Annotated in this window: 53 protein-coding genes and 4 tRNA genes (2 of these 57 running past the window's edge); 22 read left to right on the top strand and 35 right to left on the bottom strand. The window is 65.6% G+C overall.

The genetic code is table 11. The features are described from left to right. The 3 genes from ACF3NP_RS00535 to ACF3NP_RS00525 form a co-directional block, all read right to left on the bottom strand. Nucleotides 1-1786, bottom strand: partial view of an ATP-binding cassette domain-containing protein gene (locus ACF3NP_RS00535; protein WP_392398790.1) — the 5' portion only. Its footprint begins 557 nt before the window's first position; 1786 of the gene's 2343 nt are visible here — the first part of the coding sequence; it begins with the start codon at nucleotides 1784-1786; its stop codon lies off the left edge, out of view. 55 nt (nucleotides 1787-1841) lie between these two features. Beyond that, nucleotides 1842-1918: transfer RNA gene (locus ACF3NP_RS00530), tRNA-Asp, on the bottom strand. 1 nt (nucleotide 1919) lies between these two features. Continuing rightward, nucleotides 1920-1992, bottom strand: a tRNA-Glu gene (locus tag ACF3NP_RS00525). 74 nt (nucleotides 1993-2066) lie between these two features. On the opposite strand from ACF3NP_RS00525, the gene ACF3NP_RS00520 reads away from it, so the two are divergent. Continuing rightward, nucleotides 2067-2654 carry a CG0192 family protein gene (locus ACF3NP_RS00520; RefSeq protein WP_181889017.1) on the top strand — a complete coding sequence of 196 codons (588 nt, stop codon included), beginning with the start codon at nucleotides 2067-2069 and terminating at the stop codon, nucleotides 2652-2654. Between the two features lie 3 nt (nucleotides 2655-2657). On the opposite strand, the gene zupT is transcribed toward ACF3NP_RS00520, so the two are convergent. The 3 genes from zupT to ACF3NP_RS00505 form a co-directional block, all read right to left on the bottom strand. Then, entirely contained in the window at nucleotides 2658-3422 is a 765-nt protein-coding gene (gene zupT / locus ACF3NP_RS00515) for a zinc transporter ZupT (protein ID WP_181889018.1), read from the bottom strand. A 75-nt stretch (nucleotides 3423-3497) separates the two neighbouring features. Continuing rightward, nucleotides 3498-3570: transfer RNA gene (locus tag ACF3NP_RS00510), tRNA-Lys, on the bottom strand. Between the two features lie 52 nt (nucleotides 3571-3622). Next, nucleotides 3623-5131, bottom strand: coding sequence for an acetyl-CoA hydrolase/transferase family protein (locus ACF3NP_RS00505; protein WP_392398789.1), 1509 nt, complete (start codon nucleotides 5129-5131; stop codon nucleotides 3623-3625). A 189-nt stretch (nucleotides 5132-5320) separates the two neighbouring features. Here ACF3NP_RS00505 and dusB point away from each other — a divergent pair, with 189 nt between their 5' ends. Both dusB and ACF3NP_RS00495 read left to right on the top strand, forming a co-directional pair. Then, entirely contained in the window at nucleotides 5321-6481 is a 1161-nt protein-coding gene (gene dusB, locus ACF3NP_RS00500; RefSeq protein ID WP_239307577.1) for a tRNA dihydrouridine synthase DusB, read from the top strand. 28 nt (nucleotides 6482-6509) lie between these two features. Then, nucleotides 6510-7241 carry a phosphate signaling complex PhoU family protein gene (locus ACF3NP_RS00495; RefSeq protein WP_239307576.1) on the top strand — a complete coding sequence of 244 codons (732 nt, stop codon included), beginning with the start codon at nucleotides 6510-6512 and terminating at the stop codon, nucleotides 7239-7241. A gap of 68 nt (nucleotides 7242-7309) precedes the next feature. Here the strand turns inward: ACF3NP_RS00495 and pstB are convergent, their stop codons facing one another. The 5 genes from pstB to mshD all read right to left on the bottom strand — a co-directional run bounded on the left by pstB (nucleotide 7310) and on the right by mshD (nucleotide 12505). Continuing rightward, nucleotides 7310-8086: a phosphate ABC transporter ATP-binding protein PstB gene (gene pstB / locus ACF3NP_RS00490; protein WP_181889021.1), complete on the bottom strand. Its 777-nt coding sequence runs from the start codon at nucleotides 8084-8086 to the stop codon at nucleotides 7310-7312. Between the two features lie 37 nt (nucleotides 8087-8123). Further along, nucleotides 8124-8951, bottom strand: coding sequence for a phosphate ABC transporter permease PstA (gene pstA / locus ACF3NP_RS00485; protein ID WP_236883535.1), 828 nt, complete (start codon nucleotides 8949-8951; stop codon nucleotides 8124-8126). 142 nt (nucleotides 8952-9093) lie between these two features. Next, a complete protein-coding gene (gene pstC / locus ACF3NP_RS00480) occupies nucleotides 9094-10164 on the bottom strand; it encodes a phosphate ABC transporter permease subunit PstC (RefSeq protein WP_181889023.1) in 1071 nt (356 codons plus the stop codon). 152 nt (nucleotides 10165-10316) lie between these two features. Continuing rightward, complete coding sequence (pstS, locus tag ACF3NP_RS00475; RefSeq protein WP_181889024.1) at nucleotides 10317-11468, bottom strand: phosphate ABC transporter substrate-binding protein PstS; 1152 nt, start codon at nucleotides 11466-11468, stop codon at nucleotides 10317-10319. A gap of 164 nt (nucleotides 11469-11632) precedes the next feature. Beyond that, the gene (mshD, locus tag ACF3NP_RS00470) at nucleotides 11633-12505 is read right to left on the bottom strand and encodes a mycothiol synthase (RefSeq protein WP_392398788.1); all 873 of its coding nucleotides are present in this window, start codon (nucleotides 12503-12505) and stop codon (nucleotides 11633-11635) included. Nucleotides 12506-12539: 34 nt separating this feature from the next. Here mshD and ACF3NP_RS00465 point away from each other — a divergent pair, with 34 nt between their 5' ends. Both ACF3NP_RS00465 and ACF3NP_RS00460 read left to right on the top strand, forming a co-directional pair. Then, nucleotides 12540-13265 carry an LmeA family phospholipid-binding protein gene (locus tag ACF3NP_RS00465; RefSeq protein WP_392398787.1) on the top strand — a complete coding sequence of 242 codons (726 nt, stop codon included), beginning with the start codon at nucleotides 12540-12542 and terminating at the stop codon, nucleotides 13263-13265. Then, a complete protein-coding gene (locus ACF3NP_RS00460) occupies nucleotides 13258-13914 on the top strand; it encodes a heme-binding beta-barrel domain-containing protein (protein WP_239357406.1) in 657 nt (218 codons plus the stop codon). Before ACF3NP_RS00465 ends, ACF3NP_RS00460 begins: the two co-directional genes overlap by 8 nt. Here ACF3NP_RS00460 and ACF3NP_RS00455 read toward each other — a convergent pair. Further along, nucleotides 13911-14807, bottom strand: a complete 897-nt coding sequence (locus ACF3NP_RS00455) for an aminodeoxychorismate lyase (protein WP_392398786.1) — start codon at nucleotides 14805-14807, stop codon at nucleotides 13911-13913. The two genes, ACF3NP_RS00460 and ACF3NP_RS00455, sit on opposite strands and share 4 nt — an antisense overlap. A gap of 22 nt (nucleotides 14808-14829) precedes the next feature. On the opposite strand from ACF3NP_RS00455, the gene ygfZ reads away from it, so the two are divergent. Both ygfZ and ACF3NP_RS00445 read left to right on the top strand, forming a co-directional pair. Continuing rightward, the gene (gene ygfZ, locus ACF3NP_RS00450; protein ID WP_392398785.1) at nucleotides 14830-15882 is read left to right on the top strand and encodes a CAF17-like 4Fe-4S cluster assembly/insertion protein YgfZ; all 1053 of its coding nucleotides are present in this window, start codon (nucleotides 14830-14832) and stop codon (nucleotides 15880-15882) included. Nucleotides 15883-16013: 131 nt separating this feature from the next. Further along, nucleotides 16014-16214, top strand: a complete 201-nt coding sequence (locus ACF3NP_RS00445; protein WP_181889030.1) for a DUF3073 domain-containing protein — start codon at nucleotides 16014-16016, stop codon at nucleotides 16212-16214. Between the two features lie 53 nt (nucleotides 16215-16267). On the opposite strand, the gene purM is transcribed toward ACF3NP_RS00445, so the two are convergent. The 3 genes from purM to ACF3NP_RS00430 are packed head-to-tail and all read right to left on the bottom strand — an operon-like array spanning nucleotide 16268 to nucleotide 19249. Then, nucleotides 16268-17335: a phosphoribosylformylglycinamidine cyclo-ligase gene (purM, locus tag ACF3NP_RS00440; RefSeq protein WP_392398784.1), complete on the bottom strand. Its 1068-nt coding sequence runs from the start codon at nucleotides 17333-17335 to the stop codon at nucleotides 16268-16270. Continuing rightward, a complete protein-coding gene (purF, locus tag ACF3NP_RS00435) occupies nucleotides 17336-18844 on the bottom strand; it encodes an amidophosphoribosyltransferase (protein ID WP_392398783.1) in 1509 nt (502 codons plus the stop codon). A gap of 24 nt (nucleotides 18845-18868) precedes the next feature. Next, on the bottom strand, nucleotides 18869-19249 hold the full coding sequence (locus tag ACF3NP_RS00430; protein ID WP_070474600.1) for a sterol carrier family protein: 381 nt from the start codon (nucleotides 19247-19249) through the stop codon (nucleotides 18869-18871). Nucleotides 19250-19273: 24 nt separating this feature from the next. Between ACF3NP_RS00430 and ACF3NP_RS00425 the strand changes: the two genes are divergently transcribed. Continuing rightward, on the top strand, nucleotides 19274-20281 hold the full coding sequence (locus tag ACF3NP_RS00425; protein ID WP_269511907.1) for an acyl-CoA thioesterase: 1008 nt from the start codon (nucleotides 19274-19276) through the stop codon (nucleotides 20279-20281). An 88-nt stretch (nucleotides 20282-20369) separates the two neighbouring features. Here ACF3NP_RS00425 and purL read toward each other — a convergent pair whose 3' ends face one another. From purL to purS, 3 genes are read right to left on the bottom strand one after another with little or no spacing between them, the layout of a single operon-like run. After that, on the bottom strand, nucleotides 20370-22646 hold the full coding sequence (purL, locus tag ACF3NP_RS00420) for a phosphoribosylformylglycinamidine synthase subunit PurL (protein WP_239307568.1): 2277 nt from the start codon (nucleotides 22644-22646) through the stop codon (nucleotides 20370-20372). A gap of 7 nt (nucleotides 22647-22653) precedes the next feature. Then, nucleotides 22654-23328: a phosphoribosylformylglycinamidine synthase subunit PurQ gene (gene purQ / locus ACF3NP_RS00415; RefSeq protein ID WP_301612918.1), complete on the bottom strand. Its 675-nt coding sequence runs from the start codon at nucleotides 23326-23328 to the stop codon at nucleotides 22654-22656. Beyond that, nucleotides 23325-23555 carry a phosphoribosylformylglycinamidine synthase subunit PurS gene (purS, locus tag ACF3NP_RS00410; protein ID WP_181889037.1) on the bottom strand — a complete coding sequence of 77 codons (231 nt, stop codon included), beginning with the start codon at nucleotides 23553-23555 and terminating at the stop codon, nucleotides 23325-23327. The genes purQ and purS overlap by 4 nt, the downstream gene beginning before the upstream one ends. Before the next feature lie 218 nt (nucleotides 23556-23773). Here purS and ACF3NP_RS00405 point away from each other — a divergent pair, with 218 nt between their 5' ends. The 4 genes from ACF3NP_RS00405 (at nucleotide 23774) to ACF3NP_RS00390 (ending at nucleotide 30971) form a co-directional block, all read left to right on the top strand. Next, the gene (locus ACF3NP_RS00405) at nucleotides 23774-28468 is read left to right on the top strand and encodes an ExeM/NucH family extracellular endonuclease (RefSeq protein WP_392398782.1); all 4695 of its coding nucleotides are present in this window, start codon (nucleotides 23774-23776) and stop codon (nucleotides 28466-28468) included. Nucleotides 28469-28567: 99 nt separating this feature from the next. Beyond that, nucleotides 28568-29473: a metal ABC transporter solute-binding protein, Zn/Mn family gene (locus ACF3NP_RS00400; protein WP_392398781.1), complete on the top strand. Its 906-nt coding sequence runs from the start codon at nucleotides 28568-28570 to the stop codon at nucleotides 29471-29473. A gap of 11 nt (nucleotides 29474-29484) precedes the next feature. Then, nucleotides 29485-30156 (top strand): metal ABC transporter ATP-binding protein, encoded by a 672-nt coding sequence (locus tag ACF3NP_RS00395; protein ID WP_239357170.1) that lies wholly within the window; start codon nucleotides 29485-29487, stop codon nucleotides 30154-30156. Next, the gene (locus tag ACF3NP_RS00390) at nucleotides 30153-30971 is read left to right on the top strand and encodes a metal ABC transporter permease (protein WP_392398780.1); all 819 of its coding nucleotides are present in this window, start codon (nucleotides 30153-30155) and stop codon (nucleotides 30969-30971) included. Before ACF3NP_RS00395 ends, ACF3NP_RS00390 begins: the two co-directional genes overlap by 4 nt. Here ACF3NP_RS00390 and ACF3NP_RS00385 read toward each other — a convergent pair. After that, entirely contained in the window at nucleotides 30968-31642 is a 675-nt protein-coding gene (locus ACF3NP_RS00385) for a DUF2334 domain-containing protein (protein ID WP_269511914.1), read from the bottom strand. The two genes, ACF3NP_RS00390 and ACF3NP_RS00385, sit on opposite strands and share 4 nt — an antisense overlap. A 142-nt stretch (nucleotides 31643-31784) precedes the next feature. On the opposite strand from ACF3NP_RS00385, the gene ACF3NP_RS00380 reads away from it, so the two are divergent. Further along, nucleotides 31785-33260 carry a DUF222 domain-containing protein gene (locus ACF3NP_RS00380; protein ID WP_181889043.1) on the top strand — a complete coding sequence of 492 codons (1476 nt, stop codon included), beginning with the start codon at nucleotides 31785-31787 and terminating at the stop codon, nucleotides 33258-33260. Here the strand turns inward: ACF3NP_RS00380 and ACF3NP_RS00375 are convergent. Continuing rightward, nucleotides 33257-35338, bottom strand: coding sequence for a S9 family peptidase (locus ACF3NP_RS00375; protein ID WP_392398779.1), 2082 nt, complete (start codon nucleotides 35336-35338; stop codon nucleotides 33257-33259). The genes ACF3NP_RS00380 and ACF3NP_RS00375 overlap by 4 nt on opposite strands. After that, nucleotides 35335-36231, bottom strand: a complete 897-nt coding sequence (locus ACF3NP_RS00370) for a phosphoribosylaminoimidazolesuccinocarboxamide synthase (RefSeq protein ID WP_392398778.1) — start codon at nucleotides 36229-36231, stop codon at nucleotides 35335-35337. The genes ACF3NP_RS00375 and ACF3NP_RS00370 overlap by 4 nt, the downstream gene beginning before the upstream one ends. A 19-nt stretch (nucleotides 36232-36250) precedes the next feature. On the opposite strand from ACF3NP_RS00370, the gene ACF3NP_RS00365 reads away from it, so the two are divergent. Next, nucleotides 36251-36778, top strand: coding sequence for a hypothetical protein (locus ACF3NP_RS00365; RefSeq protein WP_392398777.1), 528 nt, complete (start codon nucleotides 36251-36253; stop codon nucleotides 36776-36778). Here the strand turns inward: ACF3NP_RS00365 and purB are convergent, their stop codons facing one another. Further along, nucleotides 36779-38215, bottom strand: coding sequence for an adenylosuccinate lyase (gene purB / locus ACF3NP_RS00360; protein ID WP_392398776.1), 1437 nt, complete (start codon nucleotides 38213-38215; stop codon nucleotides 36779-36781). Then, nucleotides 38212-39459 carry a phosphoribosylamine--glycine ligase gene (gene purD / locus ACF3NP_RS00355; protein ID WP_392398775.1) on the bottom strand — a complete coding sequence of 416 codons (1248 nt, stop codon included), beginning with the start codon at nucleotides 39457-39459 and terminating at the stop codon, nucleotides 38212-38214. Before purD ends, purB begins: the two co-directional genes overlap by 4 nt. Nucleotides 39460-39490: 31 nt before the next feature. Here purD and ACF3NP_RS00350 point away from each other — a divergent pair, with 31 nt between their 5' ends. After that, a complete protein-coding gene (locus ACF3NP_RS00350) occupies nucleotides 39491-39907 on the top strand; it encodes an HIT family protein (protein WP_239307632.1) in 417 nt (138 codons plus the stop codon). On the opposite strand, the gene ACF3NP_RS00345 is transcribed toward ACF3NP_RS00350, so the two are convergent. The 3 genes from ACF3NP_RS00345 to ACF3NP_RS00335 all read right to left on the bottom strand — a co-directional run bounded on the left by ACF3NP_RS00345 (nucleotide 39885) and on the right by ACF3NP_RS00335 (nucleotide 42202). Continuing rightward, nucleotides 39885-41261 (bottom strand): sensor histidine kinase, encoded by a 1377-nt coding sequence (locus tag ACF3NP_RS00345; RefSeq protein ID WP_392398774.1) that lies wholly within the window; start codon nucleotides 41259-41261, stop codon nucleotides 39885-39887. The two genes, ACF3NP_RS00350 and ACF3NP_RS00345, sit on opposite strands and share 23 nt — an antisense overlap. A gap of 4 nt (nucleotides 41262-41265) precedes the next feature. Then, nucleotides 41266-41973, bottom strand: coding sequence for a response regulator transcription factor (locus ACF3NP_RS00340; RefSeq protein WP_239307630.1), 708 nt, complete (start codon nucleotides 41971-41973; stop codon nucleotides 41266-41268). Nucleotides 41974-42126: 153 nt separating this feature from the next. Further along, a tRNA-Thr gene (locus ACF3NP_RS00335) sits at nucleotides 42127-42202 on the bottom strand. 66 nt (nucleotides 42203-42268) lie between these two features. Here ACF3NP_RS00335 and thrE point away from each other — a divergent pair. From thrE to ACF3NP_RS00305, 6 genes are read left to right on the top strand one after another with little or no spacing between them, the layout of a single operon-like run. Beyond that, the gene (gene thrE, locus ACF3NP_RS00330) at nucleotides 42269-43723 is read left to right on the top strand and encodes a threonine/serine exporter ThrE (protein ID WP_449257609.1); all 1455 of its coding nucleotides are present in this window, start codon (nucleotides 42269-42271) and stop codon (nucleotides 43721-43723) included. Nucleotides 43724-43776: 53 nt separating this feature from the next. After that, nucleotides 43777-44127 carry a hypothetical protein gene (locus ACF3NP_RS00325; protein ID WP_392398773.1) on the top strand — a complete coding sequence of 117 codons (351 nt, stop codon included), beginning with the start codon at nucleotides 43777-43779 and terminating at the stop codon, nucleotides 44125-44127. Further along, complete coding sequence (locus ACF3NP_RS00320) at nucleotides 44128-45405, top strand: alpha,alpha-trehalose-phosphate synthase (UDP-forming) (protein ID WP_392398772.1); 1278 nt, start codon at nucleotides 44128-44130, stop codon at nucleotides 45403-45405. After that, on the top strand, nucleotides 45402-45785 hold the full coding sequence (locus ACF3NP_RS00315) for an META domain-containing protein (protein ID WP_392398771.1): 384 nt from the start codon (nucleotides 45402-45404) through the stop codon (nucleotides 45783-45785). Before ACF3NP_RS00320 ends, ACF3NP_RS00315 begins: the two co-directional genes overlap by 4 nt. Continuing rightward, complete coding sequence (locus tag ACF3NP_RS00310) at nucleotides 45782-46477, top strand: trehalose-phosphatase (protein ID WP_392398770.1); 696 nt, start codon at nucleotides 45782-45784, stop codon at nucleotides 46475-46477. The genes ACF3NP_RS00315 and ACF3NP_RS00310 overlap by 4 nt, the downstream gene beginning before the upstream one ends. Beyond that, the gene (locus tag ACF3NP_RS00305) at nucleotides 46459-47229 is read left to right on the top strand and encodes a CE1 family esterase (protein WP_392398769.1); all 771 of its coding nucleotides are present in this window, start codon (nucleotides 46459-46461) and stop codon (nucleotides 47227-47229) included. The genes ACF3NP_RS00310 and ACF3NP_RS00305 overlap by 19 nt, the downstream gene beginning before the upstream one ends. Here ACF3NP_RS00305 and rlmB read toward each other — a convergent pair. The 9 genes from rlmB to ACF3NP_RS00260 form a co-directional block, all read right to left on the bottom strand. Beyond that, a complete protein-coding gene (gene rlmB, locus ACF3NP_RS00300) occupies nucleotides 47204-48136 on the bottom strand; it encodes a 23S rRNA (guanosine(2251)-2'-O)-methyltransferase RlmB (protein ID WP_269951763.1) in 933 nt (310 codons plus the stop codon). The two genes, ACF3NP_RS00305 and rlmB, sit on opposite strands and share 26 nt — an antisense overlap. 3 nt (nucleotides 48137-48139) lie before the next feature. Next, nucleotides 48140-49465 (bottom strand): cysteine--tRNA ligase, encoded by a 1326-nt coding sequence (gene cysS, locus ACF3NP_RS00295; protein ID WP_392398768.1) that lies wholly within the window; start codon nucleotides 49463-49465, stop codon nucleotides 48140-48142. Between the two features lie 11 nt (nucleotides 49466-49476). Beyond that, nucleotides 49477-50034, bottom strand: coding sequence for a hypothetical protein (locus ACF3NP_RS00290; RefSeq protein ID WP_239306377.1), 558 nt, complete (start codon nucleotides 50032-50034; stop codon nucleotides 49477-49479). Beyond that, the gene (locus ACF3NP_RS00285; protein ID WP_181889059.1) at nucleotides 50035-50595 is read right to left on the bottom strand and encodes a hypothetical protein; all 561 of its coding nucleotides are present in this window, start codon (nucleotides 50593-50595) and stop codon (nucleotides 50035-50037) included. It abuts the gene before it with no gap. Nucleotides 50596-50604: 9 nt separating this feature from the next. Continuing rightward, nucleotides 50605-51858 (bottom strand): hypothetical protein, encoded by a 1254-nt coding sequence (locus ACF3NP_RS00280; RefSeq protein WP_269951765.1) that lies wholly within the window; start codon nucleotides 51856-51858, stop codon nucleotides 50605-50607. Nucleotides 51859-51920: 62 nt separating this feature from the next. Continuing rightward, a complete protein-coding gene (gene ispF, locus ACF3NP_RS00275) occupies nucleotides 51921-52406 on the bottom strand; it encodes a 2-C-methyl-D-erythritol 2,4-cyclodiphosphate synthase (protein ID WP_181889061.1) in 486 nt (161 codons plus the stop codon). Continuing rightward, entirely contained in the window at nucleotides 52403-53878 is a 1476-nt protein-coding gene (locus ACF3NP_RS00270; RefSeq protein ID WP_181889062.1) for an HNH endonuclease signature motif containing protein, read from the bottom strand. The genes ispF and ACF3NP_RS00270 overlap by 4 nt, the downstream gene beginning before the upstream one ends. Nucleotides 53879-54033: 155 nt before the next feature. Next, entirely contained in the window at nucleotides 54034-54711 is a 678-nt protein-coding gene (ispD, locus tag ACF3NP_RS00265; RefSeq protein ID WP_392398767.1) for a 2-C-methyl-D-erythritol 4-phosphate cytidylyltransferase, read from the bottom strand. A gap of 1 nt (nucleotide 54712) precedes the next feature. Beyond that, nucleotides 54713-55303, bottom strand: a complete 591-nt coding sequence (locus tag ACF3NP_RS00260; protein ID WP_181889064.1) for a CarD family transcriptional regulator — start codon at nucleotides 55301-55303, stop codon at nucleotides 54713-54715. A gap of 167 nt (nucleotides 55304-55470) precedes the next feature. On the opposite strand from ACF3NP_RS00260, the gene ACF3NP_RS00255 reads away from it, so the two are divergent. Further along, nucleotides 55471-55558: the beginning of a hypothetical protein gene (locus tag ACF3NP_RS00255; RefSeq protein WP_181889643.1), read on the top strand. It continues 458 nt past the right edge of the window; the window shows 88 of its 546 coding nt (coding positions 1-88); it begins with the start codon at nucleotides 55471-55473; its stop codon lies beyond the right edge, outside the window.

The following is a 55558-nucleotide window of genomic DNA, read 5'->3' as shown; positions in this document are numbered from 1 at the left end:
CGCCGAGGTCCACGTAAACCACGCCCGCGCCCTTGCAGTGCGGGCAGGCCCCGGCCGAGTTCGGGGAGAACAGCGAGGACGGCTCCCCCGACGCCTTCGCAAACGCCTTGCGGATCGAGTCCAGCGCGCCGGTGTACGTGGCGGGGTTGGAGCGCCGCGAGCCGGAGATGGGGGCCTGGTCCACCCACACCGCGTCTTCCAGCAGCGCGGAATCCTGCAACGCGCGAAGCAGGGAGGACTTGCCGGAACCCGCCACGCCCGTCACCGCGGTGAGCACACCGGTGGGGATGTCCACGTCGATGTCGGCGAGGTTGTTCTCGCTCGCCCCGCGCACTTGCAGCCAATCGACGGGCTCGCGCGGGTCCTCCTTAAGCTCGACGCCGAGCTTCAGGCTCTCACCCGTGCGCGTGCCAGCCTCGCGCAGTTCATCGACGGTGCCCTCAAAAACAATCTGGCCGCCCTCGGTGCCGGCGCCGGGGCCGAGTTCGATGACGTGGTCGGCGACCTCGATGGTCTGCGGGCGGTGCTCCACCACGAGCACGGTGTTGCCCTTGTCCCGCAGCGCGGTGAGCAGGCCGTTCAACCTGTCGATGTCGGCGGCGTGCAGGCCGGCGGTGGGCTCGTCGAAGACGTAGGTGACGTCCGAAAGCGCGGAGCCCAAGTGCCGGATCATCTTCACGCGCTGCGACTCGCCGCCGGAGAGCGTCGAACTCGGCCGATCCAGCGCGATGTAGCCCAGCCCGATGGCAACAAAATTCGCCAGCGCCTCGCGTATGGACGCCACCAGCGGCGCCACGCCCGGCGCGTCCACGCCCTCGAACCACTCGGCCAGGTCCTCGACCTCCATGGCGCACAGCTCGGCGATGTTCTTGCCGTTGATCTTCGATTCCAGCGTGTGCTGCGCCAGCCGGGTGCCGCCGCAGGCGGGGCAATCCACCTGGGTCACGGCGCGGTCCACAAACTCGCGGGCGGCTTTTTGCAGGCCCTCTTTTTCCTTGCTCAGCAGCGAGGCCTCCAGGCGCGGGATGAGACCCTGGTAGGTGGTGTTGAAGCCCAGGTACTGCACCTTCTCGGGCTCGCCGTAGAGCAGAGCGTGGCGCTGCTCGGCCGTGAACTTGCCGACAGGCACGTCCACCGGGAACTTTCCGGCCTCGGCGTAGGCGCGGAACTGCCAGGAGCCGGGCTTGTAGCCGGGCGCGAGGATGGCGCCGTCATCGATGGACAGCGAGTCGTCGACCACCTGCGCCTCGTCGAACCTGCTCGCGCGGCCGGTGCCGGCGCACTCCGGGCACATGCCGCCGGTGCGGGTGAAGTTCTTCACCACCTTCTTCTTGCCGGTCGCGTCCTTGATCGCGCCGCCGCCCGTCACGCTGGGGACGTTGAAGGAGTACGCGCCCGGCCCGCCGGCGTGCGGCTCCGCGATGCGCGAAAACAGCACACGCAGCATCGGCGTGACGTCCGTGGCGGTGCCGACGGTGGAGCGCACGTTCGCCCCGAGCGCAGACTGGTCCACCACGATCGCCGCGGTCACCCCTTCGAGCCCGACCACGTCCGGCCGCGCCATCGACGGCATGAAGCCCTGGACAAAGGACGAGTACGTCTCGTTGATCAGGCGTTGCGACTCGGCAGCAACGGTGTCGAAGACCAGCGAGGACTTGCCGGACCCGGACACGCCGGCGAACACGGTGAGGCGGCGTTTCGGGATCGTGACAGAGACGTCCCGCAGGTTGTTCTCGTTCGCGCCGGTAACAACGATTACGTCGTGGGCGTCAGCCTTGTTCTTCACGGGTGCCAAGCGTAGCCGTCGCAAAGCAAAAGGCTCGAGGCGTACCTCGAGCTAATGGCGACCCTGACGGGACTTGAACCCGCGACCTCCGCCGTGACAGGGCGGCGCGCTAACCAACTGCGCCACAGGGCCGTACCCCCAACGGGATTCGAACCCGTGTTGCCGCCGTGAAAGGGCGGAGTCCTAGGCCTCTAGACGATGGGGGCCTGTCATCAAAGACAGCCGTTGAATCATACGACACAGCCTTCGCAGCAACCAAACGAGCACTACAGTGGCCTACATGGCTGAAGCAATCATCTACGACGCGACCCTGTCCCCGACAAAAGATGAACTCCTTTCCGCGCACTCCCCCATCGTTGAATCCCTCGGTTCCTACCGTGTGGTGGACCGCGACGGCGAGGTGGGCATCGAAGTCCTTATCGGCCGCGATGTCAACGGCGCGCTGCGGCAGTTCGGTGTCTCCTACCGCGACGCGGGAGCCAAGCTTGACGACGAGCTCACGCCCATGAACCATTCCGTCCTCGGCGCCCGCTCCGTGGCGCCGCTGACCACGGATCCGGTGGCTGTGCGCGAGCTGATCCAGACGATACTTTCCGGCGGCGAGGGCGCGTCCTTCAGCACCGGCGAGCCGATCTTCGCGGTGCGCGGCACCGGCCAGACCCCCGACGTGGCGGTCAGTGCGGCGGAGATTGAGGACCACAACGAGTACACCAGCATCGGCTCAGTGGACATCGACGGCGAAAAGCAGCGCTACCAGCTGCGCATCACCCGCGAGATCCTCGACGCCCAGGTGGCGGAGCCGGAAGACCTCGCGCTCGTGCGCGCGGACGACGGCGTGATCCTCATGCGCCTCGAGGTCTGGAAGTAGGCCTTAGCCCGGCAGAATGAGCAGGCTGGCCGCCATGACGGCCATACCCGCGATGAGTCCGTAGATCGCGGTGTGGTGGCGGCCGGTATGAATTGCCGTGGGCAAAAGCTTGTCCAGGCTGACAAACACCATGATCCCGGCGATGGCGGCGTAGGCCACGCCGAGCGTCTCCGGGCCCAGGAAGGGGCGAAGCAGCACAAACCCGATCAGTGCGCCCAACGGCTCGGCCAAACCAGACAGCGTGGCCCAGCCGGCGGCCTTCCACTTCTTCCCTGTGGCCTGGCGCAGCGGCACGGCCACCGCCACGCCTTCCGGGATGTTGTGGATGGCGATCGCGATGGCAATCGGAAGCCCCAGCGCCGGGTTTTCCAGCGCCGCGATGAACGAGGCGAAGCCCTCCGGGAAGTTGTGCACCGCGATGGCTAAGCCGGTGACCACGCCGACGTTGCGCATGGTCTTTCCGCCCGAAGGGTCTTCGTGCGGGTTGATGCCGTCGGGCACAAACCTGTCGATCAACGCGATCACAGCGATGCCCGCGAAGAACGCGACGGTGCCCCACAGCTGCGCCCTGTCGTCGCCCCCGAGCGAGGCGACCCCCTCCGGCAGCAGCTCCACCAGCGAGATGTAGACCATCACGCCGGCGGAAAATCCCAGCGAAGCAGCGAGAAACTTGTCACTGGGGTTGCGCTTGAGCGCCACAAGCAGGCCGCCGAGGCCGGTAGACAAACCGGCGAACAGCGACAGACCGAACGCGAGCCCAAAGTTCATGCGGCAACTCTAGCCCGCCCAGCCGCCCCTGGATGCAACAAACGCCCGCCGCAATATAGCGACGGGGGTTGAAGGTGGGCCCTGCGGGGATCGAACCCGCGACCTGCGGATTAAAAGTCCGTAGCTCTACCAGCTGAGCTAAAGGCCCGCGGGGGCTAATGGTAGCCCCTGGGACCATTAGCCCGGAAATCGGGGCAGGGTTAGTCCTGCTTCATCATCGTGCCGGTCTCTTCCATGCGCAGGTGGAAGTCGAAGGCGTGGCGCAGATCGTGCGGGGTTGCCTGGTACTTGCACTTGGAAGCGAGCTCGACGTACTCCTCCAGCAGCGGGCGGTACGACGGGTGGGCGATGGAGATCATCTTGGCCACGCGGTCGCGCGGGGCCAGGCCGCGCAGGTCGGCCACGCCGTACTCGGTGATGAAGACCATCGCGTCGTGCTCGTTGTGGTCGATGTGGGACGCGAACGGGACGATTGCGGAAATCGCGCCGTCTTTCGCCACCGACGGGGAGATGAAGGAGGAGATGTAGGCGTTGCGGGTGAAGTCGCCGGAGCCGCCCAGGGCGTTCATCAGACGGGAGCCGTTGATGTGGGTGGAGTTGGCGTTGCCGTAGATGTCCGCCTCGATCATGCCGTTGGACGCGATCAGGCCGGTGCGGCGGATGACCTCCGGGTGGTTGGAGATGGACTGCGGGCGCAGGATGATGGACTCGCGGTAGCGCGAGGCCTCGTTGTTCATCTTCTCCGCGTACTCCGGCGACAGGGAGAACGAGGTCGCGGACGCCACGGTCATCTTGCCGGCGTCGATGAGGTCGACCATGCCGTCCTGGATCACCTCGGTGTAGGCCTGGATGTTCTCGAACTTGGAGTCCATCAGGCCCGCCATCACGGCGTTGGGGACGTTGCCCACGCCGGACTGCATGACGTAGCCGTCGTAGGCCAGGCGGCCGGCCTTGACCTCGTTCTCCAGGAAGTCGAGGAAGTTGCCGGCGATCTGCTCGGAGATCTCGTCCGGCGCCTTGAACGGGGCGTTGCGGTCCGGGGCGTTCGTCTCAATGACGGCGACGACCTTCTCCGGGTCGATCTCGATGTAGGTGGTGCCGATGCGGTCGCCGCACTTGGTGATCGGGATCGGGATGCGGTTCGGCAGCGGCGGCACGGTCCAGATGTCGTGCATGCCCTCGAGCTCCTCGGACTGCCAGGAGTTGACCTCGATGATGATCTTCTTGGCGGCGTTGAGGAACTCCACGGAGTTGCCCACCGAGGAGGACGGGACGATGTTGCCGTCCTCGGTGATGCGCACGGCCTCCACGATGACCAGGTCGACCTCGCCGAAGAAGCCCTGCTCAACCATCATGCCGGAGTGCGACAGGTGGATGTCCTGGAACTTCATCTCGCCGGCGTTGATCTTGTTACGCATGGTCGGGTCGGACTGGTACGGCATGCGGTAGCGCAGCGCACCGGCCTCGGCGAGCACGCCGTCGCACTCCGGTGCGGTGGAGGCGCCGGTGTACATGTCGATGGAGAAGTCCTGGCCCTTCTCATGGGCGGCCTTCGCTTTCTCCGCGATGGCGGCGGGCATAGCCTTGGGGTAGCCGGCGCCGGTGAAGCCGGAGGTGCCGACCTTGTCGCCGTGGTTGACAAACTGGACAGCCTCTTCGGCGGACATAACCTTGTCGCGCAGCTTGGCGCTTGCAATGCGGTCGCTCATGATGCTCCCTCAAATCGTTTCGTGCGGGTATATAACATTTCCCACCATATTGTGACGTACGCCCCACTGCCAGGATTCGGGCGGAGCTCGTCGAAAAGCAAGTGCTTAGCGACGGCTCCGTACCCCCGAACGGGCGTAAACCCGACGATTGGACGGGACGCGTAGTCCACGGGAAGAATGGGCGGCACTATGACTGCAGTTGCCCCCGCCCTGACTATCGGCGGCATTGACTTGAGCTCCCCCGTCATCCTCGCGCCGATGGCCGGGGTGACAAACATGCCGTTTCGCGTGCTGTGCCGCGAGATTGAAGAAGAGCTCACCGGCACCTCCTCGGGCTTGTACGTCTGCGAGATGATCACGGCGCGCGCCATGGTGGCCCGCAACCAGAAAACCCTGCACATGACCACCTTCGCCGACGTGGAAACCCCGCGGTCGATGCAGCTGTACACCGTGGACCCCAAGTTCACCTACGAGGCCGTGCGCATGATCGTGGACGAAGACATCGCCGACCACGTGGACATGAACTTCGGCTGCCCGGTGCCCAAGGTCACCCGCAAGGGCGGCGGCTGCGCTATCCCGTACAAGCGCCGCCTCTACGGCAACATCGTCGACGCCGCCGTGCGCGCCGCCGAAGGCTCCGGGATCCCGATCACGGTGAAGTTCCGCATCGGCATCGACGACGAGCACCACACCCACCTCGACGCGGGCCGCATCGCCGCCGAGGCAGGAGCCGCCGCAGTGGCCCTGCACGCCCGCACCGGCGCGGAGCGCTACTCGGGCGAGGCCCACTGGGACGAGATCGGCCGCCTGGTCGAGCACATGGACGGCACCGGCGTGCCCGTCATCGGCAACGGCGACATTTTCGCCGCCGACGACGCCGCGAAGATGATGGAGCGAACCGGCTGCCACGGCGTGGAAGTTGGCCGCGGGTGCCTGGGCAGGCCCTGGCTGTTCGCCCAGCTCGGCGCGCAACTGCGCGGCGAGGAGATCCCGCCGGAGCCGACGCTCGGCCAAGTTGCCGGCATCATCTACCGCCACGCGGAGCTGCTGGCCGCCCACGACGGCGAAGAGCACGCCTGCCGCGACATCCGCAAACACACCGGCTGGTACCTGCGCGGCTTCCCCGTCGGCGGCGAGTTCCGCAAATCGTTGGCCCAAGTCAGCTCGCTGGCGGAGCTGAAGGAGCGCCTGGCACCCATCGCCGACTCGGACGAGATGGCCCAGCACGCGGACGACGCCCGCGGGCGCCAGGGCTCCGCCGGCAAGATCGCGCTGCCCGAGGGCTGGCTGGACGACCCCGAAGACGACACCGTTCCCGAAGGCGCCGAAATTGAAAATAACGGCGGGTAAACCCGCCAGCGTGCGTAGCATGAAGCCCATGCTTCGCACCGTGTACAGAGAACATCTCCAGGCCTTCAACGAGGACGTCCTCGAGATGTGCGACTCCGTGCGCGAAGTCATGGAACACGCCACGGCCGCGCTTTTGGAGCAATCCCTGGAGGACGCCGAGGCCGCCCTGACGGCCACGGACGGGCTCAACGAGATCAGCCAGCGCTGCGAGGAACGCAGCATGAGCCTCCTCGCGCTGCACAGCCCCGTCGCCTACGACCTGCGCCAGGTGGTCTCCGCGATCTACATCGTGGAAAGCTTCGAGCGCATGGGGTCGCTGGCGAAGAACATCGCGCTGTTGGCCCGGCTGCGCCACCCCGACCCCGTCTACCCCGAGCCGCTGCACGGCTACGTCCAGGAGCTCGCCCGCCTCGTCTACGAGATGGGTGCCGCCACCCGCAAGCTGCTTGTCGAGCCGGACGCCGACTCCGCCGTGGAGCTGCACACTATCGACGAGGGCGTGGACGACATGAAGGCTTACCTCAGCGCCCTTGTCACCGACAAGGATTGGCAATACACCAACCGGGAAGCCGTGGACGTGTCCATGCTGGCGCGCTACTACGAGCGCTACGCCGACCGCTGCGTCAGCGTGGGCCGGCGCATGGTCTTCCTCATCACCGGGCTCAAGCCCGAGGCATACGTGCAGCAGCGCGACGAGGTGGACTACGACCCGGTGAAGAAGTTCGCCACCATCGAGCGCAAGTTCCGCAAACGGAAGTAGGTCCAAAAAGGGCGGCGCCCCTTGCGGTGCGTGGGGCACCGAAGGGGCGCGTCGAAAAGCAGAATGCTTTAGCCGAAGCGGCCGGAGATGTAGTCCTCGGTCTCCTTCTGCTCCGGGTTCTCGAAGATGGTGGTGGTGTCGTTGAACTCCACCAGGTGGCCCGGCTTACCGGTGGCCTCGAGGGAGAAGAAGGCGGTCTTGTCGGACACACGCGCAGCCTGCTGCATGTTGTGGGTCACGATGACGATGGTGTACTCGTTCTTCAGCTCGTGGATGAGGTCCTCCACGGCGAGGGTGGAAATCGGGTCCAGGGCGGAGCAGGGCTCGTCCATGAGCAGGACCTCCGGGCGCACAGCGATCGCGCGCGCGATGCACAGACGCTGCTGCTGACCGCCGGAAAGGCCGCCGCCCGGCTTGTCCAGGCGGTCCTTGACCTCTTCCCACAGGTTCGCGCCGCGCAGGGACTGCTCGGCAACTTCCTTGAGCTTCTTCTTGTCCTTCTCGCCGGACAGGCGCAGGCCCGCGACGACGTTGTCCTCGATGGACATGGTCGGGAACGGGTTGGCCTTCTGGAACACCATGCCGATGGTGTTGCGCACGGCAACCGGGTCGACGTTCTTGCCGTAAATGTCGTTGCCGTCAAGGAGGATCTCGCCCTTCACGGATGCGCCGGGGATGACCTCGTGCATGCGGTTCAGGGTGCGCAGCACGGTGGACTTGCCGCAGCCGGACGGGCCGATGAAGGCGGTCACGGCCTTGGACGGGATCTGCATGTTGACGTTCTGCACGGCGTGGAAGTCGCCGTAGTAGATGTTGACGTCGTTGAGTTCGAGCTTGGTAGACATCTGGGTTTCTCCTGGGATGGGTGGGAACGCGGGTGGGTTACTTCTTGACCGAGTAGCGCTTCGCCACGAATCGAGCGAGCAGGTTCAGGGTGACAACGAGGATCACGAGCGTCAGCGCCGCTCCCCAGAGTCGGTCGTTTGCCGGGCCGGTCGCACCGGACTTCCACATATCCAGCATGAACAGCGGCAGCGAGGACTGCGGCTTGTCAAACATGTTGAACCAGTTCGTGGTCGGGGTGGAGCCGACGAGGATCAGCACCGGGGCGGACTCGCCCATCACGCGGGCGATGGCGAGCATGACGCCGGTGACGATGCCGGACAGTGCCGTCGGCAGCACGATGCGCATGATGGTCTTCCACTTCGGAACACCCAGTGCGTAGGACGCCTCGCGCAGGTCCATCGGAACCACGCGCAGCATCTCCTCGGTGTTGCGGACCACAACCGGGATCATGAGCAGGATCAGCGACAGGGACACTGCGAAGCCGGAACGCTGCTGGCCCAGGATGGTGATCCACAGGGCGTAGACGAACAGCGCGGCGACGATGGACGGCACACCGGAGAGGATGTCCACCATGAAGGTGGTCAGCTTGCCCAGCCTGTTGCCGTTGGAGTACTCCACCAGGTAGATCGCGGTGAAAATGCCGATCGGGATGGAAAACAGCGACGCGACCAGCGTCTGCATCAGCGTGCCGGCGATGGCGTGGAGTGCGCCGCCGCCCGGCTTGGAGGAGCGCACACCGACCATGTCCTGGGTCCACCAGGCCGGGTCGATCACGGCGCCCAGGCCGCGGGAGACCACGGTGATGAGCAGCCAGAGCAGCGGGATCAGGGCGAGGATCATGCACAGCCACATCAGGCCGCCCATGATCGAGTTGGTGGTCTTGCGGCTTGCGGCGATGTCGGTGAACGGGCTTTCACCTTTACGACGCGCCGGAGCGGAGTTCTTGGTTGCTACCTGGGAGGAGCCGTTGTTCGGTACTGCAGTAGACATATCTGCTTTCCGCTCCTTACTTGTTAACGATCGCGCGGGCGATCGAGTTGACGATGAAGGTCAGCAGGAACAGCACCAGGCCGGCGGCGATGTACGCGCCTGCGGAGACCGGGTTGTTGAACTCTGCGGCGGCGTTGGCGATCGCAGTGGCGAAGGTGGTGCCGCCGTCGAACAGCGAGCCGCGGAAGTCGTTCGCCGGTGCCACAGCCATGTACAGCGCCATGGTCTCACCCAGCGCGCGGCCGAGGCCGAGCATGGAACCGGCGATGAAGCCGGACATGCCGAACGGGATCACCGTCATGCGGATGACTTCCCAGCGGGTGGCGCCGAGAGCCAGTGCCGACTCGATCTGGCCCGGAGGGGTCTGCACGAAGATCTCGCGGGCGGTTGCGGCGATGATCGGCAGGATCATGATGGCCAGGACGATGCCGCCGGTCATCATGTTGCGGGCCGTGGAGAACGGCGGGGAGTTCTGGTAGGTGGCGAACAGGAAGAAGTCGCCGCCCCAGCTGTTGACCCACTTGTAGAAGTCGCCCAGCAGCGGGCCGAGCACCTGCGCGCCCCACAGGCCGTAGACGATGGACGGCACGGCGGCGAGCATGTCCACCAGGGTGCCCAGCGGGCGGACCAGCTTCGGCGGGCAGTAGTTGGACAGGAACAGTGCCACGCCAAGGGCGATAGGCATCGCGATGACCAGCGCGATCAGCGAGATGGTCACCGTGGAGAAGAACAGGTTCGGGATACCGAACTTCATTGCGTCCAGGTTCGCCGTCTGCCAGCCGCCACCGTAGGTGAGGAAGCCGATCAAGCCGCGGTCGTTACGCATCAGCGGCGGGAGGGCCTGGATGAGCAGGAAGATACCGATCGCCGCGACCAGCACAGTGATCAGCGTCGCGGAGGCGGTGGAGAGGAACTCGAAAACGCGGTCACCCGGGCGCTTCACGCCGGAGCCCTTGTTTGCGTTGTCCGCTACCGGGGTGTTTCCGCCGTCGCCTTTTGTCAGGGTGGTGCCCGTTGAGTTCTGGATTACAGGATCTGTGGTGTTCGCGGGTCCTGCTCCGCGGTCGAGGTGATCGTTAGCAGCCATATGCTCGAATCCTTCGAAGATGAATCGTTGTGGACGGCGGAAACTGGGGCTTGCGCTCCACTTCTCCGCATAGAGAGACCCCCAAAGATCGGAATCTGAGGGGGTCTATCTGCCTACTGCGGCCTAAGACCGCAGTAGCCGATTGCCAGCAATTACTTGATGGCGTTGATAGCCTCGCGCAGACGCTCAGCGTGTGCACCCTTGACCGGGATGAAGCCCTCAGCAGCGAGCTCGTCGTCCTGGCTGTCCAGAGCAACGTTGAGGAAGTCCTTGACCATCTTGGAGGTTGCCTCGTCGTAGCCGGCGGAGCAGACGATCTCGTAGGTGGTCAGAACCAGCGGGTATGCGCCAGCAGCGTCGGTCTTGAACAGCTTGTCAGAGTCGACGACCATGTTGTGGCCCTCGGTCTTGAACTCGAGGCCGTCCAGGGTCTTCTCAACAGCCTCGTCGGTGAGCTCAACCGGGCCGCCACCGAAGTCGATGTTGGCCTTCTTGTCAGCGAAGCCAGCCTCAACGTAGGTGATTGCACCCTCGGTTGCGTTGACCTCCTGTGCCACACCGGAGGAGCCGTTGGCGCCGGTGCCCACAGCGTTCGGGAATGCCTTGCCGGTGGACTCCCACTTGCCGTCGGAAGCGGCAGCCAGGAACTTCTGGAAGTTGTCGGAGGTGCCGGACTCGTCGGAGCGGTAGAAGACGTTGATCGGAGCGTCCGGAAGCTCGACGCCCTCGTTGTTCTCGGCGATCTTCGGGTCGTTCCAGGTGGTGATGACGCCCTGGAAGATCTCGACGATGTTGTCGACGGTCAGGTTCAGCTCGTCCACGCCGTCCAGGTTGTAGGCGATTGCGACCGGGCCGATGACGAACGGCAGGTGCCATGCCTCGTTGCCGCCGCAGCGGTCAGCGGCTGCCTGGACCTGGTCGTCCTTCAGCGGGGAGTCGGAGCCAGCGAAGACAGCCTGGTTGGCGATGAAGTTCTTCTGGCCAGCGCCGGAGCCGGACGGGGTGTAGGCCAGCTGAGCACCCGGAACCTCGGATGCGTAGACGGACGCGAAGTAGTCCATCGCGTTCTGCTGGGAGGAAGCGCCCTCTGCGACGAGGGTGCCCTCCTGGCCGGAGAGCTCGTAGTCGCCGGACTTCGAGTCGCTGTCCTTGCTGTCCTTGTCGTCGGAGGACACGGCCTCGGTTGCGGACTCAACAGCGTCGGTAGCTGCGTTGTCCTCGGAGTCGCCGCAAGCGACGAGGGAAGCGGAAGAGAGGGCAACGACGCCAGCGATTGCTGCGGTGCGCTTGAAGTTACGGATCACGGGATACCTTTCCGGTGCTAACGGGTCAGTTTCGAGTGTCGGAACAACTGTCCGATTACTCACGAGTGCAAACCTACGGAACCCTGGTTAATGGCCGGTAGCCAGTTAAGTGAATAACTGGTGAACTCCCGCCCATCACAACGTTTCCGCAGGTAAAAGCCAGGCTACCGGTAGACAACGTGACTTTCATCAACTTTGAAGCCGAGCTGCGTATAGCGCTTCACAGCGGGCTCATTGTCTGCCTCAACATAGAGGATGACCTGCGGGGATCCACCCTGGACAAGGTGCGCCAACCCCATCTGCATCAATGGTCCCCCCATTCCCTCCCCCCGATGCTCTGAGGCAAGCCCAACCACATACACCTCACCCGTCCCATCAGGGTGGCGCTTGGTCCAGTGGAACCCAGCCAACTGTTCGCCTTCGTACAGCAGCTGCACACCCGCCGGGTCGAACCACTCAGCCTCCATCGCGCGGTGCAACCGCTCCACGTCCCAGCCTCCCTGTTCCGGGTGCCAGGAAAACGCGTCGTTGTTCACGGCGAGCCATTGCTTCTCGACGGCGTCCCGCCCCCAACGCTCCACCGCCCCCACGTAGTCCAGGGCCTCGAACCCTGCCGGCAGCTCTGGCCCGCCGGCAGGGATGTCGTCGGCGGAAATCCCCATCACCAGCAGCTCCCGGACTACCTCGAGCCCCAGTTTCGCCGCGAGCGCCTTCGCCCCCGGAAGGTTGCCGTGCGCCCACAGCCCGGCGTCAGGGTTTTCGGCACGGACTGTGCGCGCCAGTGCTTCGCCGATGGCTTCGCGGCGGCGCTCCGGGTGCACGACCAGCTCCGCTGAGCCGTCCTCCGCCAGCCCCGCGCAGGCGACGACCTCGCCGTCGCGCTCGGCCAGGAAGTGGGTATGGCGGAGGCGATCGTCGTCAAGCCCCTGCACAAAGCTTTCAGAGAAGGCGGCGATGCCGTCGTGGGCTTCGGCGGCCTCAAGCAAGGGTCGCACGCGGTCGCCGGGCAGGTGGGCGCTTAGGATATCGGCAGTCATGGCTCCCAAGGCTACGTGCGGGAAGGAGAGCGCGGTGAAGAAAGCGGTCGTGGTCGCGGCGGTACTCGTCGCCGCCCTCGGGCTCGCGGATACCGCGCTGGCCTCGCACGTGGAGCACGACCTCGCGCGCGAAGGTGTGGAGGCGGAGGTCAGCGCCGTGCCCTTTGTGTGGTCGGGCATCTCAGGCCGCGTCCCGCGCGTCACCGTGAAGCGCACCGACGCGGACATCCCCGGCCCCGGGGTGGGCACGGTGAGCGTGGAGATGTTCAACCTCAAGCTGGACACGCCTTCGGATGCGCTGCGCGGCGAAGTCGTCGGCGCGGACGCCCGCCTGGTGCGCCGCCGCATCCGGCTCGACGGCGTGGGCTTCGGCGAGCTGCTGGGCATCACGGACCTGGACATGGCCAACCCCTACGACATCTCCCCCACCGGCGGCGTGGCCAGCGAGGCGCGCCTGACCGGCACCGCGCCCGGCGCGCGCGAGCCCGCCACCGTGGTGGTGACGCTGCGGCTTGTCGACGGCACATTCCGCATGCGGCCGAGTCAGCTCCTCGACGTCGCGGACGGCGACGAACAGGCCGTGCTGGACGGATTCAGTCTCGACCTGGACACCCGGGAGCTGCCGCTCGGCGGGCCCGCGGACCTGGTGCAGCTTCGCGGGGGCTCGCTCGAGCTGTCCCGCGACCGGGTAAACACTGTGGTGGAGCCCGCGGATCTGGAACCGCTGGCGGGAGCGTCTACGCTTGGGAAGCATGACTGAGCAAGACAACACCCCAGAAAACAAGCTCAACGGCAACGACGCTGTGAACCTCGCGGCGGAGCAGTCCAAGGAGACCGCGCACCGCAACATCCCGGAGCTGGGATTCGAGGACATGCCGCTCGAGGCGGACACGGCCAACCTGCGTTACGGGCCGTCGCTTCACGACGGCCTTTTGGCCCTGCTGCCGCTCGTCGGCGTGTGGACCGGCTCCGGCCAGGCCAACGACCCGTCCGACCCGGAGGGCGATGAATACGCCTTCGGCCAGCAGCTCGTCGTCTCCCACGACGGCGAGAACTACCTGCGCTTCGAGTCCCGCATCTGGCGCCTGGATTCCGAGGGCAACGCCACCGGCGCGGACCAGCGCGAGGTGGGGTTCTGGCGCATCTCGCTCAAGGACGAGATTGAGGTGACGCTGACGAACTCCCGCGGTTTGGTGGAAATCATGTACGGCGGCCTGGTCAACGAGCGCGCGTGGCAGCTCACCAGCGCCTCCACCATCGCCACGGAGACCGGCCCGGCGGCCCACGGCCCAGGCAAGCGCCTCTACGGCCTGATGCCCAACAACAACCTGGGCTGGGTGGACGAGCGTGCCGTCGACGGCGAGATGGTGCCCTACATGTCCGCCGAGCTCAAGCGAGTGGCGGGCTAAGCTATCGCGTCTTCAATGAGCTGCCTGATCTCCGACGCGTTGTCGGGGGCGGGCAGCTTTTCGCCGTCGAGGCGCTTCACGCGCGCGGCGATGCGGGTGGAGCTGACCAACCAGACGGACTCCGCCTTGAACAGCTCGTTGAGGTAAATGTCCTTGGCCTTGCACTTCCAGCCGAGCTTTTCCGCGTGCTCGAAGACGGCGGCCTGGGTGGTGCCGGCCATCACGCCCGCGCCCGGGGCTGGGGTGCGCAGGCGGCCGCCCTTTTTCACCATGAGCACGCTCGACGTCGCGCCTTCGAGCACGCGGCCGGTCTCCGGGTCGATGTAGATGATGTCGTCCGCGCCCTGCTCCCCCGCCCAGCGCAAGGCCGCCATGGTCAGCGCGTAGTTCAGCGTTTTCGCGCCGTCGCGCATCCACGGCACGTCCAAGTCGATGGCGTAGCCGCGCGGGGTGGTCAGCACGCTCACCCCGCGTTCGCGCTGGCGCAGCACGCTTTCCGGCAGCGGCCGCACCGTGATCCAGGCGGTGGGCACCCCGGTGGTTTCGCGCCCGCGGGTCATGGTCCAAGTAACCTTCGCCTCGACGTCCACGGCGTCCCCGCGCTCGCGGCAGTAGTCGGCCACGGCCTCCTCGGTCGCGCGGACCCAGTGCTCCCGGCCCGGCTCGGGCAGGCCCAAAAGCTCCGCGGAGCGTACAAAGCGTTTGAAGTGCTTGCCCAGGTTTCGCGGCTTTCCCCCGCGCACCAGGATGGATTCGAAGATGCCGTCGCCGCGGGTGACGGCCGCGTCGTCCCAGAACACGTGCGGCATGTTCGGGTTCTGGCGCCGCACCGAGCCGCCGAACGGCTCCACCAGGTAGATCACGGGTGCGGGCGTTAGCTGGGGAAAAACCATAGTGGCCCTATGATAGGCGCCCATGGGTTACGCATCGGAGCTTTTGACACGTCCCGGCGCACAGGAGCTGCCCGGGGCCTCGCTTCTCGACGCCAAAGGGGTCCCCTGGCATTACGGCAACCCCCTGGTGGAGCAGCGCATCACCGAGCCGACGCTGGTGGACCGTTCCCACCGCGCCGTTATCGCCGTCTCCGGGCCGGACGCGCCGACATTCCTCAACAACCTGCTCTCGCAGAAGCTGGATGACGCCGCCGACGGCTTCGCCGCTGCCGCCCTGGACCTGGACGCGCAGGGCCGCATCCTGCACCACGCCGACGTGGCGGTGGCCGGCGGCGTCTACTACTTCGACCTGCCGTCCTACCAGCGCGAATCCTTCGTGGACTTCCTGCGCAAGATGGTGTTCTGGTCCGAGGTGACCATCGAGGAGCCGGACCTGGGCGTGCTCACCATCCTGGGCCCGGTGGCACAGCCGGACTTGGGCCAGGTGTTCACCCGCCGCCTGGACGGCTGGGGCGGGGTCGGCCGCACCGACATCGCGGTGCCGAAGGCCCGGATTGCCGAGGTCGCGGACCAATTCCCGCTCGCGGGGCTGATGGCCTTTACCGCCTTCCGCGTCGCTGCCGGCGAGCCGGAAACGCGCGCGGACTTGGACGAGAAATCCATCCCACACGAGGCACCGAACCTGATCAACCGCGGCGAAAATATCCGCGCCGTCCACCTGGATAAGGGCTGCTACCGCGGGCAGGAAACCGTCGCGCGCGTGGAGAATCTGGGCCGCTCCCCCAGGCTGCTGGTCAAGCTGCAGCTGGACGGCTCCGCCCCGTCCGAGCCGGAGATCGGCGCCGAGATCACCGCCGGCGGGCGCAAGGTGGGCAGGCTCGGCACCGTTGTGCACGACGCGGACGAAGGCCCGGTCGCCCTCGCCCTGGTGAAGCGTTCGGCGCTACAGGCGCCGCTGGATATCGGCGGCACGGCGGCGTCGGTGGACCAGTCGTCCCTGCCGGCAGATGAGGGCGACCACGCGGGACGCCGGGCCGTCGATAGGCTAAGGCGCGGACCTGAGAGCCAGCTATAAAAGCTGTTCAGACCCCCAAAGCGCATTTTTTCTGAGTGCAAGCTATAGTGTCCTACAGGAAAATATCGTAAATAAGTATGAGGCCGCCTCTTTAGAAGGCCGCCCAAGAACCACCTCAAGGGGGTCACGCCATGGGCCGCGGACGCGCAAAAGCCAAGCAGACCAAGGTTGCTCGCCAGCTGAAGTACAACACTCCTGAAATGGACCTGGATTCCCTGCAGCGAGAGCTTGCAGGCCAGGCCCCGCGACGCAGCTGGGACGACGACGAGGCAGAGGTGGACGACCAGTACGCGGAGTACGCGGACTGGGACGACGAGGACGACGACCGCTAGTCCACCGCCTCAATGAAAAAAGCACCCCTCACCGGGGTGCTTTTTACGTATTCCTAGTACTGCGGGTGCGAGCCGGTGAGCACGGCGCGGGCAGTATCGCCCTCGCCCGCGGCGCGGACCTCGCCGAGATCCCACGCGTCGATGTGACGCGCCGCCAGGATGGCCAGGGCGCGGTCCCGGTCCTCCGGGCTGACGATGGCCACCATGCCGACGCCCATGTTGAACGTCTTCTCCATCTCCTCGTCCGGAACCTGGCCGACGGACTTGATGGTGCGGAAGATCGGCCCCGGGGTCCAGGTGGTGCGGCGCATCTCCGCCACTAGCCCCTCGGGGATGATGCGCTCCATGTTGCCGGCCAGGCCGCCGCCGGTGACGTGGCAGAACGTGTGCACCTCGCACTCTGCGGCCAGCGCCAGGCAGTCCAGGGCGTAAATGCGGGTCGGCTCGAGCAGCTCCTCGCCGAGGGTGCGGCCCAGCTCCTCCATCTCCGCGTCCAGGGGCAGCCCGGCGCGCTCCAGCAGCACGTGGCGGGCCAGGGAGTAGCCGTTGGAGTGCAGGCCGGAAGAGGCCATGGCGATGATGGAATCGCCCTCGCGGACCTTGTCCGGGCCGAGCAGCTCGGCGGCCTCGACGACGCCGACGGCGGTGGCGGACACGTCGTACTCGTCCGGCTCCATCACGCCCGGGTGCTCAGCGGTCTCGCCGCCGAGCAGCGCGCAGCCGGCTTGGACGCAGCCCTCGGCGATGCCGGAGACAATCTCTGCGACCTTTTCGGGCACGACCTTACCGATGGCGATGTAGTCCTGCAGAAACAGCGGCTCGGCGCCGCAGACGACCAGGTCGTCCACGCACATGGCCACCAGGTCAATGCCGATGGTGTCGTGCTTGTCCATGGCCTGCGCCACCGCAAGCTTCGTGCCCACGCCGTCGGAGCCTGCCGCCAGCAGCGGTTCCTTGTACTTGCCCAGGGCAAACAGGCCGGCGAAGCCGCCCAGGCCGCCGCGGACCTCTGGGCGGGTGGCGCGCTTGGCGTGCGGGGCGAAAAGCTCCACGGCCTTGTCGCCGGCTTCGATGGACACGCCGGCGGCTTCGTAGGAAACCGGATTCTGTTCAGTACTCATTTAGGCTTCTGCACCTTTCTGGATGCGTCGGACAAGGTCGGCGTTGGGGTTGCCCTCGGGCAGGCCCAGCGGGTAATCGCCGGTGAAGCAGGCCGCGCAGAGGTTTTCCTTGCGCTGGTTCGAGGCGGCGATCATGTCGTCGATGGGCACGAATGCCAGCGAATCCGCCCCGATCATCGTGCGGATGGACTCGGCGACCGCCTCGTCGTTGTCGGTGCGGCCATGGTTGGCGATCAGCTCGCCCGGGCTGGCGAAGTCGATGCCGTAGAAGCACGGCCACTTCACCGGTGGCGAGGCGATGCGCACGTGCACCTCCGCCGCGCCCGCCTCCCGCAGCATGCGGATGAGCTTGCGCTGCGTGTTGCCGCGCACGATGGAATCGTCCACCACCACGAGCTTCTTGCCCTCGATGACCTCGCGCACCGGGTTGAGCTTCAGGCGCAGGCCCAGCTGGCGCAGCGTGTCGGAGGGCTGGATGAACGTGCGGCCCACGTAGGCGTTTTTCATCATGCCCTGCTTGAACGGGATGCCGGACGCCTCCGCGTAGCCGATGGCGGCTGGCGTGCCGGACTCCGGCACGGGCATGACCAGGTCCGCCTCGACGGGGCTCACCTTGGACAGGCGGCGGCCGATCTCGATGCGAGAGGCGTTGACGGTCTGGCCGTCGATGACGGAGTCGGGCCGCGCCACGTAGACGTACTCGAACACGCAGTGCGCCTTCGGGGTCTCGGCAAAGCGCTCAGAGTGCACGCCGGACTCGTCGATGGCGACCATCTCGCCCGGCTCGATGTCGCGCACGAACGAGGCGCCGACGATGTCCAAAGCGCAGGTCTCTGAGGCGACCACCCAGCCGCCGTCGAGGCGGCCCAACGACAGCGGGCGCACGCCGTGCGGGTCGCGCGCGGCATACAACGTGTGGCCGTCGGTGACCATGAAGCAGAAGGCGCCTTTGACGCGGGGCAGGAGTTCACGTGCGGCGTCGAGAAGCGTCTTGCCCTCGGTGACCAAATCCGCCAGCAGCGCGGAGACCACCGCGGTGTCCGACGACGACCCCTGGCCATTGACCCCGGCCGGCGGGATGAGCTTCTTCGCAATCGCCTCGTTCTGCAACTCCACGTAGTTGACCAGGTTGCCGTTGTGCGCCAGCGCGATGTCGGTGCCGTTAGGCGAGGTGCGGAACATCGGTTGGACGTTCTCCCACGAATTGCCGCCGGCCGTGGAGTAGCGGGTATGCCCGATCGCCACATCGCCCTGCAGCGCCTCCAGCGCGGGTTCGTCGAAGACCTGGCTGACCAGGCCGGTGTCCTTGAACACCACCAGCTTGTCCGGGTCTCCCACCGCGATGCCGGCGCCTTCCTGGCCGCGGTGCTGCAGCGCAAACAGGCCGAAGTAGCTCAGCTTGGCCACATCCTCGCCCGGCGCCCAGACGCCGAACACGCCGCACTCGTCGCGCGGGGTGTCGCTGTCGATGTCGAAGTCCTGACTTAGTTTAGGGCTCTCCGTAAGCACGCCCCTCACTGTATCCGAGTCCACTCAGCGCAGCGCAATCACGGGAAGACCGGCAGCAATTTCGGCGGCGCGGGACCCGGAGGCGTCGATAGTCCCGCGCTTGAGCTCCTCGTCGAAACTGGTCAGCCCGGTGGCGAGCCGCAGCCACGTCTCCGGTTTCATCTCCACCACGTTCGGCGGGGTGCCGCGCGTGTGCCGCGGCCCCTCGACGCACTGCACCGCCACAAACGGCGGCACGCGCAGCTCCACCGAGTGGCCCGGGAGCTCTTCGGCGAGGGTGCGCGCGGTGCGCCTGCAAGCATTTGCAAGCTCGCTTCTCGACGGCTCCGCTGCCCCACCCTCCAGCCACCCAGCCACCTGCTGGATCGCCTCACGTGTCAGCGCCGGGTCTTGTTTCTGCACCATGACACACCATATTAAGGTGGCCCCATGCCGAATACCCCCGTCGCCGCCGAGCGCTCCCCGTCCGTGACCCTGCGATTCATGGCCTCCCCCACCGACGTGCTGCACCACGGCGCACAAGGTGTCTCCGGCGGCCGCGTGCTGGAGTGGATCGATAAGGCGGCGTACGCCTGCGCCGCGCAGTGGTCCGCCACCTACTGCGTCACCGCCTACGTGGGCCACATCCACTTCACCCGGCCGATTCCCTCGGGCCACATCGTGGAGGTGCGCTCCCGCATCGCCATGACGGGGCGGTCCTCCATGCACATCGTCAACGAGGTGCTCTCCGCCGACCCCCGCGAGGGCGTGTTCACCCGCGCCTGCGACTGCCTGGTGGTGTTCGTGGCCAAGGACCCGGACACCGGCAAATCCATGGCGGTGCCGTCGTTTGTGCCGACGGATGACGAGGAGCGCCGCGTCGCCGAGGCCGCCGAGTCGCGCATTGGTCTGCGCAAGGCGATCGAGGAAGAAATGGAGGCGCAGACCTACACCGACGACTCCACCGCGCCGCGCATCGTGCACCGCTTCATGGCTAAGCCCACCGACGTGAACTGGGGCGGCAACGTCCACGGCGGCACCGCCATGGAATGGATCGACGAGGCCGGCCTGGCCTGCACCATGGAGTGGTCCGGCGAGCGCACCGTGGCGGTCTACGCCGGCGGCATCCGCTTCTACCACCCGGTGCACATCGGCGACCTGATCGAGGTGGACGCGCGCATCACCCGCACCGACTCGCGTTCCATCCACACCTCGGTGCACCTGCGCGCCGGCGACCCCCGCGGCGGGCGGGACAACCTGAAGGACGCCATCCACGCCACGTTCACCTACATCGGCATCGACATCGACGGCAACCCCCTGCCGGCGCGCAAGTTCACCCCGGTCACCGAGGAGGACCAGCGCCTCTGGGAGCACACGCAGACGCTGAAGGACCTGCGCGGGCAGTATGAGCCGGTGCCGCTGGTCAAGCCGCTGCCGCCGGTGCAGCGCACGTCCTAGGTCTTTTCGCACCCGTATAAGCGTTTGGGGAATGTGGCAAATATTTGCCGCATTCCCCAAACGCTTAATTGGTGGTCGCGCTAGAGCGCTAGACCGCCGCGTTCGGCGCCGTTGCGGCCGCGAAGTGCGACGGCATGGTCGCCGCCCACGCGCCGGCGAGCTCCGCGACCTGGATCTCCTGCCCAGCCACGCGCAGCACACCGTCGTCAGTGGTCTCGCCCAGCACTGCGACCGGGATGCCCGCGGAGTTCGCGCGCTCCACGGCTGCTTCCGCGCGGTCGCTGGTCACGGCGACCAGCACGCGGGAGGCGGACTCGGAGAACAGCGCGGTGAACGCGTCTTCGTGCACGCCCTCCAGGTTCAACTCCGCGCCCTTGTCGGAGCCGAGCAGCAGCTCGAACACCGCCTGGGACAGGCCGCCCTCAGACAGGTCGTGCGCGGCCGCGATGCCCGCGGCGTTGCCGGCGAAGAACTCCGCCAGGCGGGCCTCGTTAGCCAGGTCCACCTGCGGCGGCAGGCCGGCCAGGCCCGCGCCGGAGATGTCCTGCCACACGGAGCCGCCGAACTCGTCCTTGGTCTCGCCGAGCAGGATCAGGGTGTACTGCTCGTCCGTGGACGGCAACGCGTGCGGGATGGCCTTCTCCACGTCCTCCATCACGCCCAGCACGCCGACCACGGGGGTGGGCAGGATCGGTGTCTCGCCGGTCTGGTTGTAGAAGGACACATTGCCGCCGGAGACTGGGATGGCGAGTTCAGCGGAGCCGTCGGCAAGCCCATGCACTGCCTCGCGGAACTGCCACATCACATCCGGGTTCTCCGGGGAGCCGAAGTTGAGGCAGTTGGTCACGGCGACCGGGGTGGCGCCGGTGACGGCGACGTTGCGGTACGCCTCCGCAAGCGCGAGGCGCGCGCCCATGTTCGGGTCGAGGTAGGTGTAGCGGCCCGACGCGTCTGCGGAGACGGCCACGCCGCGGTTGGTTTTCTCGTTGATGCGCAGCACGCCGGAGTTGGCGTACTTGGCCTGCACGGTGTTGCCGCGCACGTAGCGGTCGTACTGCTCAGTGATGAAGTCGCGGGAGCACAACGCGGGCGATGCGACCATCTTCAGCCATGCGTCCTTGATGTCGCTTTGCTTCTCGACGTCACCTCCGGCCTGCACACCATCCTGCCAATCCGGGCGCGCGTAGGGACGCTCGTAGATCGGGCCCTCGTCGATAGTCGACGGCGGGGCGTCCACCACGAGCTCGCCGTTGTGGAACACCTGCAGACGGTCCGCGTCCGAGGTGACCTCGCCGATGACGGACGCGAGCACGTCCCACTTGGCGCAGATTTCCATGAACTTATCCACGTCCTCCGGCGCCACAACCGCGCACATGCGCTCCTGGGACTCGGAGGCGAGGATCTCCGCGGCGGACATGTTCTCCGCGCGCAGGGGCACATTGTCCAGGTTGACGGTCATGCCGCCGTCGCCGGACGCCGCGAGCTCGGAGGTGGCGCAGGACAGGCCGCCGCCGCCCAGGTCCTGGATGCCTTCGACCACGCCTGCGGCGTAGAGCTCGAGGCAGCACTCGATGAGGACCTTCTCCGCGAACGGGTCGCCCACCTGCACGGCCGGCAGCTTGCGCTCCTCGCCCTCCTCGAAGGTGGCGGAGCCCAGCACGGACACGCCGCCGATGCCGTCGAGGCCGGTGCGGGAGCCGAACAGAATGACCTTGTTGCCGGTGCCGGAGGCGAACGCCAGGTGGAGGTCCTCCACCTTCAGCGTGCCCACGCAGAGCGCGTTGACCAGCGGGTTGCCGGCGTACGCCGGGTCGAAAACGGTCTCGCCGCCGATGTTGGGCAGGCCCAGGCAGTTGCCGTAGCCGCCGATGCCGTGGACGACGCCCGGCAGGACACGTTTGGTGTCTTCAGCGTCGATAGGCCCGAAGCGCAGCTGGTCCATCACGGCGATCGGGCGCGCGCCCATGGCCATGATGTCGCGGACGATGCCGCCGACGCCGGTGGCCGCGCCCTGGTACGGCTCCACGAAGGAGGGGTGGTTGTGGCTTTCCACGCGGAAGGTCACCGCGTCGCCGCCGCCGATGTCCACCACGCCGGCGTTCTCGCCGATGCCGGCGAGGATCTTCGACGCCATCTCCTCGGTCATGGTCTGGCCGAAGTAGCGCAGGTGCGTCTTGGAGGACTTGTAGGAGCAGTGCTCGGACCACATCACGGAGTACAGCGTCAGCTCCGCGTCGGTAGGTCTGCGGCCCAGAATGGCCTTGATCTTGGCGTACTCGTCGTCCTTCAGGCCCAGCTCGGCGTACGGCTGCTCGAGCTCCGGGGTGTCGAAGGCGTTGTCGACGGTGTCGTTGTGCACGGTCATTTCGGGTCTACGCTCCGATCTTCGAAATCGCGTCGATGGCGGAAGTGAACAGGCCGAGACCGTCCGTGGACGGGCCGGTCAGCGTCTCAATGGCGTGCTCCGGGTGAGGCATGAGGCCGACCACGCGGCCGGTCTCGTTGGTCACGCCGGCGATGCCGTTGATGGAGCCGTTGAAGTTGTCCGTGTAGCGGAACACCACACGGCCTTCCTTCTCCAGCGCCTCAATGGTCTCCGGGGCGGCCTGGAAACGGCCCTCGCCGTGCTTGGCGGGCACGTAGATGCGCTCGCCCAGCTGGCTGGTCCACGCGGTGCCGGCGTTCTCCACCTCGAGGTAGGTGTCCACGCAGTGGAAGTTCAGGCCCTGGTTGCGGGTCAGCGCGCCCGGCAGCAGGCCAGCCTCAGTGAGGATCTGGAAGCCGTTGCAGATGCCGAGCACCGGCATGCCCTTCTTCGCAGCCTCCACCACGGCGCCCATCATCGGGGCCTGCGCGGCGATCGCGCCGGATCGCAGGTAATCGCCGTAGGAAAAGCCGCCCGGGACGACGACCGCGTCGACGCCGGTCAGGTCATCGTCCGCGTGCCACAGCTGGCGCGGTTCGGCACCGGCGAGACGGACGGCGCGCAACGCGTCGACGTCGTCAAGCGTGCCCGGAAAAGTAATGACTCCGATAGTTGCGCTCATCGCACAACCTCGAAGTCCTCGATAACAGTGTTGGTCAGCAGCGTTTCAGCCATGCGCTTCAGCTCGGCGTCGGAGACCGAATCATCCACCTCAATTTCAAAGCGCTTGCCCTGGCGGACGTCGGTCACCCCCTCGACTCCGATCCGGCCCAGTGCGCGGAGCACCGCCTGACCCTGCGGGTCAAGAATTTCGGCCTTGGGCATGACATTGACGACGACTCGTGCCATGAGAATCCTTCACGTTTCGGGAGGTTGAACGACCTTTGCGGTACGCGCGTCAGTATATCGGACACCCCGACACGGCCCGAAACCCTTGCTGACCGGGAAAAAGTGAACGGATGGTGAATTCTTGGAAAAACCTAACTTCTCGCCAAGCTGAGACTGAGAAAGACGGCTAGTTTGTTCTTGCCATCAACCGTCTCCCCCTGAGTTTCCGAAAGGTAACCATGTCCACTCCCCGCAAGAGCCTCGGCGCCGCGTTCGCAATCGCGCTGGCAGCAGGTACCGTCTCCGTCGTCGCACCGACTGCCAATGCAGCGGTGGACGGCTCCAACGTCGTCATCAACGAGGTGTACGGCGGTGGCGGCAACGCAGGCGGCAAGTTCAACAACGATTTCGTTGAGCTTTACAACCCGACCGACGCTGAGATTGACATCAGCGGTTGGAAGCTTAACCAAAAGGCCGCAAACGGAAATACCGGTAACACCGTTAAGCTCTCGGGAAAGGTCCCCGCGAAAGGCTTCTTCCTCATCCAGGGGGACAGCCAAGACAACGAAAAGTCGCAGGATCTCCCGAAGGCTGACCTTGTTGGTTCGTTCAACTTCGGCGCAAAGGCTGCAATCGCCGAGTTGATTGACAACAACGGCCAGATAGCAGACCTGGTCGGCTGGGGCACAACCGCCAAAGGAGCCGAGACGTCCCCTGCCAAGGGGACTGCAAACGCCACGTCTGTTCAGCGAAAGGATGTCGGTGTCGACACCGACAACAACGCAATCGACTTCATTGTCGCGGAGCCGACACCGCAGAACTCTGGCAATACCGGCGAGACGCCCGTTGACCCAACCCCGGAGGATCCGACAGATCCGACGGCCCAGCCTGAGCAGCCGCAGCCGGGCGAGATCACCCCGATCGCTGAGATCCAGGGCACCGGCCACACCTCTCCGTTTAAAGGGAAGAACGTAACCACTCGCGGCGTGGTTACCGCGGTTTACGCATCTGACGGCAGCAAGCGCGGCTTCTACATCCAGACTCCAGGAACGGGTGGTTCGCCGAAGCAGAAAGGCGACGCCTCTGACGGCATCTTCGTTTACATGGGCCGCGTCGCAGAGAGTGCGTACCCGGAAATCGGTGACTTCCTCGAAATTGCGGGTACCGCAGACGAATACACAGCAACTTGGCAAGTCAAAAAGGACACGGTCTCCGACCGCATGTCGACGACCCAGCTTCGCGACGCGAAGTGGCAGGTGATTGAGAAAGACGCAGATTTTAAAGACCCTGCGCCGATCTCGCTTGAGTCTCTTCCCGCTGGGGATGACGCCAGGGAGTCTTACGAGGGCATGCTCGTGAACATCACTGGTCCTTATACGGTGACAAACAACTACACACTGAATAACACTGGCGATATCGGTTTGGCGCCTGGCGATACGGCTCACCGCACTCCCACCGATATTGTTTCTCCTGGTAGCGAAGCCAATGCGCTTCAAGATAAGCAAGACGCTGAGGTCGTTCACGTCGACGATGGTCGAAACGCGAATTACTTCCGCACCGATAAGCAGACACCACTGCCGTACTTGGTCACTTCCGACAATGGTATTAAGTCAATCCGCACCGGCGATCAAGTCCAGTTCCAGACCCCTGTGGTCGTCGACTTCTCATACGAATACTGGCGTTTCCAGCCTCTGCAGCCGATCACCGGCAAGAATGTAGCAGCGGAGCTGCCCATCACGTGGGAGGATTCACGCGCAGACGCGTACGACGACATTGACAACGTCGAGGGCGATTACTCCATCGGCTTCTTCAATGTGCTGAACTACTTCTCCACCTTGGGCAAGGACGTCTCCGGCTGCAAGGCGTACAACGACATTTACGGTAAGCCCGTCGGCGCCAAGAACTGCAACATTCGCGGTGCATTCTCGCAGAACGCGTTCAAGGACCAGCAGGCAAAGATCGTCACCGCCATCAACAAGCTGGACACCGACGTGCTCGGCCTGTCCGAGATTGAGAACACCGCTAGCGTGACCGGCGACGTCGCCAAGCGCGACGAGGCTCTGCAGAACCTTGTCGATGCGCTTAACGCAAAGGAGCCGGGCAAGTGGGATCTTGTGAAGTCCCCGCAGAAGCTGGGTACTGACGAAGACTTCATCCGTGTCGCTTTCATCTATCAGCCGGCGAAGGTGAAGCCGGTCGGCGAATCTGTCATTTTTGATGATCCCGCATTCACAAAGACTGCCCGCCAGCCGCTGGCGCAAGTGTTCGACACTGTCGGCAACGACGAAGACAAGAACTTTGTGGCTGTAGTCAACCACTACAAGTCCAAGGGTTCTGTCGCCAAGGGCGACGAAGACACCGGCGACGGCCAAGGCAACAATGCTCGTATCCGCGCAGAGCAGTCCAAGGCTCTGCTGAAGCACCTAGGTGAACAGAAAGATTGGGCTGACCTGCCCACCTTCCTTGTGGGCGACTTCAACGCGTACACCAAGGAAGACGCAATCACCGCGCTGGTCGATGGTGGTTTCAACATCGTTGAATCCGAGAAGGACTACGACCAGGCTTCCTACCAGTTTGACGGCCAGCTGGGCACCCTCGACCATGTCCTCGCAAACGCAGCCGCAATGGAGCTTGTGAAGGACTCCGCTGTCTGGAACATCAACGGCGACGAGTCGGCAGCGTTCGAGTACTCGCGCCGCAACTACAACGCCCAGGATTTCTTCGGCGACGGCGACGACCCGATCTACGGCTACGGCAACCCGTTCCGTTCCTCCGATCACGACCCTGTCAAGGTTGGTTTCGGCACCAAGCTCGACGAGAAGGATGCTGACAAGTTCGCACCAGAGGCGAGCGAGGAAGTCACTGTCACCCAGGGCGATCAGCTACCGGACGCAAAGGCCACGGTGAAGGACGCAGACCAGCTGCCGGCGGACACCAAATTCGAGTGGACCAAGCCTGCGAACACCGACACTGTCGGCGACGGTCAGGAAGGCGAAATTACCGTCACCTACCCGGACAAGACCGTCGACACGGTGAAGGTCACTGTGAATGTGAAGCCGAAGGCTGAAGAGGAAGAGCCGCAGCCTGAGGAGAAGCCGCGCTACATCGTCAAGGCTGAGATCAACGACTCTGGCGAGCTCGTTGTCACCTACGAGAACGGTGACACTGAGAACCTCGGCGAGGTCAAGGGCGCTGACGGTAAGCCGGGCAAGGACGGCGAGCAGGGCCCGAAGGGCGACAAGGGTGACAAGGGTGACACCGGCGCACCTGGCAAGGATGGCAAAGACGGCCGCGACGGCATCGACGGTAAAGACGGTCAGCCGGGTAAGGACGGTGCCGACGGTAAGCCGGGCAAGGACGGCGAGCAGGGCCCGAAGGGCGACAAGGGCGATACCGGCGCCGCAGGCCAGGACGGCAAAGACGGCCGCGACGGCATCGACGGTAAAGACGGTCAGCCGGGTAAGGACGGTGCCGACGGTAAGCCGGGCAAGGACGGCGAGCAGGGCCCGAAGGGCGACACCGGCGCACCTGGCAAGGATGGCAAAGACGGCCGCGACGGCATCGACGGTAAAGACGGTCAGCCGGGTAAGGACGGTGCCGACGGTAAGCCGGGCAAGGACGGCGAGCAGGGCCCGAAGGGCGACAAGGGCGACACCGGCGCCGCAGGCCAGGACGGCAAAGACGGCCGCGACGGCATCGACGGTAAAGACGGTCAGCCGGGTAAGGACGGTGCCGACGGTAAGCCGGGCAAGGACGGCGAGCAGGGCCCGAAGGGCGACAAGGGCGACACCGGCGCCGCAGGCCAGGACGGCAAAGACGGCAAGGACGGCCGCGGTGTGAAGTCCTTCGAGATCAACGACGAAGGTCACCTGATCGTTACCTATTCCGACGGTGAGACCGTGGACCTGGGCAAGGTCACCGGTGACAAGGGCTCTGACGGCAAGGATGGCGTCGACGGCAAGCCTGGCAAGGACGGCGAGCGGGGTCCGAAGGGCGACACCGGCGCACCTGGCAAGGATGGCGCTGATGGTACGGACGGCCGCGACGGCATCGACGGCAAGCCTGGCAAGGACGGCGAGCGGGGTCCGAAGGGCGACACCGGCGCACCTGGCAAGGATGGCGCTGATGGTACGGACGGCCGCGACGGCATCGACGGCAAGGACGGTCAGCCGGGTAAGAACGGCGCCGACGGCGAGCAGGGCCCGAAGGGCGACAAGGGCGATACCGGCGCCGCAGGCCAAGATGGCAAGGACGGTGCTAAGGGCAAGAAGGGCGCCGACGGAAAGGACGGCCGCGACGGCATCGACGGCAAGGACGGTCAGCCGGGTAAGAACGGCGCCGACGGCGAGCAGGGCCCGAAGGGCGACAAGGGCGATACCGGCGCCGCAGGCCAGGACGGCAAGGACGGCGAGCCGGGCACCGACGGCCGCGGCATCGCAGAGGCCACCGTCAACGAAAACGGCGAGCTCGTCCTCACCTACACCGACGGCGAGACTCAGAACCTGGGCCGCGTCGTGGGTGCTGATGGCGAGAAGGGCGAAGACGGTCGCGACGGCCAGGACGGCAAGCCGGGCAAGGACGGCGAGAAGGGCGCAGACGGCGCTGATGGCCGCGACGGCATCGACGGCAAGGATGGCCAGGACGGCGCTAATGGCACCAACGCTCCGGCTGGCGAGGGTTCCAGCGTGAGCGACCGCTGCCTGCCGGCGGTGGGTATCATGGCCCTGCCGCTGCTGGCGTTGATCCCGCTCGGTCTGGCAGCCACCATGGACATTCCGGCACTGGCTCCGGTGAAGGAGCAGCTGAACAAGGTTGGCGAGCAGCTGCCGGTTCCGGTGCAGACCGCCGGACCGATCGCTGGCGCAGCGCTCGCGATCGCGGCGATCGCCACGCTGGCAACGGTGTGCAGCACCGAGGGCGGTTCCTCTAAGTAGGACCGCAACACTCACCACGCGTTAGCCCCGCCCCGGGAATCCCCCGGCGCGGGGCTAACTCATTTGAAAACTGTTTCCAATAATGGTTAGATTTCCTTTATGCGAAACCGTTTTCATTTGACTCCCGTGGCCGCGGTTGCGGCGACTGTTCTGGTTGGCGCGCTGGGCGGATGCTCGTCGGAAAGCAATGGCGCGAATGGCAGCGACATCATCGCCACCACGAACGTGTGGGCGGACGTGGCCTCCGCGGTCACGGGCAGCGACGTGGACGCGATCATCACCGGCGACGCGGTGGATCCGCACCACTACGAGCCGTCCGCGAAGGACCTCTCGCGAATCAAGGAAGCGGACACCGTCGTGGCCAACGGCGGCGCGTACGACGCCGCCCTCTACACCGCCGCTGAGCAGGACCGCATCATCTACGCAATCCCGCTTCTCGACGAGCACGAGGCTCACGACCACGAGCATGCCCACGACCACGCGCACATGCCCAACTCCCTGGACGAACTCGAGCACGCCTGGTTCGCGCCGGAGAAGGTGCTGCAGGTCGCAGAGGACATTGCGGATCGCACCGGAGGGGACGCGTCAGACGTCAAGCAGCGCATCGGCGACATCCAATCCAAGCTCAACGCGGTGCCGCACGTGCACATCGGCATGACTGAGACGATCGCGGCCGGCCTGGTGTGGGGCACGGAGCTGCACGACATCACGCCCGAGGAGTACGTCAAGGCCAGCCTGAACCACCAGGAGCCGTCCGCGGCGGCGGTGGCGGCCTTCCTGGAGCAGATCGAGCGCGGCGAGCTGGACATGCTGTTTGTGAACCCGCAGAGCACCAACAGCGCCACCCAGCGGTTGGCGGATGCGGCGAAGGCGCATAATGTTCCCGTTGTTGAAATTCGGGAGACGCCCCCGGCCGGCCAGAATTTCCTGGACTACTTCGAGGAGATCGTGGGTCAGATCACCGACATCGCAGCCCACGCTGAGCCGACCGGCCACCACCACTAGGAATTGCCAATTTGATCGCTGAGCTTCGCAGCGCCGCCGTCGAACCACTCTGGCGCGACCTCACCCTCACCGTCGAGCCCGGCGAATTCATCGCGGTGCTCGGCCCAAACGGCGTGGGCAAATCCACCCTGCTGGGCACGCTGATGGGCACGCGCAAGCTCAGTTCCGGAGCTGCGAACGTCCACGGGCAGATCGGCTTCATCCCGCAGCAGCACATGTTTCCGAAGGACTTGCCGGTGCGCGGGCGCGACCTTGTTGCGTTGGCGATGGGAAGGCGGGCGAGGCCGGAGGACGTCGATAAGCAATTGGCTTCCGTGGGGGCGCAATCCTTTTCCGAGCGGCGCGTAGGTGTGCTCTCCGGCGGCCAGCAACAGCTGATCCGCCAGGCGCAGGCATTCTCGCAATCGCCGGAGCTCCTGCTTTGCGACGAGCCCCTGCTCTCCCTTGACCCCGCCCGCGCACGCGACACAGTGCAGCGCCTCGCCGAGCACCCGGCTGCCGTGGTGTGCGTGACGCACTCCATCAACCCTGTGCTGGGCGTGGTGGATAGGGTGCTGTACCTGGGCCCGGAGGGCCACGTGGTGGGAAGCGTGTCCGAGGTGATGCGCTCCGAGGTGCTCAGCGAGCTCTACGGCACCCGCGTGGACGTAGTCGAAGTTGACGGACGGATGGTGGTCCTGTGAGTGCGTTTTTGGCGGACACGTCCTACCTGCTCGGGCAGGATTTCGTGCAGACGACGCTGGTGGCGTGCGCGCTGCTGGGCGTGCTGTCCGGCGTGATGGCGCCACTGATCGTGCTGCGCCAGATGTCATTTTCGGTGCACGCGACCTCGGAGCTCGCGCTCATGGGTGCCTCCGCGGCGCTGCTGTTCGGTCTCAACGTCGGTTTCGGCGCCGTGGCGGGCGCGGTGGTCGCTGCCCTGGTGCTGGCGGCGCTGGGACTGAAGGGCCAGCAGGATTCCGCGGTAGGGGTGGCCATGAGCTTCGGCATGGCCTTGTCTGTGCTGTTCATCCACCTGTATCCAGGGAATTCGAACCGGGCGCTCGCGCTGCTGACGGGCCAGATTGTCGGCGTGTCCGCGCAGAACGTGATGCTGCTGGCAGGCACAACGGTGCTGGTTGCAGGCGCCGTGCTGGTTCTGTGGCGGCCGCTGCTGTTTTCCTCCGCAGACCCCGTGATGGCCGCCGCGTGCGGTGTTCCCGTGCGCACGATGGCGCTGGTGTTCGCGGTACTCGTGGGCATCGCGTCGGCCCAGTCAGTGCAGATTGTCGGCGCGTTGCTGGTGATGTCGTTGCTGATCACCCCGGGGGCGTCAGCCGCTCAGGTGACGGCGAACCCGAAGCTTGCGGTGGTGCTGTCCATCGTGTTCGCGGAAGTCGCGGCCGTAGGCGGGATGGCGCTTTCGCTCGCCCCAGGTATGCCGGTGAGCGTGTTCGTGGCCTTTATCTCCTTCGGGATCTACCTGGTGTGCCGAGTGATCGGCCGGGTACGCGGCTAGCGGTACTCCCTGTAGTCCGCCGGCATAGCGCCCTTTTCCACCGCGGCGGCGGCTGCGGCAAGGAAGTCGCGGCGCACCTTCTTCTGCCCCAGCTCGCGACCAGAGACGGACAAGCGGATCGTGTTGCCCTTCTCCGCGCCGCGCTCGGCGGCCTTGATCACGTTGCGGCGCCACCACTTCGCGGCGCCGTACCCCTCACCCACCGACAAATTTCGCGCCTGGGAAAACTCCCCCCGCTTAATGCGGTAGATGCCCTTCGTGGAGGCAGCGACGGTAAAACCGAACTCGTCGAGCACCTTTAACGTGCCGTCCGACATGCGCCAGCGCGGCGGCGCGAACATATCCAAGTCGAAACCGAGCGCCGACATCTGACGCGTAGCGCCTTTGAGCCGGAGCCTCGCCTCGTGCTCCCCCAAACTGGCAAACTCGCTGCGCCTTCCCTGCACCGGCTGATCGAAGCCGTTGAGCATGAGGGCGCGGCTTTCGAGCTGCTCGGTGAGCCAGGCGCGGGTGCCGTCGTCCTTGGCCAGATGCCACTTTTTGTCAATGTGGGGCGCAACCAGCAGTGAAACCGGCATCCCCTCGCGGTCCAGGTCGCGCACCATACTGGTGACGTCCTCCAACGTCGCGTCGAAGATGGAGGAAATGGAGACAAGCACGCGCCCAGGCATAGGGGAAATTATCGCACACGCAGACAGTCTGCGCCGGGTGAAATTTTCTCGCGCTGTTCGCACACGTGTTCTACATTGTCGGGGCCGTGTCGGACGGGGTTCTACTATGCGTAGCCAAGTGCAAAGAAAGGAGGTGCTCCAGATGAGTGCAGTGCTAGACCAAGCGGTCAACCAAATCGTCGCCGGGCTAAGGTCGCTTGCCGACGTCATGCGGGAACCGGACTCCCTCCACCTCGCCTCCACCCACGTGGCCATGGAGCGCCTCCACGCCTGCCTGCCGTTGCTGTCCAACGCGGACGTCGCGTTCGCCTTCCTCTGCGACCGGGACGGCGCCGGCGCCCTCGTCGGCGCGAACCACGCCGTGGAGTATCTGACACGGAGCTTGGGCTTGTCCCGTCGAGAAGCATTCGCGCTCCTGGAGCAGGGCAAGAAGCTCTACGGCGAACCCGAGGTGCCTGAGCCGGAGCCGAGCGAAAACAAAGAAGACCGCGAACGCAAGGAGCAGGAGGCGGAAGCGCGCCGCAAGAAGGCGCGCGAGGCGCAGGAGCGGGCGCGACGAGCTGCCGAGAAGGCCAACGCGGAGAAGAAGCGCATCATCACCGACGCACTGAAAGACCTCAACGAGCACGCCAACCCCGGCTACCAGGAGATCCTGGCCGAAGCGATGGAGGCGGCCGAGTCCCTCACCGCCGAAGAACTCCGGAAGTTCGTCCGCGACCAGGTCAAGCGCGCCAACAAGCGCGGACGCGACTACGACGGCGAGAAAGACCCCCTCGCCGCGTGGAAGAAGCGCGGCATCTGGCTCGGGGAACCGGACGCGGACGGCGGCTCCCCTTTCAGTGGCTACCTCGACGCCGCGTCACGGGCGAAGCTGGAGGCCTGCCTCGCCGCCGGCGACCACATGGGGTCCAACATGGAGGGCGAGGACGCGGCGAAACGGGACAGCCGACGGAAGCACCAGCGCCGCCTGGACCAGCTCTTGAACGTGCTGGACCGCTACGGCGACGTTGCCACGAAGTCCCGGGGCGGCGTGGGCACGGTGGTGATCACGCTGACCCTCGACGACCTTTTGGAGGCGGACGCCTTCACCGAGTTCCCCACCAACACCTCGGTGTCGCTGACCCCGCTCGACATTGTGCGTTTGGGGCTTGCCGGGGACAGCTTCATCCTCCAACTCGACTCCGCTACCGGCGTCCCGCTTTCCCTCGGACGCACCCGCCTAGCCTCCGTGGAACAGAGGCTCGTGCTGCTGGCCATGCAGGGCGTGTGCGCGTGGAACGGCTGCACCAAGCCGGGTGTCGAGCTCGAGGCCCACCACTTGGATTCCTACCTCAGTGGCGGGCTCACCAGCATCGAAAACCTGGTGCTGCTGTGCCGCGAGCACCACATGTGCAACAACGACAACAAAGACGGTGCCGGAAACAAAGGCCATTTCGGCCGGGACCCCGACACCGGCGACGTGCACTACCACCCCGCCAACGGGGACCCACCCAGGCACACAACCACCTACCAGTACCGCAATTCACCTGGTCAGAGGCTTGCCAAAAAGGCGAGGTCCCGGCACGGCGGCAACCACAACCGCCCGCCGGACCCTGCCCTATTCGACCCGGACGGTTAAACCGCCTCGGCCTTCACCAGCGTCCACGCGTACTCGAACGCGGTCTGCTTCCACTTGGCGTAGCGGCCGGACACGCCGCCGTGCCCTGCGGACATCTCCGTCTTCAGCAGGATCTCGCCTGCGGTGCCCACCTCGCGCAGCTTGGCCACCCACTTCGCGGGCTCGACGTAGAGCACGCGGGTGTCGTTCAAGCTCGTCACCGCGAGAATGTCCGGGTAGTCCTGCGCGGTGATGTTCTCGTACGGGGCGTAGGTCGCCATGTAGTCGTACACCTCGGGGTCGTGGTACGGGTCGCCCCACTCTTCCCACTCCCCCACTGTCAGCGGCAGCTCGGGTTTGAGGATGGAGGTCAGCGGGTCCACGAACGGCACGATCGCGAGGATGCCGGCGAACTTCTCCGGGGCCATGTTTGCCACCGCACCCATGAGCAGGCCGCCGGCGGAGCCGCCCTCGGCCACCAGCTGCTTAGGCGTGGTCAGCCCCAGCTCCACGATGCGGTCGGCGCACGCGATGAAGTCCGTGAAGGTGTTGGTTTTGTGCAGCATCTTGCCGTTGTCGTACCACGCGCGGCCCATTTCGCCGCCGCCGCGCACGTGGGCGCACACCCACACCATGCCGCGGTCGAGCAAACTCAACCGCGACACCGAGAACCCGGGGTCCGTGGATGCCTCGTACGAGCCGTAGCCGTACAGCAGCGCGGGCGCGGGACCCTCGACGCCCTTGTGGCGCACAACCGAAATCGGCACCTGTTCGCCGTCGGGGGCGGTTGCCCACTCGCGGAACGCCTCGTACTCGTCCGGGTTGTAGCCGCCCTCGACCTCTTTTTCCTTCAGCAGGGTCAGCTCGCCGGTCGCCACCGTGTAGTCCAGCACCTGCGAGGGCTGGGTGTAGGAGGAGTACCCGATGCGCACCACCGGGGCGTCCCACTCCGGGTTGCCGCCGAGGCCGACGGTGTAGAGCTCCTCGGAGAATTCCAGCTCCTTGAACTCGCCGAAACCGCTGTCGAGCGACGCCACGGCCAGCCGCGGGATCCCGCCGCGCCTGTAGGCCATGAACATGAAGTCGCGGTAGGTGTCGATCGCCTCGACGCGCACGGTTTCGGAGTGCTCCACCAGCACGGGCAGTTCCCGCAGGGGAGGCACAGCGCCGACGGGCGTTGTCGCGACGCAAAAGTTCGCTCCGTGGGCGTTGTGCGTGACCACCCACTGCTCTTCGCCGTCGACGACGCAGAAGTCCGGGTGGTACTCGATGCCGGCCTCGCGCTCCCACAGCACCTGGAACTCGCCGGTGGGATCCGCCATGTCGAGCACGCGGTACTCGGAGGTCAGCGAGGACGACGCGATGATCATGAGGAACCGCTCGGCACGGTCCGCGCCCACGCCGACACCGAACTTCTCGTCCGTCTCCTCGTACACCAGCACATCCTCGGACGCGTCGGTTCCCAGCTTGTGGCGCCAGATTTGGTGGGGCCGCCAGGCGTCGTCGCAGCGGACGTAGAACAGGTAGTTCTCGCCCGCCCAGGTCGCGCCGTAGAAGATGCCTTCGAGCTCGTCGTCGAGCAGTTCGCCGGTATCCAAATTCTTGATCCGCAGGGTGAAGCGCTCGTCGCCCTCGGTGTCGAAGGAGTACGCGAGCAGGCGGCCCGAGGTGGACACGGACGATGCCCCGAGCGAGAAGAACTCGTGCCCGTCGGCGAGCTCGTTGACGTCGAGAAGCACCTGCTCGCCCGGCATGTCCTCGGCGACTTCGGGCGGGGTCCACGGGTCTTCCGCGGTGGGGATGCGGCAGGAGATGCCGTAGTCCTTGCCTTCGATGGTGCGGCCGTAGTACCACCAGTTGCCCTGGCGCTGCGGCACGGACATGTCGGTCTCTTTGATGCGGGATTTGATCTCGCCGTAGACGTCGTCCACCAGCCCGGACCACGCGGAAGTGCGCTCAGACGTGTAAGCGTTCTCCGCCTCTAGGTGCGCGAGGACTTCGGGGTTGTCCTTGTCGCGCAGCCACTCGTAGTTGTCCACGAACTCGCGGCCGTGGAACGTGCGGACAATCGGGCGTTTGTCAGCTACGGGTGGGATCATGCATGCTCCCCCGGCCACTCGGAGAAGCGGCGGCCGGAAAGCCGCTCGTATGCCTCGATGTAGCGGTCGCGGGTGGCTTCCACGACGGAGCCGGGCAGCTCCGGCGGCGTGGTGCCTTCCTCCTGGTCCCAGCCGGACTTCGGGCCGGTGAGCCAGTTGCGCACGTACTGCTTGTCAAAGCTGGGCTGGTTGCGGCCTTCCTCGTAACCGTCGGCGGGCCAGTAGCGGGAAGAATCCGGCGTGAGCACCTCGTCGGCGAGCACGAGCTCGCCGTTTTCATCCAACCCGAACTCGAGCTTGGTGTCGGCGAGGATGATGCCCTTGGTCTCCGCGTAGTCGGCGGCGCGGCGGTATACCTCGAGCGTGGCGTCGCGCAGGCGCTCGGCGAGGTCCGCGCCGAGTTTTCCTGCCATGTGCTCGAAGGTGACGTTGATGTCGTGGTCGCCCTGCTCGGCTTTGGTGGCGGGGGTGAAGATCGGCTCGTCCAGCTTGGACGCCTCGGTCAGCCCCTCGGGCAGCTTCACGCCGCAAACTCGGCCGGTGGCGTCGTATTCCTTCTTGCCGGAGCCGGTGAGGTAGCCGCGGGCCACGCACTCGAACGGCACCATGTCCAGCTTCTTCACCACCATGGCGCGGCCGAGGACGTCTTCGGGGATGCGCTCGTCGTCGATCGGGCCGGCGAGGTGGTTCGGCACGTCGGAAAGCAGGTCGAAGAAGAACATGGAGGTGGCGGTGAGGATCCGCCCCTTGTCCGGGATCGCCGGTTCGAGGGAAAAATCGAAGGCGGAGATGCGGTCGGTCGCGACCATGAGCAGGGTCTGCTCATCCACCTCGTAGATCTCGCGAACCTTGCCGCCGGAGATGTGTGAGTAATCTGAAAGCTCTGGACGCATGCGCGCTAGTATATGCGCCGTGAAAAACCGCGCTACCGTTGTCCTCCTCCCGCTTCTTCTCGCAGCGTGCACCGCGCCTTCGGAGTTCAGCGGGGAGATGCCGGACTTCTACCCTTCGCGCGACGGCGCCACGTTCCGTTTCGGCCAGACGGGCAAGATCGTCACCGAAGACGTGCGCTACCACGTGCCGGTGCAGTGGGAGGTCACGGTCGACGAGCCGACCACCACCCGCGCGCCCCGCAGCGCCGAACAAGCCCGCTCCATCGTGTGCTTCCCGGTCAGCTTCACCCCGGTTGCCATCGGCGAGTTCCCCATGGATGTCACGGTCGCGCTGCCGGAGCTTTTGCCTATCGACGGCCCCCTGGCCGCCAACGTGGCCGACCCGAATTACTGCGGCGACTGGGACATCACCGGATACACCGGTGAGCTGGAGGAAAACCGCACCTACACCGGCTTTGTGGTCTCCTGGGCGGGCAGCGCGGATCCGGGCATCGTGGGCCGCGGCGTCGAGCTCAAGGGCCGCGACACCACCCTCACGTGGAAGTAACTACAGGATGTCGCCCGGGGTGTAGGCGGCGGCCTGCGGATGCGCGTCGACAAGCTGTTGCACCCTCGCGAGCACCCGGTCCACCTGGGACTCGGCCGCGCCGATGAACGCGTGGCGATCCGAAAGCGCCTCCTCCAACTGCGCCTGGTCCAGCGGCAGGCGCTCGTCGGTGGCCAAGCGCTCCACCAGGTTCTGCTCCGCGCCGCGCTCGCGCATGTCCAACGCCATGGCCACCGCGTTTTCCTTGATCACCTCGTGCGCCGTCTCGCGGCCGACGCCCGCACGAACGCTTGCCATAAGGATGCGCGTGGTGGCCAGGAAAGGCAGGTAGCGGTCCAGTTCGCGGTTGATCATGGCCGGGAATGCGCCGAACTCTTCGAGGACGGTGAGCATGGTCTCCAGCTGGCCGTCGATGGCGAAGAACGCGTCCGGCAGCGCCACGCGGCGCACCACGGAGCAGAACACGTCGCCCTCGTTCCACTGCTGGCCGGACAAATCCGCCACCATGGTGAGGTAGCCGCGCAGGATCACCTGGAAGCCGCCGACGCGCTCGCAGGAGCGCGCGTTCATCTTGTGTGGCATGGCCGACGAGCCGACCTGGCCTTCCTTGAAGCCCTCGGTGACGGTCTCGTTGCCGGCCATGAGCCTAATCGTGGTCGCCAGCGAGGACGGGCCCGCGCCCAGCTGCACCAGCGAGGACACGACGTCGAAGTCGAGGGAGCGCGGGTAGACCTGCCCCACCGAATCAAAGACGCGGTCAAAGCCGAGGCCGTCCGCGATACCCTGCTCGAGGCGGGCCAGCTTCTCTTCGTCGCCGTCCATGAGGTCGAGCATGTCTTGCGCGGTGCCCATCGGGCCCTTGATGCCGCGCAGCGGATACCGTTCCAGCAGCTCCTCGATGCGCTCGACCGCCACGAGGATCTCGTCGGCGGCGGAGGCGAAGCGCTTGCCCAGGGTGGTCGCCTGCGCCGCCACGTTGTGGGAGCGGCCGGCCATGACCAGGGACTTGTACTCGCCGGCGCGGTTGCCCACGGCCTTCAGCAGCGCGATCGCCTTGTCGCGGGTGAGCTCGAGGGCGCGGCGCACCTGCAGTTGCTCCACGTTCTCAGTCAGGTCGCGCGAGGTCATGCCCTTGTGGATTTCTTCGTGCCCCGCCAGCGCGTTGAACTCCTCGATGCGCGCCTTCACGTCGTGGCGGGTAATTTTTTCGCGCTCAGCGATGGACTCCAGGTCCACCTGGTCGATGACTTTCTCGTAGTCCTCGATCGCGCCCGGTTCCACGGAGACACCGAGCTCCTGCTGCGCCTTCAGCACGGCGATCCAGAGCTGCCGCTCCAGGATGATCTTGTGTTCCGGGGCCCACAGGGTGGCCATCTCCGGGGAGGCGTAGCGGTTACTCAGGACATTCGCGTTATTCGGCTTCACGGCCTTCATCATAGGGAGATCGCTCCTTCGATCGCGGGGCGGGCGATGTCCTTGCGGTAAAACGACCCGGGAAGTTCGATGCCCGAAATGACCTCGTACGCCTCAGCCACGGCTTCCTCGAGCGTCGCGCCCAGCCCGACGACGCCGAGCACGCGGCCGCCGGAGGCAACATACTCGCCGTCCTCCAACGCGGTGCCGGCGTGCAGCACCTTTGTCGGATCGTCTAGCGCCTCGCCGGTAATCACACCTCCAGTCTTGGCGGCCTGCGGGTAGCCCTCGGCGGCCAGCACCACCATGGCGGCGAACCCGTCGCGCCACTGCAATTCCCCGACCTCGTCCAGGCGGCCCTCCGCGACGGCGAGCAGCACGTCCGCCAGCGGGGTCTCCAAAAGCGAGAGCACCGCCTGGGTCTCCGGGTCGCCGAAGCGGGCGTTGAACTCCACCACGGCCGGGCCGTCCGGCCCCCAAGCGGCGCCGACGTACAAAAGGCCCTGGTACGGGGTCCCGCGGCGCACCATCTCTTCCGCCACGGGGCGCGCAATCTCATCCACGATGGTCGCGACCCCGTCCTCCGGCAACCACGGCAGCGGCGCGTAGGCGCCCATGCCACCGGTGTTGGGGCCTTCGTCGTTGTCGTAGGCGCGCTTGTGGTCCTGCGCCGGCAGCAGCGGCACCACCGTCTCGCCGTCCACCAGGCAGAACAGCGAAACCTCGGGGCCTTCCAGGAAGGACTCGAACAGTACCGGGTTGCCAGCCCCGAGCACCGCCTCCGCGTGGGCCTTCGCCGCGGCGCGGTCCTCGGTGACCACCACGCCCTTGCCGCCTGCCAGGCCGTCGTCTTTGACCACGTAGCGCGGGCCGTACTCGTCGAGCGCGGTCTCGACGTCTTCAAGCTTCTCGACGCGGGTCGCCGACGCGGTGGGCACCCCCGCCGCCGCCATCACGTCCTTGGCAAAGGCCTTGGACCCCTCGAGCTGCGCTGCGGCCTTCGTCGGGCCGAACACCGGCACGCCGGCTTCGACGAGCGCGTCGGCCGCACCCGCCACCAGGGGCACCTCCGGGCCGATCACCACAAGCTCCGCGTCAATCTCGCGGGCCAGGTCCACGATGGCCTGGGGCGAGGCGACGTCGACGGCGCGTACCGTCGCTAAGCGGGTCATGCCCGCGTTGCCCGGTGCGACCGTGAGATCGTGGCCTTGCATTGCGTTGAGTAGGGCGTGTTCGCGGCCGCCCGAGCCGATGACAAGGATGCGCATGCACCCCAATTTACCGGTAGCGTCGATAAGTATGAGCACCGTATTCAGCAAGATCATCGCAGGCGACATCCCGGGCCGGATCGTGTACCAGGACGACACCGTCGCCGCCTTCCTCACCATCGAGCCGGTCGCCTACGGCCACACGCTGGTCGTGCCGGTCGAGGAGATTGACAAGTGGACCGACATGCCGGCGGACCTGTGGGCGCACATGAACGAGGTCGCCCAAAACATTGGCGCGGTCATCGTGGAGAAGTTCAACGCGGAGCGCGCCGGCTACCTCATCGCCGGCTTCGAGGTGCCGCACGCCCACATCCACGTCTTCCCCGCCAACGACATGTCGGGCTACTCGCTGTCTACCGCGATGCGTCACGACGAGACCGACGCAGCGAAGATGGACGCCGCCGCGGACACCATCCGAGAAGCCCTTAAAGCGCAGGAAGCGAAATAGTAAACGTCGAGCCCTCGCCCGGCGCAGTGACCACCTTCACGGTGCCGTCGTGCGCCTCGATGAGGGACTTGGTGATGGCCAGGCCCAGCCCGGAGCCGCCGGTGGCGCGGTTGCGGGAACTGTCGGCGCGGTAGAAGCGCTCGAAGATGTGCTCCGCGTCCTTGGCCTCCATGCCGCAGCCGTTGTCGGCGACGTCGATGACGACGCGGTCGAGGTTCTTGCGGATGGTCACGGTGACCTCCGCGTCCGGGCCCGCGTGCTTGTAGGCGTTGGTGATCAGGTTCACCAGCACCTGGTGCAGCCGGTCCGGGTCGCCGTTGACCTGCGCGATCTCCGGGGTGTCCGTGATGACCTCCACGGAGCGGTCCGGGAACGCGGCGTCGACGGTGCTCTTTGCGGAAAGCACCCACTCCAGCACGTCCATCGGCTTCTTCTCTAGGCGTGCTCCCTCGGCGCGGGTCAGCGCCAGCAGGTCTTCCACCAGCAGCTGCATGCGTGCGGACTCTTCGTCAATCTTGCCCAGCACCATGTCCGGGTCGTTCGCCATGCCTTTCCGGTACAGCTCGGTGTACCCGCGCACGCTTGTCAGTGGGGTGCGCAGCTCGTGGGACGCGTCGCCGACGAAACGGCGCATCTGTTCCTCTTGGGTGCGGGCGGTCTCCAGCGAGTCCTGCAGCTTGGACACCATGGTGTTCATGGCGTAGGACAAACTGCCCACTTCCGTCTCGCGCGGCCACGCGGGCACGCGGCTGTCCGTCTCGCCGTTGGCAATCGCCAGCGCCGTGTTTTCCACGATCTTCAGCGGCGCCAGGGCGCGGGCCACCATGTAGTTCGCGGCCACGCCGATGCCGAACAGCGCCAGCACGCCCACGCCGGCTTCCACCCAGGCGAGCGCGCGTAGCATCTTCGCCTCGGTCTCCAGCGACTTGGCCACGTACTGCACCGTGCCGTCGGACTGCTGGTGCGCCATCGCCCGCCACTTCACGCCTTGGCCCTTGTCGCCCGCGGACGGGATGGTGGTGGGGTGGTCGAGGCGCTCCACCTTCGAGTAGTCCGGCGGGTTCAACGATCCCCTGCGCGGCACCAACTGGTCGTGGCCGGGGTACAAGGTTGCCTGGTTGAACTCGCTGGGCAGGCTCAGGATATTGAACTGCCAGGCGGGGGTTTGCTGCGCCCACGTTGCCATGCCCTCGCGCAGTTGGTCGTCTGCGCGGTCGAACAGGAAGTGGCGCATGACAAAGTAGATCAGCACCGAACTGAGCGCGATGCCGATCGTGGCTGCCGCCATCACCACCGACACAAGCTGTCGCTTGAGCGGCTTTTTCGACGGCGCCGTCAACACCGAATACGGCATGGCACTACTGGCGCGGAGTGCGCAGCACGTAGCCGACGCCGCGGACGGTGTGGATGAGCTGCACGTCGCCGGTGTCCACCTTGCGGCGCAGATACGAGATGTAGGACTCGACCACGTTGCCGTCGCCGCCGAAGTCGTAGTGCCACACGTTGTCCAGGATCTTCGCCTTGGACACCACAACCTCGGCGTTGAGCATGAGGTAGCGCAGCAGGTTGAACTCGGTGGGCGACAGTTCCACGATCTCGCCGGCCTTGGTCACCTCGTGGGTGTCGTCGTTGAGCGTCAGGTCCGCGTAGCGCAGGGTGGTGTCTTCGTTGGAGTCTTCGCTGACGTTGCCGCGGCGCAGGATCACGCGCAGGCGGGTGATCACCTCTTCGAGAGAGAACGGCTTGGTCACGTAGTCGTCCGCGCCGATGGTCAGGCCGTGGATGCGGTCTTCCACCGCGTCCTTGGCGGTGAGGAAGAGCACCGGCGCGTCCAAGCCTTCGGCGCGCAGCTTGCTCAGCAGCTCGAAGCCGTCCATCTCCGGCATCATCACGTCGAGGATGTAGGCATCCGGTTTCCAGGAATGCGCGAGTTCGATGGCTGCGGCACCGGAGTTTGCGGTCTCCACCTCGAACCCTTGGAACTTCAGGGAAACAGTTAACAGCTCCACGATGTTCGGTTCGTCGTCTACGACGAGCACCTTCAGGTTCTGCGAGTTGTCTGCCATGTCAATCACTTTCCGTTTCGTCGCAATTTCTGCGTTGCTAACAAGATAGAGCGATTAAACCGCACAAGTCTGCACGTTTCCTGTACGTCCACTGAATGGCTCTCGCGGACTTGCCCCGAAATGGCTCCCCACAACAAGCCCCACAAAAAGAATTGGAGCTGGAGACGGGACTTGAACCCGCAACCTACGGTTTACAAGACCGTTGCGCTACCAATTGCGCCACTCCAGCAGTGCAGCAAAATCTTACACACGCCCCGCACCTGCGACACAACTGCCCAACCGATAGTGTGAGCGTGTGGCAGAAGGTAACTCATTGTGGGAGAGGATCTCCGGCTCGCGGCAGCGCGTGGCAACGATTGACGAAGCCCGCACGTCCCCGCCGCCGTCCGTCCTCGCACCCATTAACTTGGCAGATCCCGCCGAGGTCGCGGCGGTGATGAACATCGCTGCGCGCATCGGGGAGATCCTCATCGCGAACGCGACGACCTCCGCGGATGCGGCGAAGCAGATCCACACGGTGTGTTCCTCCTACGGCCTGCACTACGTGCATGTTTCGATCACGGTGAACACGATCACGCTCAACACGATCATCGGCGTGGATCAGCGCACCCCGGTGAATGTGTTCCGCGTGGTCACGATGATCAGCGAGAACTACCACAAGCTGCAGGAAGTCGACCGCCTGATCCGCTCGATCCGATCCGGCGCGACACCGCCGGAAATGGCGGAGCGGATCCTCAACGACATCGACACCTCCCCGATCCCCCACCGCAACACCCGCAACCTCGCTGGCTGGACGGTGATGGGTTTCTTCGTGGCCATGCTGCTGGGCGGGGACCTGCTGATGATGACGGTCGGTGGCCTAACGGCCTTCCTCATCATGGGCTTCAACAAGCTGCTCTCGCGCGGCGGCCTGCCCGCGTTTTTCCATAACGTCATCGGCGGTTTCCTCGCCACGGTCCCGGCCGCAATCACCTACGACTTCTCGGCGTCGATCGGACACACAATTGTGCCCAGCCAGCTCATCGCGACGGGCATCATCGTGCTACTCGCGGGTCTGACGCTTGTGCAATCGCTTCTCGACGGCGTCACCGGCTCGCCCTTAAACGCCTCCGCCCGCTTCTTCTCGGCCATGCTGAACACCGGCGGCATCGTGGCTGGCGTGGCCAGCGGCGTGGCGGTCTCGGAAATGGTGGGCATGCCGCTGCCGCCGATCGAGCTTCTACCCGGCAGCGCCGCGTACTCGAACGCCCTGCTCACCGTGGTCGGCGGCGGGATGGCCGCGGCGGCGTTTGCGGTGTGCTGTTTCGCGGAGCGTGCCGCGATCATCCTGTCGTTTGTCACCGCCGCGCTCGGCTCCGCCTGCTACTACATCCTGCTCACTCCGTTGGGCTTGGGCAGGCTGTCGGCCACCGCGGCATGTGCGATCGTGGTGGGTCTCGTCGGCGGCCTGATTTCCCGCCGGTTCTTGATCAACCCGGTGATCACGGCCGTGGCGGGTGTGACGCCGTTCCTGCCCGGCTCGTGGATCTACCGCGGCATGTACGCGTTGATGAACGAACAGATGCTGCTGGGCATGATGAACTTGTTCACCGCCATCGGCACCTGCATGGCTTTGGCCGCGGGTGTGGTGTTCGGTGAGTGGGTCGCCCGCCGCATCCGCCGGCCGCAGCTGTATGTGCCGTACCAAGCGTTCAAACGCGCTGGCCGCTTCACGTTCGAGCAGCTGCTCAGGGTGCGGCGACGCAGATAAGTTCATCGCGTAGGATGAAAACCCTTGACGCCTGATGCTAGGAGGAGACCGTAGTGCCACCCAAGATCACTGATTCGCGCCCTACCGCCGAGGCGATGCACGCTGTTGAGGAGCAGACGGCTTCGGGTGCCCGTCGGATCGTGGCAACCTACGCCGAAGATTTCCTGGACGGCGTAACGCTGATGTCCATGCTGGGGGTTGCCCCGAAGGGCTTCGTGTACAAGCGGTACGTCGAGGAGCTCGAGCAGGAGGCCGAGGAGGAGGCACCGAAGAAGGCCACCAAGAAGAAGGCAACCAAAAAGAAGGCCACCAAGAAAAAGTCGACCAAGAAGGCCACCAAGAAGAAGGCGACGAAGAAGAAGGCCACCAAGAAGTCGACGAAGAAGACTGCCAAGAAGGCCTAAATGGGGGACAACGAGTTCGTCGTAGTGGCGAACCGCCTGCCGGTGGACAAAGTGGGAGACCACTACGAGGTCTCTCCGGGCGGCCTTGTCGCTGCCCTCGCCCCGGTGTTGCGCGCCCGCGAGGGCTGCTGGGTGGGGTGGCCCGGCAACATCGGCGAAACGCTCGAGCCGTTCGAGTTCGGCGGCATTTCCCTCTTGCCGGTCGCACTCGACCAGGACGATTTCGAGGGCTTCTACGAGGGCTTTTCCAACTCTGCGCTGTGGCCGCTTTACCACGACCTGATTGTCCAGCCGGAGTACAACCAGGCCTGGTGGGACAGCTACGTCGAGGTCAACCGCAAGTTCGCGGAGGCGACCGCTAAGGCCGCCGCCGAAGATGCCACGGTGTGGGTGCAGGACTACCAGCTCCAGCTCGTCCCGGGGATGCTCAAGGCACTCCGCCCCGACGTGACCATCGGGTTTTTCCTGCACATCCCCTTCCCCGCCCCGGCGTTGTTCCAGCAGTTGCCGTGGCGCGACGAGATCCTCGAGGGGTTGAAGGGCTGCGACCTGATCGGTTTCCAGCGCCACACTGACGAGGACAACTTCCGCCTGCTCACCGACGACATCCGCACCGGCACTTTCCCTATCTCCATCGATTCGGGGGAGATCGCGACCGCCACAAACGAGCAGGTCGAGACGCTGCGAAACGCCGTCGGCAACCCGAAGCACCTCCTTCTTGGCGTGGACCGCCTGGATTACACGAAGGGCATCCTGCAGCGCCTGCTGGCCATCGAGTCGCTGCTGGAGGAAGACAAGCTCTCCGACATCGCTTTTATCCAGATCGCGACCCCGTCGCGCGAGCGCATCGAGCACTACCGCACGACCCGCAAGCAGGTCGAGGAGGCCATCGGGCGTATCAACGGCCGCTTCGGCGAGGTGGGCCGGCCGGTCGTGCACTACGTGCACCGCAGCGTGCCGAAGGAGCACCTGGGCACCTTTTATGCCGCCGCGGACATCATGCTGGTCACCCCGTTCAAGGACGGCATGAATCTGGTGGCTAAGGAGTATGTGGCGGCCCACCCGGACGCGGACGGGGCGCTGGTGCTCTCCGAGTTCGCGGGTGCCGCCGTGGAGCTCGACCAGGCGTATCTGTGCAACCCGTTCGACCTGGAGTCCATCAAGGAGGCGATCCTCGAGGCCTGCGACCCGGACCCGGCGCGCATGCGCCACATGCACGATTGGGTGATGGAGCACGATGTGGCCGCGTGGGCGAAATCGTTCTTGGAGGAGCTGTGAAACGCGCCCTCGCACTCATAACACTTTTTGCCCTGGCCGCCTGCGCGCCCGCCCCCACGTGGCAGCTCGTCTCGCTGCGCACCAGCGAGGACCAGCCCGCCACTGAGACCTCCGTGGCGCGTGTGCGTATCGACGACCAAAGGTTCACCGGCACCACCGGCTGCTCTGACGTGTCCGGCTCGTTCGAGGGCGAAGACACCATCACGTTGGAAGACATCACGCTCAGCGACCCGGGCGATTGCTCCGGCTGGGCCCGCCACACCCACGACCAGCTCGCTCATCTCCTCACCGAAAACACGTCCTTCCAGGTCTCCCACCCCGCCGACTTCGAGATGATCCTGGTAGCAGAATCCGGCGAAACGATAAGGCTGATGCGATGAGGCTCCTTGTTTGCCTGGATTTCGACGGCACCCTCGCAGAGCTGGACCCGGACCCGTACGCGGTGCGCATGCACCCAGATGCAGAGGCCGCCATCCGCCGCCTCGCAGCCATCCGCGACACCGAGGTGGCCATCCTCTCCGGCCGCCACATTGCGGGCATCAAGCAGGTCCTTCCGGCGGACCTCCCAGTAACAATCATCGGCTCCCACGGCGCGGAGCCGGGGCCGCAACTTGGACAAGAGGACCAAAATTACCTCGACCACATCGAAAACCAGCTAAACGCCCTCGCCACCGACGGCGCCTACGTGGAGGTCAAGCCGTACCAGCGCGTCCTCCACGTGGCGAAGGTACAAAACCCAACCGCAGCCAAAGCCATCCTCGCCGCAGCGAACGCCATCGACACCCACGGCCGCCCGAAGACGCAGGGCCATAACGTGGTGGAGTTTTCCGCGGTGGAGATCACCAAGGGCACCTGGCTCAATGCCTACAAGCAGGCCTTCGACAGGACGATTTTCGCCGGCGACGACGACACCGACGAACACGCCATGGCGGTCCTCGATGACACCGACCTCGGCATCAAGGTCGGCACAAAACCGTCGCAGGCCACCCGCCGGGTACCCGGTGTCGACGCCATGGCACAATTGCTCACCCAACTCGCCGACGAAAGGGAAGCATGGAGCGCCACGCGCTAGTCCACCAGGGCCACGAGCGCCGCTGGATCGAGATCGAAGGCACGACCAACACCCTCCTGCTGGTCTTGCACGGCTCGCTGCAATCCGGCAACGTGCTGCGCAACTTCACCGACCGCACCTTCGAGGGCCTCGGCCCCACCGTGGTCTACCCGGACGGCATCAAGCACCACTTCAACGACCTGCGCGCGGGCTTCAACGAGGACGCGCGCCGCATGCGCATCGACGACGTCGGCTTCCTCACAAAGGTCGTCGAGCGCTACAACGCCGACACCGTCATCGGCTGCGGGTTCTCCAACGGCGGGCAAATGATCATGCGCCTGCTTTTCGACGCCCCAGGCCTGCTCACCGGCGCCGCCACCTTCGGCGCGTCGATGCCCACCGAAGACAACACCCTGACCACCGCCGACAACTACCAGCCGACGCAACTCCTGGCCGTGCAGGGAACAAAAGACAAGCTCGTGCCTTACGACGGCGGTATGGCCGGCATCGGCGGCAACAACCGGGGAGAAACCCGCTCCGCCACAAACTCCGCCGAGTTCTTTGCGGAACTGAACGGGTGCGTCGGCCACGAGACGTCGATAAGCGAGAAGCTCCGCGTCGACGATTGGGCCGGCGAGCACCCGGTCCGCCTCGTCTCCCTCGAAGGCGCTGGGCACATGGTGCCAGTAGACAAGGACCTCGACCCGCGCCTGGGCCACAACCCGAAGTCCCCTACCGGCGGGGAGCTTATCCGCGAGTTCTTCTTTGCCTAGCGAACTCGCTTAGCACCACGCCCGCCGCGACGGAGGCGTTGAGGGATTCCACCCAGTCCTCCATGGGCACGGACATGATCACGTCGCAGTTCTCGCGCACCAGGCGCGAAATCCCCTTGCCTTCGGAGCCGACGACGATGACCACGTTGTCGGTGGCCTGGTCGAAGGTGTCCAGGGTGTGCTCGCCGCCCGCGTCGAGGCCGACGACGGTGTAGCCGTTGTCCTGGAACTGCTTGACGGTGCGGGTCACGTTGGTCACGCGCGCCACGGGCAGGCGCGCCGCGGTGCCTGCGGAGGTCCTCCACGCCACGCCGGTGACCTGCGCCGAGCGGCGCTCCGGGATGATCACGCCATTGCCCCCAAAGGCCGCGGTCGAGCGGATCACCGCGCCAAGGTTGCGCGGATCCGTGATGTTGTCCAGCACCACGAACATGCCGGGTCCGTCCACGGACTCGAGCAGATCGTCAAAGTCCGCGTACTTGTACGGCTGGATCTTCAGGCCGATGCCCTGGTGCATGCCGTTGCCGGTCATCGCGTCGAGCTGCTGGCGCGGCACCTCGTGCACCGGGATCCCTTTGGAGTTGGCCATCCCGACCGCCTCGCTCAGCCGCTCGTCGTGGCCGGTGCCAGCGACCACGTACAGCGCCTCCGCCGGCACCTTCGCCTTCAGGCACTCCACCACCGGGTTGCGGCCGACCACCATGTCGGCGACTTCCCTATCGTGGCGTCCCTGCGCGCGGCGCTGGCGGTCGAGCTTGCGCTTGTGGGCGGCGTGGTAGACGCGGTCCTCCGCCTTCGGGGTCGCACCCTTGCCGCGCAGCCCGCGGCGGCGCTGTCCGCCGGAGCCCTTCGTGGGGCCCTTCTTGTTCTTCTTCTGCTTGTCGGGCCGCTCGTACGGTTTCGCCATGATCTACTCCTTCACCTGCCACTGCGGCCCGTCGGCCGTGTCGGTCACCTCGATGCCGGCCGCGGCCAGCCTGTCGCGCACCTCGTCGGCAGTCGCCCAGTCCTTCTCCGCGCGGGCGACCGCGCGCCGCTCCAGCTCGGCGCGGACCAGCACGTCGAGCGCGTTGCTATTGCTTGTCGACGACGGCCACGCCCCCGGATCCACACCCAACACCGCCGCCATCGCACGTACCTGGGCTGCGATAGGAGCGGGATCGGAAGCCTTGTTGCCCTCGCGCACCATGTTGTGGATCTCGGCGAGCGCCTTGGGCACGGAGAAGTCGTCGTTGAGCGCCTCGGCGAACCCGTCGGTCCAGGTCGTGGGCTCGGGCATGCCGGCGCGTTTGACGAATTCCTCAATGCGCCGGTAGCCAGCCGCCGCCTCCTGCAGCGCCTCCGGCGAGTACTCGAGCACGCTGCGGTAGTGGGCCGAACCCAGGTAGTAGCGCAGCTCCACCGGGCGTACCTGCTCGAGCATCGCGTCGATGGACAGCACGTTGCCCAAGCTCTTCGACATCTTCTCGCCCGCCATGGTCACCCAGTGGTTGTGCATCCAGAAGCGCGCAAACCCATCGCCGGCCGCATGCGATTGCGCCTGCTCGTTTTCGTGGTGCGGGAACTGCAGGTCCAGCCCGCCGCCGTGGATGTCGAATTCGGAGCCGAGGTACCAGGTGGACATCGCGGAGCACTCGAGGTGCCAGCCGGGGCGGCCCGGGCCCCACGGGGTGGGCCAGCTCGGCTCGCCCGGTTTGGCGGCCTTCCACAGGGCGAAGTCCGGGTCGTCGCCCGTCATGTCCTCCAGCTTGTTGCCGGAGATCGAGCCGTAGTCTCCGCCGGCTTTCACCCAGGCGTTCACGTCGAAGTAGACGGAGCCTTCGCGGGTGTAGGCGAAGCCTGCGTCGATAAGCCGCTGCATGTAGTCGACCATCTGGGTGACGTGCCCGGTCGCGCGCGGCTCCACGGACGGCGGTAGCACCCCGAGGGTGTCGTACGCGCGGGTGAACTCGCGCTCGTACGTGGAGACCCACTCCCACCAGGGGCGGTTGTGCTCGCGCGCCTTGGTCAGGATTTTGTCGTCGATGTCCGTGACGTTGCGCGCGAACGCGACATCGTAGTCGTTGGCCAAAAACCAGCGGCGGACGATGTCGAACGCGACACCCGAGCGCAGGTGCCCGATGTGCGGTTTGGCCTGCGGGGTGGCGCCGCACAGGTAAATCGAGACGTGGCCGGGCCTAATCGGCTCGAAGTCGCGCAGTGTGCGGGTCTTGGTGTCGAAAATGCGTTGTTTCACAACACCGCAGTCTACAGAGACGACTCGTCCACCTTGAGCTCCGAGTAGCGCGCCTCCGGAACGCTGAACTCGTACGGCTTACCCACCGGCTCCCAGACCTGGTCCGCGCTGCACTTCACGTCCTGCGCGTCGCCGTCGAGCATGGTGAAGCCCCACACCAGCCGTCCCTGCTTTCCGGCATCGAGGGTGTACGGGCCGACCACCTGGTTCAGCGACCAGGTGGCCTGGTGCACGTAGTTCCAGCCGTACGCGCGGGAGACGTTCTTCACCAGGTCACCCTTCGGTGTGAAGGTGCCGGAAACCTCCAGGGTCTGCACACGCTTCTGCTTCACGGTCTGCTCCACCGGCACCGGTCCTTCGGTGTCGTTGCCCACGCTCGCGGCGTCGGTCTGCTTGAACCAGCGGCGGGTCGCGTCGACGTAGGTGTCGGTGAGACCCGGGGTGGCGCAATGGCTGCCCGGGGCGAGGTCCTCGTTCCAGCGCTGCGGGAGCTCGAAATCGTAGGACTGCGCGTTGGCGGGGGCAGCAAACAGCAGCATTGCCGCCAGCGCAGGGATCACCCGTTTCATTTACGCACCCCAGTCGATGTTGTCGCGGGTGCTCACGCGGACGTGACGCTCCTTCGGCATCGTCGCGGTGAACGTGTTGCCGGCAGCTTCCCAGGTGCCGTTTGCACCGCACACGGTCTCCTGGCCCTTGAAGTCGGAGACGATCCAGCCGGCCTGCAGCACGGCGGTCTTGCCCGGGGCGATGTTGTACGGGCCGACCTTCTCGCCGACCTCGTAGGACTGCTCGTTCGTGTAGCTGGTGGAGAAGGTGAACTGGATCAGCTTGGCCACGTCGAAGCTCAGGCCCGCGGTGACGTTCCACGTCTTGGTCTTGGTCTCGGTGATCGAGCGGGTCACGGGCAGCGGCTCGTCGTTGTAGTTGGCCACGGTCCAGGTGCCTGCGGAACCGTCGAAGTAGCTGCGGACGATCTCCACGGTCTGGCCGCGGTCGCCCGGGTTGGCGCACTTGTCGCCGATGGTGGTCGGGTTCGTCTCGTCGTAGGTGCGCTGCGGCAGGGCGTTGGCGGCCGGGGCGAGAGCGATAACAGCGGCGGTGGTGAGCAGAGCAATGGTGCGTTTCATGGTTATTCCTTAGAGGTAGGTTTGGGTGGGTACGGGGAGGTTGCGGTACTCGTCCGGGGTGACGTCGATGACCTGCTTGGTTCCGTCCTTGCTGGTCACGGTGGCTTCCGCCCAGAAACCGGACGGCGCCGCCGACTGCGGGTGCGTCACCACGCGGGAGTACTTGCCGTCGCGGCCGGCGGAGATTTCGCTGTAGTTGATGCGCGTCATCGTGGTGCCGTACTCGACGCGGACGCGGTCGCCCGGCTTCAGGTCGATGGGTTTCAGCGGGGTGTTCACCGGCATGTAGGCGCGCTTGACCGCCCCGACGGAGCTGAGCCAGCCTTCCGGCAGCCTGCCATCCTCGCCCATCCAGTTGAGGTACTGGTTGTTCTCCGCGCCGACGACGTAATCCGTCACGGGGCGGAAGGTGTAGTCACCCTTGGACCAGTTGAGGAAGTCCTGCGAGTACCCCGGCTTGCGGAAGGTCGGCGCGACCGCCTCGATGTCGTGCGGGTACCAGGACTTGTCGCCCTCGCGTGCGGGCTCGTTCAGCTGCGGCCACTCTTCGTCGCGGCGGAAGCTCGCATCAGGCTTCACGACGGCGTCCCGTTCCCCCGCCACCTTCTCCAAGCTCGGACCAGAGGTGGCGGTGTACGTGTCGCCGGCAGGCTTCGAGTTCGCGCCCTCAGCACGGGCGGGGATCTCCATGGCCAGGTTGGACACGGAGCCGTCCGCCTTGATGATGTACGCGAACGCGTAGCGCTCCGCCGGGCCGGTGCCACGGATGACGTTCGCGCCCGGGCCGTTGCGCAGCACGCCGTTGTCGCAGGTGACGAACATGGAGATGAAGTCCTTCTCCAGCACGCCGTAATCCACGCGGAACGACTCACCCGGGCCGAGCTCGATCGGACCGAAGGTCTCGCCCTCGATCCAGCCGTTGGACTCCTTCAGGCCGATGTCGGCCTTCGCGGTGGTGTCCCAGCCGCTGGGCAGGGCCGCCTTCGAGTTGGCCTCGATCTTGCGGTTCGTGCCCGTCTCCACCGTCGCCGTGTAGGGCACGGTCTGGTCGGTGCGGTTGGTGAACTGGAGAGTGCCGTCCGCGAGGTAGCGGCGGGCGGTCTCGCCGTAGCGCCACTCGGGCGTGACACCGGCGCTGCACTCCGTGTCCAGGTTCTCAATGGGGTACCCCTGCGGCATCGCCGGGACCGCCGCCGCGATGGGGGCGTGGGCCACCGCGACCGTTCCAAGCACCGCAGCGAGCGCTGTACGTATTTTTCGCATGCGGTCACGATAAGCCGAAAACTCTCTGAACGGAAGCTAAAACCGCAGGTAGGGAACTTTAGTTACGAAATAGGGAACTTTCGTTCCACCAACGCCGTCGCAATGGCCGCGCGGCCCTCCCCGCTGCCGGTGAACCCCATGTGGTCCGTAGTCGTCGCCGAGACGGACACCGGGGCGCCGAGGGCCTCCGAGAGCACCCGTTCCGCCTCCTCGCGCACCGGCGACATCTTCGGGGTCTGGCCGATCAGTTGGGCGGAGACGTTGACGACGCTGTGGCCGTGGGCGTCGAGAAGCTCTTTGAGCTCCTGCAGAAGCTGGATACCTTTCACCCCGTCGTACTCCGGGCGGCCGACACCGACGAAGGAGCCCAGGTCGCCCAGGCCGGAGGCAGACAACACGGCGTCGACGATGACGTGGCTGACCACGTCGCCGTCCGAGTGACCCTCGCAGCCGTCCTGGCCTTCGTGGAGGATGCCGGCGATCCAGCATTCTTTCCCGGGTTGGATCTGGTGGGCGTCGAACGCCGTGCCTACTCGAAGATTTGTCATAGGTACGACGCTACTTCAGGGTCCGGCGGATAGTCGCGGATGGCGTAGTACTCGTGCATCTCCGCGCACTCCACTTCTCTCCAGTGCCATTCCAGCGCGGCGAGGATATCCAAAGGGTCCTCCGGTTGCTTTTTCGGCGGGTACTCGAATGTCATGCCGAACCGGTCCTCCAGGGCGTGGATGGTGGCCATGCATGCGTCGTAGTCGAGGTCGTTTTCGTACTTCTCCACCGCGGAGTGACACCGGTTGTAGAACTCGGCGCGGTCCTTGCGTTTCTGGCGGCGTTTCTCCAGCGTCGTCTTCCATCTCGGGTTCGTCGGCTGCAGGTAGTCGGTGATGAACCCTTCCGGCGCCGAGACCTGGAAGGTGCCGTCCGCGTGCAGCCACACAATTTCGCCGGTGACAGGGTCTGGCACGTAGTACACGCGACGATCGGTTTTGATGTTGTGGTGGTGTGCACACAGGCTGAACAGGTTGGACACGGTGGTCTTGCCGCCCTCGTCGTACGGGATGCGGTGGTCCAGCTGGCAGTTTTCGGCCTTCACGTTGCAGCCGGGCCAGAGGCAGACCCCGTCGCGGGCCTGCACCAGCGCGCGGATGGCGGCGGTGGGCACGTATGCCTCGGTTTCGGCGTGCTCGGCTTCGTCCAGGTCCACGATGTGGGGCGGGTTGTCCTCCAGCATCTGCTCCACCGCGGCGGTGCCGTCGGCGTCCGTCCAGCCGAAGTTGGGAATGTAGTAGGAGCTGCCCGGCGTTTTCGAGGTGAACATGTAGAGCACGACCTTGGGCGTCGCGCGAATGTCACCGGTGAGGATGGCCTTGATCGCGTCGTCCCGCGAGAGCTTGTGCTCGCGCGCCACTTGTTCGGTGTAGCGCTCCATCAGGCCGACCGTGGCGGGATCGCCCTCGACGTTCAGCCCCGCGTCGCCGTCGTCCTGTCCGTAGAAGTGGCTCCGGCACGTACCGAACGGCATGTCTTTTTCTTTCTTCCGCTCCTTGATCTTCTTTTGGTTCGGCGCGAGGTCGGAATCGATGCGCTGGATCCGCTCGCGCAGGCGGCGACGCAGCGAGCTTGGCGACGGCAACTCCGCCCCCACCCGCTTCGGCGTGAACACCTTGACCAGGTACTCATCCATGTCCGCGAGAATGTCTGGCGTGGCCAGGTCGTTGAGGCGGTTTAGCGTGGACTCGATGGCCGACAACCTCCGAACATCCAACCTGCGGGTCTCCTCCTGCAGCGCACACAGCTTCGGCAGATCCGCCAGCACCGAATACCCGAGAATCCCGGATTCAGCCCAACTTTGGCTCTCCCCTACTGCCATCGCGATCGAATAGGCCTCCAGTTCGAAGTCCTCCACTTCCACCAACGGTTTGGCGTACCGGTGGAAGATTGCAAACTCCGCTTCCCGCATCGCCTGGCCTGCAGCTGCGACCGGACAACCTTCCTTCTCTGTGACAAATGTTCCGCTCATGTCTCACCCTCCTTCCCGAAACTACTATCGAACATAGTTCCGACCCACAACACATGTCAAGGGTTTTTCAAAACTTTTTTCGGCAATTTTTTCGAACGTCCGAAAATGCGAAAATCCCCCACGCGTACCTATAGCAAACGACCCCGACACGGGCCTTAGGCTGCGCCGACCACGCTTTCCGCGAGCTTCAGATCCAGCGGGGTGGTGATTTTGAACGCCATGGGATCCCCCTCCACGGTCGCGACCGGCACCCCGAACCACTCCATCAACGAGGCGTCGTCGGTGGCGACAAACGCAGGCGTTTCGGCGAGGTACTTCTCGTTCGCCTCACGCAGCATCCGCAGGTCAAAGCCCTGCGGCGTCTGGGCGGCGCGCAACGCGGACCGGTCCAGGGTTGCTTCGATAGTCTGTCCCGACACCCGCTTCACCGTGTCCGCAACCGGCACCACCGGCACGACGGCGGGGGCGCCACCCAGCACCGCGTCGACCACGCGCGAGACCATCGCGGCGGGGGTTAACGCGCGGGCGGCGTCGTGGACGACCACGCAGGCGTCGTCAAGCGTAATTGCTTTGAGCGCAGCGAAGATGGAGTCCGCGCGCTCCGCGCCCCCGTGCACGAATTGGACCGTATAGTCCGCGAGAAGTTCGCGGGCGCGCGCTTCCATCGACGGGCTGACTACCACGACGACATGGTCGACTACCTCGGACATCGTGGCCACGGAGCGCTCGAGCAGCGTGCGGCCGCCGAGCTCCACGTACGCCTTGGGCACCTCGGCGCCCAACCGGGTTCCCTGGCCGGCGGCGGCGACGACCGCCACTGTTTCGCGGCGCAATTTACTTGTCGTCGTCCTCGTCGTCGAAGGAGAGGTCGTCCAGATCCACCTCGTCATCGTCGTCGACCTGGCCCGGATCCTCGGAAATACCGGCCTTGACCTGCGCGTCGATGATGGCCTGGATCTGCTTTTCCATCTCCTCGACCTTCTTCTCGTCCACCGGCTCCGCCAGCGCGAGCTCGCCGACAAGAATCTGCCGCGCCTTGCCCAGCATGCGCTTCTCACCTGCGGAAAGGCCCTTACCCTGGTCGCGGCGCCAGAGGTCGCGGACCACCTCGGCCACCTTATTGATGTCACCGGACGCGAGGCGCTCCTGGTTGGCCTTGTAACGGCGGGACCAGTTGCCCGCCTCCTCCACATCGGTCTCGCGCAGCACGGAGAACACCTTCTGCAGGCCTTCCTCGTTGACCACGTCGCGCACACCGACGAGCTCGGAGTTCTTCACCGGAACGCGCACTTCAAGGTCCGAGTGGAGAATCTGCAGCACCAGGTAATCGAGCGTCTCCCCGCGCATCTCGCGCTGCTCGATGTCGGCGATGCGGGCCGCTCCGTGGTGCGGGTACACGACCACTTCTCCGACCTTGAATTCCATTGCGGCTCCTTGCGTCGTTAGGCGAAGTTCAGACCCCAACACCCTACCACCGAGCATTTTGCTTATCGACGACCAAAGGTCGGCTCGCCCAATAGGGGGAGCAAGTGGGAAAACTTACTGTGCAGACGCTAGAGTAAGGCGGAGAAAACCCTCGAATGAGTTTGATGATGGAGGACACCCCCGTGAAGTCCCTGAAGCGCGTCGCTGCCGCCGCCGTCGCTGGCTGCGCAACCCTGGCCCTCGTCGGCTGCTCCG

Source organism: Corynebacterium lehmanniae, from assembly GCF_043161975.1.
GTDB lineage: Bacteria > Actinomycetota > Actinomycetes > Mycobacteriales > Mycobacteriaceae > Corynebacterium > Corynebacterium lehmanniae.
The sequence above is the reverse complement of the archived record's forward strand: the minus strand, read 5'-3'. Positions and strand labels throughout refer to the sequence as shown.

Coding starts and splice junctions, on each gene's coding strand:
- purL (WP_239307568.1), bottom strand. CDS start 22,646: ATGACCGTGCACAACGACACCGTCGACAACGCCTTCGACACCCCGGAG.
- ACF3NP_RS00320 (WP_392398772.1), top strand. CDS start 44,128: ATGGGGGACAACGAGTTCGTCGTAGTGGCGAACCGCCTGCCGGTGGAC.
- ygfZ (WP_392398785.1), top strand. CDS start 14,830: ATGGGTTACGCATCGGAGCTTTTGACACGTCCCGGCGCACAGGAGCTG.
- purM (WP_392398784.1), bottom strand. CDS start 17,335: ATGAGTACTGAACAGAATCCGGTTTCCTACGAAGCCGCCGGCGTGTCC.
- ACF3NP_RS00310 (WP_392398770.1), top strand. CDS start 45,782: ATGAGGCTCCTTGTTTGCCTGGATTTCGACGGCACCCTCGCAGAGCTG.
- ACF3NP_RS00400 (WP_392398781.1), top strand. CDS start 28,568: ATGCGAAACCGTTTTCATTTGACTCCCGTGGCCGCGGTTGCGGCGACT.
- ACF3NP_RS00380 (WP_181889043.1), top strand. CDS start 31,785: ATGAGTGCAGTGCTAGACCAAGCGGTCAACCAAATCGTCGCCGGGCTA.
- ACF3NP_RS00260 (WP_181889064.1), bottom strand. CDS start 55,303: ATGGAATTCAAGGTCGGAGAAGTGGTCGTGTACCCGCACCACGGAGCG.
- ACF3NP_RS00520 (WP_181889017.1), top strand. CDS start 2,067: ATGGCTGAAGCAATCATCTACGACGCGACCCTGTCCCCGACAAAAGAT.
- ACF3NP_RS00455 (WP_392398786.1), bottom strand. CDS start 14,807: ATGGTTTTTCCCCAGCTAACGCCCGCACCCGTGATCTACCTGGTGGAG.
- dusB (WP_239307577.1), top strand. CDS start 5,321: ATGACTGCAGTTGCCCCCGCCCTGACTATCGGCGGCATTGACTTGAGC.
- pstC (WP_181889023.1), bottom strand. CDS start 10,164: ATGGCTGCTAACGATCACCTCGACCGCGGAGCAGGACCCGCGAACACC.
- ACF3NP_RS00385 (WP_269511914.1), bottom strand. CDS start 31,642: ATGCCTGGGCGCGTGCTTGTCTCCATTTCCTCCATCTTCGACGCGACG.
- ACF3NP_RS00495 (WP_239307576.1), top strand. CDS start 6,510: ATGCTTCGCACCGTGTACAGAGAACATCTCCAGGCCTTCAACGAGGAC.
- ACF3NP_RS00345 (WP_392398774.1), bottom strand. CDS start 41,261: ATGCCGTATTCGGTGTTGACGGCGCCGTCGAAAAAGCCGCTCAAGCGA.
- ACF3NP_RS00405 (WP_392398782.1), top strand. CDS start 23,774: ATGTCCACTCCCCGCAAGAGCCTCGGCGCCGCGTTCGCAATCGCGCTG.
- ACF3NP_RS00340 (WP_239307630.1), bottom strand. CDS start 41,973: ATGGCAGACAACTCGCAGAACCTGAAGGTGCTCGTCGTAGACGACGAA.
- ispF (WP_181889061.1), bottom strand. CDS start 52,406: ATGACAAATCTTCGAGTAGGCACGGCGTTCGACGCCCACCAGATCCAA.
- ACF3NP_RS00270 (WP_181889062.1), bottom strand. CDS start 53,878: ATGAGCGGAACATTTGTCACAGAGAAGGAAGGTTGTCCGGTCGCAGCT.
- purQ (WP_301612918.1), bottom strand. CDS start 23,328: ATGAGCGCAACTATCGGAGTCATTACTTTTCCGGGCACGCTTGACGAC.
- ACF3NP_RS00445 (WP_181889030.1), top strand. CDS start 16,014: ATGGGCCGCGGACGCGCAAAAGCCAAGCAGACCAAGGTTGCTCGCCAG.
- ACF3NP_RS00370 (WP_392398778.1), bottom strand. CDS start 36,231: ATGCGTCCAGAGCTTTCAGATTACTCACACATCTCCGGCGGCAAGGTT.
- zupT (WP_181889018.1), bottom strand. CDS start 3,422: ATGAACTTTGGGCTCGCGTTCGGTCTGTCGCTGTTCGCCGGTTTGTCT.
- purB (WP_392398776.1), bottom strand. CDS start 38,215: ATGATGAAGGCCGTGAAGCCGAATAACGCGAATGTCCTGAGTAACCGC.
- rlmB (WP_269951763.1), bottom strand. CDS start 48,136: ATGGCGAAACCGTACGAGCGGCCCGACAAGCAGAAGAAGAACAAGAAG.
- pstA (WP_236883535.1), bottom strand. CDS start 8,951: ATGGGCGGCCTGATGTGGCTGTGCATGATCCTCGCCCTGATCCCGCTG.
- ACF3NP_RS00375 (WP_392398779.1), bottom strand. CDS start 35,338: ATGATCCCACCCGTAGCTGACAAACGCCCGATTGTCCGCACGTTCCAC.
- pstB (WP_181889021.1), bottom strand. CDS start 8,086: ATGTCTACCAAGCTCGAACTCAACGACGTCAACATCTACTACGGCGAC.
- mshD (WP_392398788.1), bottom strand. CDS start 12,505: ATGACTGCCGATATCCTAAGCGCCCACCTGCCCGGCGACCGCGTGCGA.
- ACF3NP_RS00350 (WP_239307632.1), top strand. CDS start 39,491: ATGAGCACCGTATTCAGCAAGATCATCGCAGGCGACATCCCGGGCCGG.
- ACF3NP_RS00290 (WP_239306377.1), bottom strand. CDS start 50,034: ATGAAACGGGTGATCCCTGCGCTGGCGGCAATGCTGCTGTTTGCTGCC.
- ACF3NP_RS00505 (WP_392398789.1), bottom strand. CDS start 5,131: ATGAGCGACCGCATTGCAAGCGCCAAGCTGCGCGACAAGGTTATGTCC.
- purD (WP_392398775.1), bottom strand. CDS start 39,459: ATGCGCATCCTTGTCATCGGCTCGGGCGGCCGCGAACACGCCCTACTC.
- purS (WP_181889037.1), bottom strand. CDS start 23,555: ATGGCACGAGTCGTCGTCAATGTCATGCCCAAGGCCGAAATTCTTGAC.
- ACF3NP_RS00305 (WP_392398769.1), top strand. CDS start 46,459: ATGGAGCGCCACGCGCTAGTCCACCAGGGCCACGAGCGCCGCTGGATC.
- ACF3NP_RS00430 (WP_070474600.1), bottom strand. CDS start 19,249: ATGGTGCAGAAACAAGACCCGGCGCTGACACGTGAGGCGATCCAGCAG.
- ACF3NP_RS00460 (WP_239357406.1), top strand. CDS start 13,258: ATGACTGAGCAAGACAACACCCCAGAAAACAAGCTCAACGGCAACGAC.
- ACF3NP_RS00285 (WP_181889059.1), bottom strand. CDS start 50,595: ATGAAACGCACCATTGCTCTGCTCACCACCGCCGCTGTTATCGCTCTC.
- ACF3NP_RS00280 (WP_269951765.1), bottom strand. CDS start 51,858: ATGCGAAAAATACGTACAGCGCTCGCTGCGGTGCTTGGAACGGTCGCG.
- ACF3NP_RS00425 (WP_269511907.1), top strand. CDS start 19,274: ATGCCGAATACCCCCGTCGCCGCCGAGCGCTCCCCGTCCGTGACCCTG.